Annotated in this window: 42 protein-coding genes and 2 riboswitches; of the genes, 24 read left to right on the top strand and 18 right to left on the bottom strand. The window is 42.5% G+C overall.

Annotated elements, in window-relative coordinates:
• Nucleotides 1-101: 101 nt before the first annotated feature.
• From I3252_RS12755 to I3252_RS12735, 5 genes are all read left to right on the top strand, one after another.
• Nucleotides 102-926, top strand: a complete 825-nt coding sequence (locus I3252_RS12755; protein WP_238035476.1) for a DUF4209 domain-containing protein — start codon at nucleotides 102-104, stop codon at nucleotides 924-926.
• A 4-nt stretch (nucleotides 927-930) separates the two neighbouring features.
• Entirely contained in the window at nucleotides 931-1,389 is a 459-nt protein-coding gene (locus tag I3252_RS12750) for a DIP1984 family protein (RefSeq protein WP_238035475.1), read from the top strand.
• A 365-nt stretch (nucleotides 1,390-1,754) separates the two neighbouring features.
• Entirely contained in the window at nucleotides 1,755-2,861 is a 1,107-nt protein-coding gene (gene rtcA / locus I3252_RS12745; RefSeq protein WP_238035473.1) for an RNA 3'-terminal phosphate cyclase, read from the top strand.
• 207 nt (nucleotides 2,862-3,068) lie between these two features.
• Nucleotides 3,069-4,877 carry an FMN-binding glutamate synthase family protein gene (locus I3252_RS12740; protein ID WP_238035472.1) on the top strand — a complete coding sequence of 603 codons (1,809 nt, stop codon included), beginning with the start codon at nucleotides 3,069-3,071 and terminating at the stop codon, nucleotides 4,875-4,877.
• A gap of 64 nt (nucleotides 4,878-4,941) precedes the next feature.
• Nucleotides 4,942-5,757 (top strand): phosphodiester glycosidase family protein, encoded by an 816-nt coding sequence (locus I3252_RS12735; RefSeq protein ID WP_238035471.1) that lies wholly within the window; start codon nucleotides 4,942-4,944, stop codon nucleotides 5,755-5,757.
• 151 nt (nucleotides 5,758-5,908) lie between these two features.
• Here I3252_RS12735 and I3252_RS12730 read toward each other — a convergent pair whose 3' ends face one another.
• The 5 genes from I3252_RS12730 to I3252_RS12710 form a co-directional block, all read right to left on the bottom strand.
• The gene (locus I3252_RS12730) at nucleotides 5,909-7,105 is read right to left on the bottom strand and encodes a globin domain-containing protein (RefSeq protein WP_238035470.1); all 1,197 of its coding nucleotides are present in this window, start codon (nucleotides 7,103-7,105) and stop codon (nucleotides 5,909-5,911) included.
• A gap of 434 nt (nucleotides 7,106-7,539) precedes the next feature.
• Nucleotides 7,540-8,763, bottom strand: coding sequence for a VWA domain-containing protein (locus I3252_RS12725; RefSeq protein WP_201502301.1), 1,224 nt, complete (start codon nucleotides 8,761-8,763; stop codon nucleotides 7,540-7,542).
• An 86-nt stretch (nucleotides 8,764-8,849) separates the two neighbouring features.
• Nucleotides 8,850-9,713: a MoxR family ATPase gene (locus I3252_RS12720; protein ID WP_238035468.1), complete on the bottom strand. Its 864-nt coding sequence runs from the start codon at nucleotides 9,711-9,713 to the stop codon at nucleotides 8,850-8,852.
• Nucleotides 9,714-10,093: 380 nt separating this feature from the next.
• Complete coding sequence (locus tag I3252_RS12715; protein ID WP_238035467.1) at nucleotides 10,094-10,735, bottom strand: hypothetical protein; 642 nt, start codon at nucleotides 10,733-10,735, stop codon at nucleotides 10,094-10,096.
• 307 nt (nucleotides 10,736-11,042) lie between these two features.
• Complete coding sequence (locus I3252_RS12710) at nucleotides 11,043-11,363, bottom strand: YcgL domain-containing protein (protein ID WP_238035466.1); 321 nt, start codon at nucleotides 11,361-11,363, stop codon at nucleotides 11,043-11,045.
• A 235-nt stretch (nucleotides 11,364-11,598) separates the two neighbouring features.
• Nucleotides 11,599-11,736, top strand: a riboswitch (glycine riboswitch).
• Between the two features lie 55 nt (nucleotides 11,737-11,791).
• Nucleotides 11,792-11,951, top strand: a riboswitch (glycine riboswitch).
• Nucleotides 11,952-12,139: 188 nt separating this feature from the next.
• On the opposite strand from I3252_RS12710, the gene gcvT reads away from it, so the two are divergent.
• From gcvT to I3252_RS12680, 6 genes are all read left to right on the top strand, one after another.
• Complete coding sequence (gcvT, locus tag I3252_RS12705; protein WP_201539907.1) at nucleotides 12,140-13,327, top strand: glycine cleavage system aminomethyltransferase GcvT; 1,188 nt, start codon at nucleotides 12,140-12,142, stop codon at nucleotides 13,325-13,327.
• A 69-nt stretch (nucleotides 13,328-13,396) separates the two neighbouring features.
• Complete coding sequence (gene gcvH / locus I3252_RS12700; RefSeq protein ID WP_011280078.1) at nucleotides 13,397-13,777, top strand: glycine cleavage system protein GcvH; 381 nt, start codon at nucleotides 13,397-13,399, stop codon at nucleotides 13,775-13,777.
• Nucleotides 13,778-14,035: 258 nt separating this feature from the next.
• The gene (locus tag I3252_RS12695) at nucleotides 14,036-14,818 is read left to right on the top strand and encodes a nitroreductase family protein (RefSeq protein ID WP_238035464.1); all 783 of its coding nucleotides are present in this window, start codon (nucleotides 14,036-14,038) and stop codon (nucleotides 14,816-14,818) included.
• Nucleotides 14,819-14,894: 76 nt separating this feature from the next.
• Nucleotides 14,895-17,792, top strand: coding sequence for an aminomethyl-transferring glycine dehydrogenase (gene gcvP, locus I3252_RS12690; RefSeq protein WP_238035462.1), 2,898 nt, complete (start codon nucleotides 14,895-14,897; stop codon nucleotides 17,790-17,792).
• A 337-nt stretch (nucleotides 17,793-18,129) separates the two neighbouring features.
• On the top strand, nucleotides 18,130-18,750 hold the full coding sequence (locus tag I3252_RS12685) for a hypothetical protein (RefSeq protein WP_060491436.1): 621 nt from the start codon (nucleotides 18,130-18,132) through the stop codon (nucleotides 18,748-18,750).
• A 110-nt stretch (nucleotides 18,751-18,860) separates the two neighbouring features.
• On the top strand, nucleotides 18,861-19,550 hold the full coding sequence (locus I3252_RS12680) for an alpha/beta fold hydrolase (protein WP_238035461.1): 690 nt from the start codon (nucleotides 18,861-18,863) through the stop codon (nucleotides 19,548-19,550).
• A 39-nt stretch (nucleotides 19,551-19,589) separates the two neighbouring features.
• Here the strand turns inward: I3252_RS12680 and I3252_RS12675 are convergent, their stop codons facing one another.
• The 4 genes from I3252_RS12675 to I3252_RS12660 form a co-directional block, all read right to left on the bottom strand.
• Nucleotides 19,590-20,924: an HRDC domain-containing protein gene (locus I3252_RS12675; RefSeq protein ID WP_238035460.1), complete on the bottom strand. Its 1,335-nt coding sequence runs from the start codon at nucleotides 20,922-20,924 to the stop codon at nucleotides 19,590-19,592.
• A 330-nt stretch (nucleotides 20,925-21,254) separates the two neighbouring features.
• A complete protein-coding gene (gene recR, locus I3252_RS12670) occupies nucleotides 21,255-21,848 on the bottom strand; it encodes a recombination mediator RecR (RefSeq protein ID WP_238035459.1) in 594 nt (197 codons plus the stop codon).
• Between the two features lie 119 nt (nucleotides 21,849-21,967).
• A complete protein-coding gene (locus I3252_RS12665) occupies nucleotides 21,968-22,297 on the bottom strand; it encodes a YbaB/EbfC family nucleoid-associated protein (RefSeq protein WP_045445429.1) in 330 nt (109 codons plus the stop codon).
• Between the two features lie 251 nt (nucleotides 22,298-22,548).
• Nucleotides 22,549-23,823, bottom strand: a complete 1,275-nt coding sequence (locus tag I3252_RS12660; RefSeq protein WP_238035458.1) for an O-succinylhomoserine sulfhydrylase — start codon at nucleotides 23,821-23,823, stop codon at nucleotides 22,549-22,551.
• 479 nt (nucleotides 23,824-24,302) lie between these two features.
• On the opposite strand from I3252_RS12660, the gene I3252_RS12655 reads away from it, so the two are divergent.
• From I3252_RS12655 to dusA, 3 genes are all read left to right on the top strand, one after another.
• Nucleotides 24,303-25,943 carry a phospholipase D family protein gene (locus I3252_RS12655; RefSeq protein ID WP_238035457.1) on the top strand — a complete coding sequence of 547 codons (1,641 nt, stop codon included), beginning with the start codon at nucleotides 24,303-24,305 and terminating at the stop codon, nucleotides 25,941-25,943.
• Between the two features lie 305 nt (nucleotides 25,944-26,248).
• Nucleotides 26,249-27,550 carry an MFS transporter gene (locus I3252_RS12650; protein WP_238035456.1) on the top strand — a complete coding sequence of 434 codons (1,302 nt, stop codon included), beginning with the start codon at nucleotides 26,249-26,251 and terminating at the stop codon, nucleotides 27,548-27,550.
• Between the two features lie 130 nt (nucleotides 27,551-27,680).
• Nucleotides 27,681-28,652, top strand: coding sequence for a tRNA dihydrouridine(20/20a) synthase DusA (gene dusA / locus I3252_RS12645; RefSeq protein WP_193008773.1), 972 nt, complete (start codon nucleotides 27,681-27,683; stop codon nucleotides 28,650-28,652).
• A gap of 60 nt (nucleotides 28,653-28,712) precedes the next feature.
• Here dusA and I3252_RS12640 read toward each other — a convergent pair whose 3' ends face one another.
• The 4 genes from I3252_RS12640 to I3252_RS12625 form a co-directional block, all read right to left on the bottom strand.
• Nucleotides 28,713-29,501: a CPBP family intramembrane glutamic endopeptidase gene (locus tag I3252_RS12640; RefSeq protein WP_238035455.1), complete on the bottom strand. Its 789-nt coding sequence runs from the start codon at nucleotides 29,499-29,501 to the stop codon at nucleotides 28,713-28,715.
• 249 nt (nucleotides 29,502-29,750) lie between these two features.
• Nucleotides 29,751-30,641, bottom strand: coding sequence for an alpha/beta hydrolase (locus I3252_RS12635; RefSeq protein ID WP_201502314.1), 891 nt, complete (start codon nucleotides 30,639-30,641; stop codon nucleotides 29,751-29,753).
• Nucleotides 30,642-30,776: 135 nt separating this feature from the next.
• On the bottom strand, nucleotides 30,777-31,832 hold the full coding sequence (gene sppA, locus I3252_RS12630) for a signal peptide peptidase SppA (RefSeq protein WP_045451362.1): 1,056 nt from the start codon (nucleotides 31,830-31,832) through the stop codon (nucleotides 30,777-30,779).
• A gap of 206 nt (nucleotides 31,833-32,038) precedes the next feature.
• A complete protein-coding gene (locus tag I3252_RS12625) occupies nucleotides 32,039-35,032 on the bottom strand; it encodes a ComEC/Rec2 family competence protein (protein WP_238035454.1) in 2,994 nt (997 codons plus the stop codon).
• Nucleotides 35,033-35,355: 323 nt separating this feature from the next.
• Here I3252_RS12625 and I3252_RS12620 point away from each other — a divergent pair, with 323 nt between their 5' ends.
• Nucleotides 35,356-35,931 carry a DUF2062 domain-containing protein gene (locus I3252_RS12620; RefSeq protein ID WP_045445416.1) on the top strand — a complete coding sequence of 192 codons (576 nt, stop codon included), beginning with the start codon at nucleotides 35,356-35,358 and terminating at the stop codon, nucleotides 35,929-35,931.
• Nucleotides 35,932-36,113: 182 nt separating this feature from the next.
• Here I3252_RS12620 and I3252_RS12615 read toward each other — a convergent pair whose 3' ends face one another.
• The 3 genes from I3252_RS12615 to I3252_RS12605 all read right to left on the bottom strand — a co-directional run bounded on the left by I3252_RS12615 (nucleotide 36,114) and on the right by I3252_RS12605 (nucleotide 38,817).
• The gene (locus I3252_RS12615; protein ID WP_238035453.1) at nucleotides 36,114-36,425 is read right to left on the bottom strand and encodes a hypothetical protein; all 312 of its coding nucleotides are present in this window, start codon (nucleotides 36,423-36,425) and stop codon (nucleotides 36,114-36,116) included.
• A gap of 320 nt (nucleotides 36,426-36,745) precedes the next feature.
• The gene (gene lolD / locus I3252_RS12610; RefSeq protein WP_045451357.1) at nucleotides 36,746-37,426 is read right to left on the bottom strand and encodes a lipoprotein-releasing ABC transporter ATP-binding protein LolD; all 681 of its coding nucleotides are present in this window, start codon (nucleotides 37,424-37,426) and stop codon (nucleotides 36,746-36,748) included.
• Between the two features lie 155 nt (nucleotides 37,427-37,581).
• Entirely contained in the window at nucleotides 37,582-38,817 is a 1,236-nt protein-coding gene (locus tag I3252_RS12605; protein WP_055123885.1) for a lipoprotein-releasing ABC transporter permease subunit, read from the bottom strand.
• 453 nt (nucleotides 38,818-39,270) lie between these two features.
• Between I3252_RS12605 and I3252_RS12600 the strand changes: the two genes are divergently transcribed.
• Nucleotides 39,271-40,245 (top strand): hypothetical protein, encoded by a 975-nt coding sequence (locus I3252_RS12600; RefSeq protein ID WP_238035452.1) that lies wholly within the window; start codon nucleotides 39,271-39,273, stop codon nucleotides 40,243-40,245.
• A gap of 130 nt (nucleotides 40,246-40,375) precedes the next feature.
• On the opposite strand, the gene I3252_RS12595 is transcribed toward I3252_RS12600, so the two are convergent.
• Nucleotides 40,376-40,765, bottom strand: coding sequence for a hypothetical protein (locus I3252_RS12595; RefSeq protein ID WP_045445401.1), 390 nt, complete (start codon nucleotides 40,763-40,765; stop codon nucleotides 40,376-40,378).
• Nucleotides 40,766-41,626: 861 nt separating this feature from the next.
• Between I3252_RS12595 and ccoN the strand changes: the two genes are divergently transcribed.
• The 6 genes from ccoN (at nucleotide 41,627) to I3252_RS12565 (ending at nucleotide 47,886) form a co-directional block, all read left to right on the top strand.
• Nucleotides 41,627-43,108: a cytochrome-c oxidase, cbb3-type subunit I gene (ccoN, locus tag I3252_RS12590; RefSeq protein WP_201560066.1), complete on the top strand. Its 1,482-nt coding sequence runs from the start codon at nucleotides 41,627-41,629 to the stop codon at nucleotides 43,106-43,108.
• A 9-nt stretch (nucleotides 43,109-43,117) separates the two neighbouring features.
• A complete protein-coding gene (gene ccoO / locus I3252_RS12585) occupies nucleotides 43,118-43,756 on the top strand; it encodes a cytochrome-c oxidase, cbb3-type subunit II (RefSeq protein WP_045445396.1) in 639 nt (212 codons plus the stop codon).
• The gene (locus I3252_RS12580) at nucleotides 43,756-43,938 is read left to right on the top strand and encodes a CcoQ/FixQ family Cbb3-type cytochrome c oxidase assembly chaperone (RefSeq protein WP_010199605.1); all 183 of its coding nucleotides are present in this window, start codon (nucleotides 43,756-43,758) and stop codon (nucleotides 43,936-43,938) included. Before ccoO ends, I3252_RS12580 begins: the two co-directional genes overlap by 1 nt.
• Nucleotides 43,935-45,071: a cytochrome-c oxidase, cbb3-type subunit III gene (ccoP, locus tag I3252_RS12575; RefSeq protein WP_238035451.1), complete on the top strand. Its 1,137-nt coding sequence runs from the start codon at nucleotides 43,935-43,937 to the stop codon at nucleotides 45,069-45,071. The genes I3252_RS12580 and ccoP overlap by 4 nt, the downstream gene beginning before the upstream one ends.
• Before the next feature lie 478 nt (nucleotides 45,072-45,549).
• Nucleotides 45,550-46,959 carry a cytochrome c oxidase accessory protein CcoG gene (ccoG, locus tag I3252_RS12570; RefSeq protein WP_238035449.1) on the top strand — a complete coding sequence of 470 codons (1,410 nt, stop codon included), beginning with the start codon at nucleotides 45,550-45,552 and terminating at the stop codon, nucleotides 46,957-46,959.
• A 345-nt stretch (nucleotides 46,960-47,304) separates the two neighbouring features.
• Nucleotides 47,305-47,886: a FixH family protein gene (locus tag I3252_RS12565; RefSeq protein ID WP_087813718.1), complete on the top strand. Its 582-nt coding sequence runs from the start codon at nucleotides 47,305-47,307 to the stop codon at nucleotides 47,884-47,886.
• 139 nt (nucleotides 47,887-48,025) lie between these two features.
• Here the strand turns inward: I3252_RS12565 and ttcA are convergent, their stop codons facing one another.
• Entirely contained in the window at nucleotides 48,026-49,186 is a 1,161-nt protein-coding gene (gene ttcA, locus I3252_RS12560) for a tRNA 2-thiocytidine(32) synthetase TtcA (RefSeq protein ID WP_238035448.1), read from the bottom strand.
• Between the two features lie 430 nt (nucleotides 49,187-49,616).
• On the opposite strand from ttcA, the gene queC reads away from it, so the two are divergent.
• Both queC and I3252_RS12550 read left to right on the top strand, forming a co-directional pair.
• Nucleotides 49,617-50,333 (top strand): 7-cyano-7-deazaguanine synthase QueC, encoded by a 717-nt coding sequence (gene queC, locus I3252_RS12555; protein WP_226950318.1) that lies wholly within the window; start codon nucleotides 49,617-49,619, stop codon nucleotides 50,331-50,333.
• 236 nt (nucleotides 50,334-50,569) lie between these two features.
• Complete coding sequence (locus tag I3252_RS12550; protein ID WP_045445384.1) at nucleotides 50,570-50,899, top strand: hypothetical protein; 330 nt, start codon at nucleotides 50,570-50,572, stop codon at nucleotides 50,897-50,899.
• Nucleotides 50,900-51,362: the final 463 nt, after the last annotated feature.

The raw sequence follows: 51,362 nt of genomic DNA, 5'->3' as shown, positions 1-51,362 counted from the left end.
TAGCAATTAGGTTTGATAATTAGTTTATAACAATTTTAAGTGGGATTGGCTATAGAATAAGACAAAAAATTAATGATGCAAATCTGTCTGGACTAAACTCTATGCAAATGACCGAAACTGGAATTGATGTTTCTGAACTTACTGAACAAGCAATTAGTCGTGTCACTGGTACTACCAATTTATCAGAAGCCTTGAAAAAGTTTATAAATATAGTTGATGAACCAGACTATCAGGGGATGAGAGAACAGTACCACCCTAGTGTAATAGATTTTCTTGGAGGTAGTAGAGCAGTTTCACCCGTTGATGGTCGTACTATAGCAATCAATAAAGGCATTGATATAAATGACCCTAACAGTATAGAAGAGTGCAAAAACGACCATGCTATTAAGTTATTAATGACTAGAATCAACTTGACTCTAGAAAGTCAAGTTTTACCCGCACTGGATCAAATTAATTCAGAACATGTATTTACACGTGATTACCTAGAAAACTTATGTAAGCAAGCTCCTATTGTTCCACTTAATCGTCAGAAGTTAATGGGTCATGCTTTATATGCAGGGTTTCAGAAAGATTACTATACTTCAACGCATGTACTATGTCCTCAGTTTGAACATATGATTAGAATGATTCTAAAAAATTCAGGTGTTAAAACAACCTACATCGATCCTGCAAATGGTATTGAAACTGAAAATGGTTTAAGTACATTAATGAATTCTCCAGAGCTAATTAGCTTGCTAGGTGAAAATCTATGTTTTGAAATTAAGACTCTATTTACAGACTCTAAGGGGTTTAATTTACGCAATAATATTGCCCATGGATTACTAGATGACGCACATGCAGTTACATCAGGAAGTGTTTATGCTTGGTTTCTAACCTTACGAATGATTATAAAATCAATTGAAAACAATATAGCACATCAGATTTAGTAGAATGAAACTAGCCAAAGCTCTACTTATCCGTAGCGATATGCAAAAGAAGCTGGCTCAGCTTAAGGGTCGTATCAACGCCAATATTAAAGTACAAGAAGGCGATACGCCATCTGAGGACCCAAACGCATTGATGATTGACGCCAGCCAAATCATCGCTGAGTTGTCCAACCTGATTGAACGCATTCACCGTACCAATGCAATTGCCAAGACGGACAAAGGTCAGTCGATGCTAACGCTATTGGTAGAGCGCGATACCTTAGAGATGCGCCATAAGCTATTGGTCGATGCCATAGCCGCCACGCATACCGAAACGGATCGTTATAGCCATCGTGAGATTAAATATAATGTCATGGTATCGGTGGCCAGTTTACAGAAGCAAGCCGACGATATTGCCATGAAACTGCGTCAAATCAATATTGTGATTCAAGCTAATAACTGGCAAATAGATTTAGCAGAGTAGTTTCTTTTAGATAACTACTTTTAAATCACGACTTTTATAGTGAAATGACTATAGACCACCCTTTTGGAACCGACTGGGCGAGTGTTAAGACCCCGCACTCCACAACAGGGGGTTGAACAAATACTGCAGTGGCTACTTGGCGTTGCGGGCAAGCGTCTTTTTTTACTACTGATGCCCCGTACCTGTCACTCAGCACAACGCACCATTTAGACCTTACTACCAGACACTGACAGTCGGTTTCAATTTTATTTTCAATGCTTCTCGCTATTTACGAGCGGCATTTTATTATGCCCTCGTTAAATTTATTGCACTCACTTCTAAAACGTCACGAGACAATAGCCATATAAGCAACTAAGAAAGCCATCATGCCAACCATCACAAAAAACAAAACTCTAAAAATCGACGGCAGTACAGGCGAAGGCGGTGGACAAATTATCCGTACTGCCCTATCGTTATCCATGCTCACAGGCACACCAATCGAGATCACCAATATTCGCGCTGGGCGAGCCAAATCAGGATTGATGCGTCAACACCTGATGTGCGTACAAGCCTCACAGCAAATATCAAATGCCACCGTGACAGGTGCAGTTTTGGGCAGCACATCGTTCCGTTTTACTCCTAATACTATACAATCTGGCAATTATACGTTTGATATTGGCTCAGCTGGCAGTACCAGTTTGGTGCTGCAAACACTATTGCCAGTGTTATTGTTTGCTAATACCAACATGCAAACGGTATCAACCGTAACAATAAAAGGCGGCACGCACAATCCACTCGCGCCAACCACGGACTTTTTGCAGCAAGCGTTCGTCCCTACATTAGCGAAATTGGGTATGCACGTGGATATCGAGTTTGTACAAGCAGGGTTTGCGCCTATTGGTGGCGGCATGATTAAAGCGACGATAACGCCATTTATGCGCCATGCAAGCGCTTCACAATTTAACCTGACTAAACGCGGTAAGCTTAACGGTATAGAGCTGGTCGCGAACGTGCTCAATCTAGAGTACGACATTTGCAAACGTGAGCTTTCCAGCGCAAAAGTATCATTGGTTGAAGCAGGTATTGATAAGACACTAATTACGACTAAAAGCTTTAAATTACAAGGCATTGGTGAAGGCAATAGCTGCTATGCACAAGTCACTCATGAGGTTTCTGACACCCAAAATCATAAAGAATATCACTCCGAGGTGTTTACTTTACTAGGAGAAAAACGCAGCTCGGCGGAAAAGATAGGTTGTCGTTTATCAGGCTTAGTCAAACGTTATGTATTTAACACCGACTCACTGGTCGATGAATACTTAACCGATCAATTACTCTTACCGTTGGCGTTAGCAGGCGGTGGCGAGTTTACCGCGCGTGTCGTTAGTAAGCACACTGAAACCCAAGCATGGCTCATTCAGCAATTTTTGCCCGTTGAGATTAAGCTTAAAGTGATCGATGAGCAGAAAACTTTGGTACAAGTTGTCTGTTAAAATCACGCCACTAGCAACAGCAACAGTAGCACTCTGTTACCCAATTACTGCTATGCAGTGATATCATATGTGTATGATGTAGGCGATAAATCTGAGCGCTTTGTCAGTGTCTAACAATAATGGTCATAAGAGGGTGGTTTTTACCCTACTCTCTCTTTAAATCATTGTCACCTTTTTAATATTTACGTATTACTGTTGAGTGTAGCCATGCCCCAATCTCGTACCAATCTAAATCCTGAACCTAAAACCAACTCTCCGTATTTGGTCGGCTTATTGCTGCGTTATAGCACCTTTGGCGCTGCCATCTTGATATTTTTAGCAGGCCTACTATTGCTAAATTGGTGGTTAATTATTCTCGGTGGGTTTGGGGTATGCTTGGGAATTTATGACGTCATACAATCAAAGCATGCTATTTTGAAAAACTATCCTGTTGCCGGACATATTCGTTATGTGCTTGAAGACTTTCGTCCTGAAATTCGTCAATATTTACTAGAAAATGACAAAGAACAAGTACCGTTTTCACGCCAGCAGCGGGCGCTCATTTACCAACGTGCTAAGAATGTCAGTGACACCAATGCCTTTGGTACGCTAGATAATTTATACACCAATGGTAAAGAATGGTTTTTACAATCAGCGATTAGCCAACCTCTAGAAAACAAAGATTTTCGTATTATGGTCGGCGGTGAGCGGTGTCAGCAGCCGCATGATATGTCGGTATTTAATATCTCGGCGATGAGCTTTGGCAGCTTATCGGCTAACGCGATTATGGCGCTCAATCAAGGCGCAAAAATGGGCGGCTTTACTCATGATACGGGTGAAGGGGCTATCAGCCCTTATCATCGCAAGTTCGGTGGTGATTTGATTTGGGAGCTAGGTACAGGGTATTTTGGTTGCCGTGATGATAGTGGCAATTTTGACCCGCAGTCTTTTGCCGAAAAAGCGGTTGATCCACAAGTAAAAATGATTGAAATCAAACTATCGCAAGGGGCAAAACCTGGTAAAGGTGGCGTACTGCCCGCGGAAAAAATCACTCAAGAGATCGCTGATACCCGTCACGTACCACTTGGACAAGACTGCGTCTCGCCTTCTTCGCATACCGCTTTTAGTACCCCACGCGAGTTGGTCGCCTTTTGGCAGCAACTGCGCGAATTGTCAGGTGGCAAACCTGTAGGCTTCAAACTCTGTGTCGGTCAGCCTTGGCAGTTTATGGCGATTGTAAAAGCCATGATTGAAACCGATAATTATCCTGATTTTATCGTCATCGATGGCGCAGAAGGTGGTACTGGCGCGGCTCCTGTCGAATTTATGGACAATGTCGGCATGCCGATGGTTGAAGGGTTTTTATTAATACATAATACGTTAGTGGGTGCAGGCATTCGCGATAAAATCAAACTTGGCGTGAGCGGTAAAATCGTCTCTGGTTTCGATATTGCCCGTATGATTGCCTTGGGCGCAGACTGGTGTAATTCAGCGCGCGGCTTTATGTTTGCCGTTGGCTGTATTCAGTCACGCTCGTGCCATACCAATACGTGCCCGACTGGCGTTGCCACCCAAGACCCTTATCGTCAAAAGGCGCTGGATGTACCAAGCAAAGCTGAGCGCGTCGCAAGCTTCCATAAAAATACCCTAAAATCTCTAGCCAGTATCGTCGGCGCGGTCGGCTTGCAACACCCAAGCCAATTACAACCGTATCATATCGCGCGTCGTCTCGATGATGGGCAGATAAAACTATTATCGAAGTTCTTTTATTTTACGGATAAGGGAGCGCTACTCAATAATAGCGCCCGCGCAGATGTGTTTAATCAGATGTGGGTGATGGCGAACCCAGATAGCTTTTTAGCCAATGATGACGCCCTCATTGCTTATAATAAAGACTCACGGGATAAAGGCAGAGAAACCACCACATCGGTGGAACAGAGCCTTGGCAACTTTGCAAATATCACAGGCGGTGGGCAGTTAATCGGTAACGTCAACAATACTTTTCGCGATGTTCCACTTAGCAATGATGAGAAATAGTGATTAGTATTTCACTATCCATGAGCGTTTATATTTTACTCTTTATCAAAAAGACAGATGATTGATGCCAAATTTCGCTCTTCCCTTACCTTTAGGAGCAGTCGCCCTACTCTTACTAAGTATCAGTGCTTGCCAGCCAGCAAGTACTGATGTCTCTAACAGCGACACCAAAAACTGGTCGTGTCAGACTCAAGATGCCCCATTTTCCTATAGTGTTTGTAGTATTAGTGCTCAAGCTTTGACGAATGAACGCTACTCATTGAAATTGTTTTGGCAGCAGCCCGATAGTACGCAATCATTACTTACTTTTGATACGTTATTGAAGACTTTACCAAAAAATCAAGCGCTGAACTTTGCCATGAATGCCGGCATGTACAATGAGAACTATGCACCGATTGGCTATACCATCATTGATGGTGAAGAGATCAAATCGCTAAATCTCAAAGAAGGCGGTGGCAATTTCCATTTATTACCCAATGGTGTGCTGTGGTGGGATAAAGTTGGAAACGTACATATCACAGAAAGCAATACCTTAAACGAGCAGCTTAACAGCGGCGAAGCGAAGCCTTGGTATGCCACCCAATCCGGTCCTATGCTGGTTATCAATAACGAGATACATCCCCAGTTTAACCCTGATAGTACCTCGCTCAAGATTCGTAATGGTGCTGGTGTCTGTGATGACGGTCACATAAAGTTTATTAATAGTGATGAGCCTGTGACTTTTTATCAATTTGCATCGTTATTTAACAATGACTTAAACTGTCCGAATGCTCTGTTTTTAGATGGCGGGATTGCGTCGGCATTATATGCGCCCAGCATTGATAAGCATGATAAAAAAGAGATGGGCGTGATGGTTGGATTGGTTGAAAATAAAGATTAGGCGATATATTTGTTTTTAAAGACGTATCCATTTTTAAAATAGTGATAAAAATAAGATAAATTGCATTGAATAAAAAGCACTTGAGACGACTTTGTCATCCAAGTGCTTTTTTTATTAATAGCAACAGTTAATGGCTAACAATAGCTAAAGATTAACCACCCAAACTCATCTTAGGACCAAACGGTTCATAATGAACGCTATCAACACCGTGATCTAGCGTCACTAGCCCATCGATCATGCTTTCCATAAATGGCATCGAGCCACAGACATAAATATCAGCAGGCTTAGGTAATTGAGCAAGCCACGCCTCATCTAATAGTTGTCCAGACTCAAAATAGAAAATATGCTTCTCTACAGTCTCAGCCTTTTCTAACAGCGTCTCCACTTCAGTATTGAAAGCGTGATGCGCATCATTTTGGCAAGCATAAACCCAGATAATAGGTCGTTTTGGATTGGCTAATACTTGTGCCTCCAACATAGATAGCACAGGGGTTACACCAACACCAGCACTTATCAATACTAGCGGAATCTCATTTTGCTGTACCAAGTCTTGATTGAGCGCAAAGTCACCTGCTGGTGCCGATAATAAAACCGTGTCACCCACTTCTAATTGGTCGTGCATATAGTTAGAGACCAAACCATGATGCTCATTGCGATTGTCACGTCTGACCGCAAACTGAATGCCTGCATCGGTACTAGCAGAGTACAAAGAGTAATGACGTAGCGCAACATGGTCACTGTCTTTTGGATCTGTTTTCACCGTGATGTATTGACCTGCGGTTAAAGTCAATTTGCTCAGGTCGATCTCTTGATGACTTTCTGCATTATCCTTGGCTGGTACAACTGTAAAGGCCGCAATATCCGTAGCGGCTGCTACCTTTTTAATCACTACAAAAGGCGCAAAACCCTGCCACATCGCCTCCTCATACATGCCATGTTCAATCTGGATAAATACTGAGGCAATCTCATCATAAGCTTCAGTCCAAGCATCGATGATATCGTCATTGGCCGCCTCGCCCAGCACTTCCTTAATTGCACCGATTAAATGCTTACCAACAATAGGATAATGCTCAGGCAAAATTTGTAACGCGCGATGCTTGTGGCTGATTTGCGTGACCTGTGGCAATAACGTCGCCAATTTATCCAAGTGCTTAGCAGCGGCTAACACGGTCGTCGCTAGAGCCGTCTGTTGACGACCCAATTTTTGATTGGTTTCGTTAAATATGTCCAACAGCTCGGGATGCTCTTCAAACATGTTTTTATAAAACACCGTGGTGATTGCCGTTCCATGCTCTTCAAGGACGGGAACAGTTGCGGTGACGATTTCTAAAGTCTTTGGTGAAGCCATACTGTCTCTCTTATTAGTACCAATTCCAAAACATATGAGGAGCGCTGTCAAACTCGTTTAGTCTACTGAATGTAATACTTGCACGCGCTTTTTTGCTACTAAAATGATTGAAAATGGCATAAGTTCATTACATTGATTGGTTGATTCACATATGAAAAATGAAGTGCTTAAATAAGCAACGACGACTGATTTTTACAAACAATTATCAAATTCTTGTCATCAAATTTTTTGCCGAACCAGTCAAAACGCCTCTATAAGATTCATTTAAAATGAATGTTATCATATTTTGCTGCTTATACCAATGCCGTGTGACTGCAAAACTGATTATTTTCGACAAAAAAGCAGCCGCTATGCTGTCATAACGGCTGCTTTTTTGTCGAAAATATAGGGATTAACAGGTTTTATAAGTTAGAGCATTCATCCAAAACTCAAAATTAACGCGCTAGATAATTGGTCATCTCTTCTACCCCATGTAAGGTCATCGGATACATTTTATTGTCGAATAGTTTCTTAATTTCAACGATGGTTTGCGTATATTGCCAGTACGCTGGATCTTCAGGGTTGAGCCAAGCGACTTTATCGAAATGCGCGAGCACCCGCTTGAGCCAAACAATACCCGCCTCATTGTTCATATATTCAACGCTGCCACCAACTGTCATCAGCTCATATGGCGACATTGACGCATCACCGACGAAGATAACGCGATATTCGCGACCGTATTTATTAAGCAGCTCAAAGGTAGGCATCGGTGCACTATGGCGACGATTATTGTCCTTCCAAACATAGTCATACAAACAGTTATGAAAGTAAAAAAACTCTAAGGTTTTAAATTCATTTCTAGCCGCTGAAAATAGCTTTTCTAAGGCTTCAACATGGACATCCATACTGCCGCCCACATCGAACAGCATTAGTACTTTGACGCGATTACGGCGCTCAGCTTGCATATGGATATCGAGCACGCCTTTTTTTGCCGTGCGTTTAATAGTCTCATGAATGTCTAGCTCATCGGCGCTACCGGTACGGGCAAACTGGCGCAAGTTTCGTAGTGCCATTTGAATTTGACGGGTACCAAGCTGACTGTCATCATCAAGGTTGCGGTATTTACGCTGCTCCCAGACTTTAGCGGCGCTACGTTTACGCGATTCACCGCCAACGCGCACGCCTTCTGGATGATCACCATAAGCCCCAAATGGCGATGTACCGCCTGTACCAACCCACTTACTACCGCCTTGATGACGCTCTTTTTGCTCTTTGAGACGCTCTTCAAGCGCTTTCATTAGCTCCTCTAACGAGCCATATTTTTTGAGCAGTCGGCGCTGCTCTTCGGTTAGGTTTTTTGGGTCTAATTTTAAGTCAAGCCACTCTTTAGGAATGTCCGTCAATTTAGCCAATAGCTCATCCATATCCAGGCTGTCGACGCCTTCGAAATAATCTGCCATTGCTCGATCGAATTTATCAAAATGGCGTTCGTCTTTGACCATACAAAGCCGAATCAGTCGGTACATATCCTCACGACTGGCAAAGGTAGACAGCTCTGGATTTTCAGGATGCGGCTGCATCATCAGCCCTTGATCTAACGCGGCATTTAGGTCAAGCAGCTCACGCGTACTGACTGGCACACCATAAGTACGTAAGGTATAGAACAATTTGATAAACATAAGAGTCGCATCGCTTATTGGCTGATATGGTGACAAGTGAAGCCGTTTTATTAGGGCGTGTCGTCATTTTGAAAATAGTCTGTCGTTTAACGACGCATCATATTGGCAAAGCGTTGCAACAAGCTCACATCGGCTTCGTTTTTTAGCAGTGCACCATATAATGGCGGGATAGACTTTTCACCGCGTAAGTTTTCTTCCAACTCTTCTTGTGCCATATCATCAGCCAGTAGCAACGTTAACCAATCTACCAACTCTGAGGTTGATGGTGGCTTTTTGAGCCCTTGGACATTACGCAGCTTATAAAAAATATCCAGCGCATCATTGACCAGTTTTTCTTGGATATTAGGGAAATGAACGTCGATGATTTGACGCATGGTTTCTTCTTCTGGGAAGTCAATATAATTGAAGAAGCAACGACGCAAGAAAGCATCGGGCAACTCTTTTTCATTGTTTGAGGTGATAATGACCACAGGACGCTGCGCAGCAGTGATGGTTTCTCCCGTCTCATAGACATAAAAAGACATTTTATCAAGCTCATGCAGCAAGTCATTTGGGAACTCGATATCAGCTTTATCAATTTCATCAATCAGCAACACACTGCGCTCGTTACTGGTGAATGCCTCCCATAGCTTACCGGGCTTGATATAATTGCCAATCTCATAAACCTTATCATCACCCAGTTGCGAGTCACGCAAGCGCGATACGGCATCGTACTCATACAACCCTTGCTCCGCTTTGGTGGTTGACTTGATGTGCCACGTAATCAGCGGCATCCCTAAGCTTTCAGCGACCTCCTCCGCCAATAATGTCTTACCAGTGCCCGGCTCGCCTTTAATCAATAGTGGTTTTTGTAACGTCATCGCGGCGTTGACCGCCAACTGCAAATCGTCAGTGGCAATATAGTTTTGCGTACCAGTAAAGCTTTTTTTCGTTTTATCAGTCGTGGTCATAATCAAGTCTCAGTTATTGTTATAGATTAGGGCTGTCAAGAGCCAGAAAAGGCTTAAAGGCAATTGATGGTAAATAAATAATCATTTAGATTAGCACAGCATGATTGATTGCCAAAATACTCATGCGTTCGCAGTTGTTGAAAAATAATAGATGCCTTGAACGCTTTTTGACGGTTGATCGACACAGTCATAAAACGTTTTTTCATAAAAAAAGACACGCATGGTGTCTTTTTTTATGGTGCTTTTCATTCACAGTATTTTTATTGATAGCGTCTTTTATATAACTACTATAAAAGCAAAGCTCCAATCATCGCTAGCAAAACTTTAATATCATTTTACTGACTTCGCTTTACTGACAGCACTTTATTGATGTTGCTTTACTACTTATCAAGCTTTTCCATATTAGGCTTTTTAGCTAAACTGCTGTCTTTTTTTAAGCTAACGTCTGCTTTAGGATTAGCCGCTAAAGGCGTTTTATTAGACGGTTCAGCCACAGTGGCTTGATCGGTTAAAGTCGTGCCTTCTGTCAAATAATTGCCAGTCGTCAGCTGCATGGTCGCTTGTGTATCTTCTGCAGTACGACTCCGCGCTTTGTCTAGACTTGACTCAAAAGCACCGCGAATAAGCTGCCAGACGAAGCCCACAAACAAGCCAACCACTAACACGACGAGTATCGGCAGCATATTGGTAATCGCGCCAGCCGTGTCCTTCATCATAATCGCATAAACCACGGCGATACTAGCGGGGGCAATCACACTTGGATCGCCAAGGGCAGTACCTGGTGCCAATAACACAGCAAACAATATCATCCAACTCATACCGCCCAACGGCCGCGGCAGCATACGAGCGACCAGCAACCACAATACCAACACAATAACGGCACCACCCAAATACGCGTACATCGGTAAGTCTGCGGGTGGCACGTCTTTTACCAGCTGTCCCCACCAAATAGCAATTTCGCCGAGAATATCACTAATGGCTTCCAGCGGTAAGCTGTTTATAATACCTTTTAACCAGTCCATGCTTGTGTAGTTACCTGCGTTTATAAATTGTGCAGCGCGTTTACGCGCTTAACGATAGACAGTGTGCTATTTCAACGAACCATAATATCGAATACATTATCGTCAAAAGCAATTAAGACATAAGCACTTGAAACACGACCTTTTGCCTCGCCACGTATTTTTTGTCTTGTCACTCATATAGCCTGCTAGTTTATCACGACTTTCTACCAAAATGCATGAGCGCAAATGTGTCGTAAACTTTTTCTTGCTGGCTGTCATGCAACATAGTCAAAAGAGGCTGATTAAAAACTCGCTTCAAAAATACCCATTAATCATAAATATTGTCTTGTGCTTCACGCGCACGTAATTCCGCTTGGCGGCGCATCACACCTTGCGGTGGCATTTGTACAAAATACCCTTGCGACTGTAATTTTGCCAGTACCTCTGCTTTATCAACGCGCGCAAGCGTCGGCGTAGTGGCTAAGTCCAAGTGCATCACAAATTTACTGCGCCCTAAACTGGCACGAAAATCTTTTGGTAATACGCCAAGCCAATCTTTAATCTCATCGGTATCGTCAGGATAATCAGGACGGGCAATATAGACATACATATCGTTATGTTTGGGGAATTTATAAATATCACAATGCATAATAATGACCTATCAGAAACTATCGCCATAGATTAGCATATTTTGGGTGAATATCAGTAGTCGCTTTACGTTTTACGATGGGCATTCGTGCTAAATTGACCACTACCTACCAAACGTAAAACGCTTTACTTATCGATACGGTATTGATTATTCTCACAAAAAATCATTTTTGCCAAAATTATTCACTTTAATCGCCTAGATGACTTGTAAAAGCGCGGTGAACCTTTCATAATAAAAGCGTTTTTCAGGAGAGAGTCTTGAGCACGATATCAGGTGCGTTCATATTAATGAGCTGGCGCTGATAGTTGCTACTTGACCACCGAAGGCGCATCCACCCTGCCAATCGCTCAGGTAAAAGGACTGAAAAAACACATGTCACGACTGTTTCGCTGTCTACCATCAATTGCGTAGTACACCCAAACATAAGGCATAACAAATCTGGAGAGCGGTAAGGACGGACGACGCCTTACCCACCGAAGGGGAGAAAATGCGACATCATTTAATTTGGTTTTTTAAGGTTGATGCTTTTAAAAACGTGCAATGATGGTTCGTGTTGAAAATCTCAGGTTACAGGACAGATAGGGCTTTTGCTTAAACCGACGTTCAGCGTTTGTTTGGCGGATTGCGCTATTTTTCTGTGCTACCCTTGGTTGCAATGTTTGCACCTTGCAATATTGCTTCTCGCTACTATGATAAGGCACATCAGCCCTCATACTTTGATACTTGTTTTTACGACTGGTTATCGAATGCAGCTGATGTCCACATAAGGATTTGTTATGACCACTACTCAAGATAATACTGCTCAAAGCGCCAACACGTCAGCCCCTAAACGCACACCTCTTTATCAGTCTCACGTTGATAGTGACGGCAAGCTGGTGGATTTTTCTGGTTGGGAATTACCAATCCATTATGGTTCGCAAATTGAAGAGCACGAAGCGGTACGTACTGATGCTGGTATGTTTGATGTCTCACATATGGTCGTCGCTGATGTCACAGGTAGCGATACCAAAGCATGGCTACAAAAGCTACTGGCCAATGATGTTGATAAACTCAAAACCGTCGGTAAAGCGTTATATTCTGGCATGCTCAACGAGCAAGGTGGCGTCATCGATGACTTAATCGTTTACCTAATGAACGAAGACGCTACTGAATACCGTATCGTCTCAAACGCTGCTACTCGTGATAAAGACATGGCACAATTTGACAAAGTCGCCGAAGGTTTTGACATCAGCATCACTGAGCGTCCAGAGCTTGCCATGATTGCCGTACAAGGACCGAACGCTGTTGAAAAACTCGCGCAAACCAAACCTAGCTGGGCAGATACTTTAGCGGGTCTTAAGCCTTTCGTTGGTGCTGATTTAACAGACATCGAAGGCAAAGATTGGTTCGTCGCTCGGACTGGCTATACCGGTGAAGATGGCGTGGAAGTCATTATGCATGGTGATGATGCACCAGCATTTTTTGAGCAATTAAAAGCCAATGGCATTAAACCTGCCGGTCTTGGCGCGCGTGATACCTTGCGTATGGAAGCTGGCATGAACCTCTATGGTCATGACATGGACGACAACGTCAGTCCTTACGAGTGCAACATGGGCTGGACACTCGCGCTTAAAGACGAGCGTGACTTTGTCGGTCGTGACGCTTTAGTCAGTAAGCGTCAACAGTCAAAAGACGATAGCTCTGCCATGAAGCAAGTTGGCTTATTACTAACGACACGCGGCGTATTGCGTGAAGGCATGACAGTCACCATTAATCAAGGCACGGACAATGAGCAAACGGGCATTATCACCAGTGGTACATTCTCCCCTAGCCTAAAAAACTCGATTGCGATTGCCCGTGTGCCTGCCAGCGTATCAGATGATGATAGCGTTCAGGTCGATCTGCGCGGCAAAGGCAAGTTCGTTGATGTGCGTGTTCTTAAGCTACCGTTTGTCCGTAATGGCAAACAGCAGTTTGACTCGTAGGCATTATAAACCCTATTATTAACGTCCACTATTTTTGTTAACCATCCTCTATCATTTAGGAGAGAGACCATGAGCAATATCCCAGCAGAACTAAAATACATCGCCAGCCACGAGTGGTTACGCTTAGAAGACGACGGTACTATCACTGTTGGTATCACTGACCATGCTCAAGACCTATTGGGTGACGTGGTGTTTGTTGAATTGCCAGACGTGGGCGACATCATCGCTGTTGATGACGAAATCTCTGTAGTTGAATCAGTAAAAGCTGCTTCTGACGTTTATGCGCCTATCTCAGGTGAAGTCGTTGCGATCAACGAAGCCCTAGAAGACGATCCAGAAATCATCAACTCTGACCCATATGGCGAAGGTTGGTTCTTTAGAATGAAGCCTGACAACATCGCTGACTACGAAGCATTGCTAACCGCTGATGAGTACGAAAACGAGCTGTAATAGCAGCTTCACTCTCTCGCTTAAAAGCGGTATTTTATTTAAATGCCGCTACTTATAACCTTAAAAAACACAACTTGTTATGACAGATATTGGCGTCAGCTGATATCTGTACGCTTTTTCTTAGAATGTTTATCGCTCAATTTATTGCTTCCAATCGCTATCTGATTTATTCATATCAATTACTTGTCAGGCGCTATTAAAGAGACGTACTCAATACTGCCCCAAGTTGATCACTTAATCTCCAGCATGGATTCTCATATGACCCCTGACACTGATAATCAAGCAAATGCTCAAGCAAGTTCTCAAGAAAAATTTGCAACGCCTGATAATACACCGCAGCTGCAAGCGTTTCGCGAAGTGGTTGAATCACGTCGTTCAGTCCGCCGCTTTACCGACACACCGATACCTGATGAGGTGTTAGCAGACTGTTTGCGTTTGGCCATGCTTGCACCAAACTCTAGCAATCTACAGCCGTGGGAATTTTATGTGATTGATGATGCGGACAAGCGCAAACGCGCGGTGAAAAACTGCATGAATCAAAATGCAGCGAAAACCGCCGCTCGTTTAATCGCAGTCGTTGCTCGCACCGATGTGTGGCATGACCATGCCAAGCAAATATTGCGCGAATACCCTGATAAGCCAGTACCAAAAAAAGTCAAAGACTATTATAACAAAGTCGTGACCATGGACTTCTTACGAGGACCTGTCAATGTGGTATCAGCGGCTAAATGGGGTGCGACTCAAGTGGTCAGACGGGTAAAAGGTCCGATTAAATCACCTTACTATACTTTTGAAGACACCAAAAACTGGGCAACCAACAATACCGCCCTTGCGGCTGAAAATCTAATGCTTGCACTACGCGCGCATGGCTTTGATAGCTGTCCGATGGGTGGCTTTGATGAGCCTGCCATGAAGCGCTTATTAAATTTAAGCGACGATCAACATATCATTATGATGATTGGTGCTGGTGAGCGCGCTGATAATGGCGTTTACAACAGCCAGTTCCGCTTTGACCAAAAGCAATTTGTTCATTACGTATAAAATCTTAAACCGTCATTAGTTATTATTACTAGTTATTTTAGCCATCCCTTTATTACTCCCTTAACCAAGGATTGTCATGACTATCTCGCAAAACCCAACGTTTGATACCTTTAAAGGTTTATTCAACGAAGCTGAATTTGTCTATCGTCATCTAGGCTCCAATGATGCCAAACAAGCTGACCTGCTCAGTGCCGTTGGTTATCAAGACATGGCGAGCTTCATCAATGATACCGTGCCTGAACCAGTGCGCTTGCATAAAGAGCTAGATTTGCCAGTGGCGATGAGTGAACATGCCGCGCTTGCCAAATTGCGTACCATGGCAGATGACATCACTGTTAATAAGAGCTATATCGGACAAGGCTACTCGCCAGTACGTATGCCTGCGGTCATTCAGCGTAACGTCCTTGAAAATCCAGGCTGGTACACCGCTTATACGCCTTATCAGGCAGAGATTGCCCAAGGTCGTCTAGAAGCCTTGCTTAACTTCCAACAAGTATGTATTGATTTGACTGGTCTTGAGCTCGCTGGCGCGTCATTGCTTGATGAAGCAACCGCAGCCGCAGAAGCCATGGCAATGTCAAAGCGTGTGAGCAAAAGCAAATCAACGCAGTTTTTTGTTGATGACCGTATCTATCCACAAACATTAGATGTTATTAATACCCGTGCCAAGTACTTTGGTTGGGAAGTGGTGGTTGGTGATTTTGAACTGGCTAAATCAGGCGATTATTTCGGTGCGCTATTCCAATACGTCGGTGTTGAAGGCGACGTAAAAGACTTAACAGACGTTATCGCTGCTGTGAAGAAAAACAAAACCTACGTGAGTGTCGTCAGTGACATCATGAGTTTGGTGCTATTGAAATCACCAGCAGATATGGGCGCAGACGTCGCTTTAGGTAGCACGCAGCGTTTTGGTATCCCAATGGGCTTTGGTGGTCCACATGCTGCTTACTTTGCCTTCTCTGACAAAGCCAAGCGCTCAGCGCCTGGTCGTATCATCGGCGTCTCTAAAGATTCACAAGGCAATACTGCCCTCCGTATGGCACTACAAACTCGTGAGCAGCATATCCGCCGCGAAAAAGCCAACTCAAACATCTGTACCTCGCAAGTATTGCTTGCTAACCTAGCCGGTATGTATGCCGTTTATCATGGCCCAGGTGGCGTAAAGCGTATCGCTACTCGTATCCATGCCTTTGCGACTGCCTTTGCTGATATCATCAAAAATGCCAACGACAGCAACTTAAATGTCGTACATGACCAATTCTTTGACAGCGTCGTCGTTGATTGTGGATCAGAAAAACTGGCCACTCAAATTTTCGAAAATGCTGACAATGTAGGCTATAACTTATGGCGTCTTGGTGAAACCAAATTAAGCGTCGCGTTTAGTGAAACCAGCGATCAACAAGACTTTAGCGTCCTAACTCAACTGTTTGTTAGTAAAGCACATGACCTACCAGAAGACGCTCGCGTTTCTCTTGATAGTGCGCACTTGCGTACCGATGCTATTTTATCGCATCCAGTATTTAACTCGCATCATACTGAACACGAAATGCTGCGTTATTTAAAATCGCTTGAAGACAAAGATTTGGCAATGAACCGCAGCATGATTTCATTGGGTAGCTGTACCATGAAATTGAATGCCACCAGTGAAATGCTACCGATTACTTGGCCTGAATTTGCTAATGTGCATCCTTTTGCACCACGTGACCAAGTCACAGGCTATGTTGCCATGATTGATAGCTTGCAAGACCAGCTGAAGGCCATTACTGGTTTTGATGATGTGTCTATGCAGCCAAACTCTGGCGCTTCAGGTGAATATGCTGGTCTGCTAGCGATTCGCCGTTATCACGAATCATTGGGTGAAACTGACCGTGATGTTTGTCTAATCCCTCAGTCAGCGCACGGTACCAACCCTGCGACGGCTATGATGATGGGTATGAAAGTAATCGTGGTTAAAACTGATGACAATGGTAACGTTGATATCGATGATCTAACTGCTAAGTGTGAAGAAAACAGTGCCAATCTAGGTGCATTGATGATTACTTATCCATCGACGCATGGCGTGTTTGAAGAAGGCATCCGTAAAATCTGTGACCTTATCCATAAACATGGCGGTCAAGTTTATATGGATGGTGCCAATATGAATGCACAGGTTGGCATGATGCAACCGGCTGACGTTGGCGCTGATGTACTACACATGAACTTGCATAAAACCTTCTGCATCCCGCATGGCGGCGGTGGTCCAGGCATGGGCCCTATCGGCATGAAGTCGCATTTAGCACCCTTTATGGCCAATCATACATTGAGCCCTGTGCATAATGCGCAAAAAGACTGCTCGGCCGTATCAGCAGCCCCTTATGGTTCAGCAAGCATTTTACCAATTTCATGGATGTACATTGCCATGATGGGTCGTGATGGTCTGCTAAAAGCCACTGAGCTTGCGCTATTAAATGCTAACTATGTCGCTGCTCAATTAAAAGACCACTACCCTGTTCTTTATACGGGCAAAAACGGTCGCGTCGCGCACGAATGTATCATCGATATTCGTCCGTTGAAAGAAGAGACGGGCATCAGTGAAAGCGATATTGCTAAGCGCTTGATGGATTACGGTTTCCACTCACCAACGATGAGCTTCCCAGTTGCGGGTACCTTGATGATTGAACCAACTGAGTCTGAATCTAAAGAAGAATTAGATCGTTTCGTCAGTGCTCTAAAATCTATCAAATACGAAGCAATGAAAGCCAAAGCTGGCGAAGAGGGTTGGACGTTAGAAGACAACCCACTGGTCAACGCACCGCATACCGCTGCGATGGTCACCAACAGCGAATGGACGCACCCATACAGCCGTGACACAGCAGCATTCCCACTGCCTTATATCCGCGCCCATAAGTTCTGGCCAAGCGTAGCACGTGTCGATGACGCTTATGGTGATAAGAACCTCATGTGTTCTTGCCCAAGTATCGAAAACTACATGTAGTTTTCAAATAAGTATGAACAGTTGATATAAAAATAAACCTCCAAGTCAGCAGCTGATTTGGAGGTTTTTATTTTGTATGTACTTTATCTGACTTGTTATGCTCTTAGCATGGTTAACTCTAAATAAAACAAAAGATGATCAGAATAGCCTGCTACTAATACATATTTTCCTTGCTTGCTGTGCGACTTCGTCACTGTAAATGCTACGTAAAACTTATCTCAGCAGCACTTAATTCTTTTTAAATTTAATCGACTATAGTTAGTTAAAATTATAATTTTGTCTATAAGCAAACGCTTTATAATGATCTTCTCATTTAATCTTATGTGGAATAGCTAAAATGACTCGTGCAAATAAAAATACGACAGTGTCTAATCACGAGCCCATTCAGCTTGAAGGTGTCATACTCATAGCAGGCATCATGTTTTTTGCTGCTCTAGCCACAGTTATTAGTATCTACTTTAATGACTATAAGTTAAACATCAGCTGTGAAAAAAAACGACCTGATGAAATAGCAATCTGCCAAATTGTTAAAGTAAACCTACTTGATCAGAAGACTGTATTATTTGATGACCAACCTATTACTACTGCTAATATATTAGGAGTATTAGTTTTTAACAGAAGTCCTAGCGCAGTTAGTAACAACTTCCAAAAAAAGCTGTGCAAAGCTCAATTATATGGTAGTTATGGAGAAGTAATTTGGAAAACTCAGCATTCTAATGAATGGTGGAAACAAAACTGCTTTGGATATGATGATAGTGGCGCTTTTATAGATTACTTAGAAAATCAAGAAATTGCAGAAAACAGAAAGCTGAATCACAACTACCAACTTGTTATCTATAAACATTGGGATAAGTACTTACTAAGCTTTCTAGGTTGGGCAGTGGTTTGCTCAATTATCCTTATTATATATTGCCATATAAGGTTGGGAATAGAACTCCGTAAAATGAGTCAAACTTGAGCTAGATTTAATATACATAGATTATATGAGTTATAAAGACTAGTTCTTCATGTTTTTAGCATTCTTTTTCATATGTTACCAAAACTATTTTTACTTTGTTGGAAAATGCCATGCCACAAAAAAACTGCGTCATTCTCATCCATGGTCTGCACCAAACCGCTTGGATCATGCGACCACTGGCCAAACGCTTGCAAGCAGCAGGATTTGACACTCATCAATTTGGCTATCGTAGTATGCGTGACGGTATCAAAACCAATAGTGCCCGCCTAAATAGCTGGCTAGAAAACCATCATCACCCTGACCAACCGATAGATTTGGTTGGTCATAGTTTGGGCGGTCTGATTATTCGTGATTTTGTCACTGCATATCCGCAGTGGCAGATAGGACGCTGCGTGACACTTGGGACACCGCATGTAGGCAGTGTATGTGCTGACTACATTTGGCGCTTGACCCCAGCTGTAGTGGGTCGCTCATACATCGATGCGTTAGATGGCAGCGTAGCACCTTTACCGGAGCATATTACCCTTGGGGTGATTGCGGGTAATCGTCCTTATGGCCTAGGGCAGTTGTTTTTACAGTATCATAATCGAAAATTGCGTAAGACAAATAATATGCCATCAGTAGAACATCTACTACACGATGGCACAGTATATATAGAAGAAACCAAAATAGAGGCTGCCACGGATCACATAGTTTTACCAGTCTCGCATACTGGGATGCTGGTCGATAAAACAGTAGCCGCGCAAACCAAGTACTTTTTACAACATGGACAGTTCGAGCATAACAAACTTACGTCTTGAGAAAAGCATCATCTTTTATCAATGATAGAATCTTATGGCTTATCGAACGTTGATACCCATACCCTGCTGCAACTCAGTTTTATGTTTTTTGATGACTGGAATCAGGGTGTTCATGACCCAGTCATTCCGCCAGCCTTTTAAGCCCTCTGGCAACTCGCTTAATTCCTTATCAAAAGCAATTACTTCATACAATTGCCCTAGCCACTTCTTACGCATCAATACATTATCAGGTACACCGATAGCTCGTGCGTGATCATCGATCGCTTGCTGCACTGCTTTTGACAGTACTTTATTTTTTGAGCGATACGGCGGTAACAGGCAATCAGGAAATTCAGCAGGGTGCATGTTTTTTGCTTGATTTATCACTTTTAGCAGCTCTTCGCCGTATAAGCGCAACATACTGCGATGCATCGTGGTTTTGTGCGCAAGCTCTCGCATATTACTTGGTTTTTCAGTGATGATCTCACGTACTGCTTGTTTTTTAATCACAAACGTACGTGGCTGATTGGTCGAACGCGCCAGCTCCTCGCGCCACGTGGCAACCGCTTGCAGTATCGCCATCTGCTGTGAAGTATAACGATAATCTGCCATTGTTAGGTACATTGCATTGTCTTCAACATGCTGAGCATCATACAAATCACTGGCATAAAGCTGGCAATCTGCCCATACATAATCGTATAAACCTTGCTTTTTTAACGCATATTCAAGACTTAAATAAAGCGCTGGCAAAAAGCGTACGTCATCAATCGCATACTGCTCTTGCTCGTCTGATAATGGACGCTGTAGCCAGTCCGACTGGCTTTGTTCTTTATCAATGTGCATGTCTAGCTGGTCGTCAAGCGCTTGCTGATAGCCCATTTGCAATTGACCCGTTAAGTAAGACAACGCAATTTGCGTATCAAATATATTGGTCAATGGCGGACAGCCAGATAATAAGTAAAAAATACCCAAATCCTCACCACAGGCATGCCAAATCGCCACATCAACTTTGGCCAGTGCATGCCACAGTTCGGTCAGTTGCAACTGCGGGGCATCTAATAAATAAATATGATTGCCAGTATTTAGCTGCACCAATGCCAAGCGCGGATAGTAAGTATCACGTTTGATAAACTCAGTATCTAACGCCACCCGACCACAAGTTGCCAATGCATCGATAACTTCAGCCAAACCATTTTGTTCACGCACCCACGTGACAGCAGCTTCGTCGGCACTATCTAGCAGCGCATCAATATCTGGCTCTGAAGGTAGATCTGCTGACTCTATTTTAGAATTAATTGATGGTGCTAATAAATCATCAGAAACAGCAATGTTAATGTTGTCTGCAAGGTTTGATTGGATGGCAGCAGTCGAAGCTGTTGGAGCATGGTTGGACACGGGCAGATACCTGCATAAATAGGAAAAAATAAAACGCTAAAGGGCGTCTCAATAAAAGTAAATAATAAAATACTAGGGCGTGTCCTCATTTTAAAAATGGTGATAAAAATGAGATAAATTGCAGTTAAACAAGGAAAATAGCGCAGATAATATCGAGATATTAGTCAGCTATTTGACGCCGTTTAGCAAGATTTAGCCATTTTTAACCCATTTAGATAACTATCGATTGAATTGAGGACACGCCCTAGTGAATCAATTATAACAATTTCATGAAATAAAATGGACAAGACTTGGTTTTTATAAAGAAGTTATAGAAAAAATGTCAGTGTGCTATAAAAATGAACGATTTTGTATCGCTTGTCCAAGGGTCATGCTATCAAGATATTCAAGCTCGCCGCCCATTGGCACACCTTGTGCTAAACGTGTGACCTTATTAACATGACGACTAACCGCTGCACTGATAAAGTGCGCGGTGGTCTGCCCTTCGACAGTCGTACCAGTCGCCAATATCAACTCTTCAACAGGCTCTTGCTTAACCCGCCAGACCAGTTGTTCAATATTCAAATCATCAGCGCTAATGCCATCAATCGGTGATAAATGACCACCTAACACAAAGTAGCGGCCACGGTAGCCTGCGGTTTGTTCGATAGCCATCACGTCTGCTGCCGTTTCGACCACACATAGCAAGGCATCATCACGGCGCGGATCTTGGCACAGCGGACAGATGTGATCATCACTAAAGCTGTGACAACGCTGGCATTCGACGATATCGCGCATCGCCTCATCAAGCGCTTGGGCAAGTGCCATGCCTTGTGGACGTTTTTTGGTAAGCAAATGCAGCGCCATACGTTGGGCACTTTTTTGACCCACACCCGGCAAAATACGCAGCTGTTTAACCAGCTGATCAAATTTGGCTGTCAGCAAAGCATCTTCCTTTATTTAACTTAATTTATAAATCGTAGCTATGAAAATGGGGTCGTATCATGTCGATAACAACCCCATTTTGTCTTTAATATGTCGTGTTTGGCTTAAAAAATAACGACTTAGAACATACCTTGCATACCAGGTGGTAGACCCATGCCTGAGGTCGCGCCAGCCATGGTTTCTTCGTATAGCGCATCTGCTTGACGAACGGCGTCATTGATAGCAGCAGCAATAAGATCTTCGATCATATCTGGCTCATCTTCTAGCAAGCTTGGATCGATGGTTAAACGCTTAACCACATGGCGACCCGTCATGGTGACTTTTACCAGACCACTGCCCGCTTCAGCTTGTACTTCTTTATTCGCAAGCTCTTTCTTAGCATTTTCAACGTTTGCTTCGACTTTCTTTTGCATCGTTTGTGCTTGTTGCATTAATGCTTGAATATTCATAGTTGCCTCTTTTGTTTTTTAATCATAAATGATTGATATTTTACTAGGGCGTGTCCTCAATTCAATTGATCATATCTAAACGGGTTAAAAATGGCTAAATTTTGCCAAACATCGTTAAATAGCTGGTTAATATCCCGATATTATCTGCGCTATTTTCCTCGTTTAACGGCAATTTATTTCATTTTTATCACCATTTTTGAAATAAGGACACGCCCTAATATAAAGTGCTAACCGCGATTATACCGTTATCTTTACAAACTGTCTAAACCACGCGCCAAATCTTTGATGATATCTTCTACATCTTCTAAGCCTACTGACAAACGAATAAGACCATCTTTTACGCCCGCTTCAGCGCGCTCTTTTGCACTCAAGCGAAAATGAGTGGTGGTTGCAGGATGGGTAATGGTGGTTTTAGCATCACCCAAGTTATTAGTAATAGAAACCATTTGGGTGGAATCAATGACATGCCAAGCGGCAGCTTTTGAATCAGTGCTGTCAGAAGCCTTTACCTCAAAACCCATGATAGCACCATAGCCACCTGTCATATGATGTTGACGCGTCGCAAGCTCATGAGCGGGATGATCACTCAAACCTGAGAAATGTACGGCACTAACATTGGGATGATTGACCAAAAACTCTGCTACTTGATTGGCATTTTGACAATGCGCTTGCATACGTAGTTTCAGCGTCTCTAACCCTTTGGTAAAGACCCAAGCATTAAACGGACTCATACTGATACCGCCTGAGCGTACCACGGTAAACGCCTCTTGCATCAGCTTATCACTGCCGACCAATGCGCCGCCGAGTACTCGCCCCTGACCGTCTAGATACTTAGTGGCAGAATGAATCACCACATCGGCACCCAAATCAAGCGGACGCTGCAAAGCTGGAGTGGCAAAGCAATTATCAACGACCAATAAAATACCATTGGCTTTACACAGCTGGCTTAAAAAGCCAATATCACAAATCTGTGCCAATGGATTGCTAGGGCTTTCGCAATAAATGACTTTGGTGTTTGGTTGAACGGCGTTTGCCCACGCCTCATTATCGAAGCAATCAACGTAGCTGACTTCCACACTGAACTTTGCCATATAATTATTAAATAGACCAATCGATGAGCCAAATAATTGATTGGCAGCAAGCAAATGATCGCCCGCTTTCAGATATGCCAAGCACATGGTCAAAATCGCGCCCATGCCAGAGGCTGTCGCCACTGCGCGCTCACCGTTTTCAAGCGCTGCCAAACGCCGCTCAAAGGTACGCACACTCGGATTGGTATGGCGTGAGTATACGTTGCCCGTCTTCTCTCCATTAAAATGTGCCGCGGCATCTGCCGCTGAGGTATACACGTACGAGCTGGTAGTAAAGATAGCCTCTGAGTGCTCACCCTCATCGGTACGATGTTGCCCTGCTCTTACAGCAATGGTTTGCATACCATAATCGAGAGCTAAATTGAGCGCGTCACTGCGCCAGTTTGGATCTAATTTATCTACATTTTTATCATCATGGGCTTGCGACTGACTCATAAATATTCCGTTGCTTTGATTGGTATTTTGATTGATATAAAATGACTGCTTATTCTTCTGATTATCGACCGAATGCATCAGCGTTATCATATCATGTCAACTTATTCCACACAGCTGGTTTCAAGCGATGGCTAAATATTATTTTTGAATACACATCTATCTCTTTCTCAACAACAGATGAAAGAGAGACGATAAGTAAATAATGACTGAATAAGTCGCTGAATCTAACAAAAATAACGTATTTATAATAGGCATAGATGACGACAGCTGATAAGCTTAGCGGCGATTTAATTTTTGCCTTGGGCGATATTGTTATACGCTTCGTAATCAGTGCTATCATCGGTAAAATAAACGATGCACTAGCGCATGTCCTTCATTCAATTGATAGTCTTTTTAATGGGCTAAAAATGAGGACATGCCCTCTCGCTTACTTTCTAACAAATACTTCTTTATGTAAGGCTCACTAAGGTAATTCATTTATGTCGATGTTCAGTATAGAACCAAGCAACTTATCGTTGAGTCTAACACTCGGACTAACCTTAGGTCTTAGTGGATGTCAGGTTTTGCCAAAACAGCCACACTTAGCTGAGAGCCAAGCATTATCAGCACGAGTACATGACTTATATCAGCAAGAAGACAATCAAGAAACTGGACAAAGTGACACAGTAGCAACCAATGACGTTGATTTGGTAGCATCGATTAGTGAACAGAATGATATTCACCCAGATTTATCCGGCTATCACCCCATTGTAACTGGTGCCAATGCTTTTGCTTCTCGCAGTATATTAACGGACATGTCCACACGTAATATCGATGCGCAGTATTATATTTGGCATAATGACCAAGCTGGTCAACTACTATTGAAAGATCTGTGGGAAGCGGCTGAACGCGGCATCATTGTACGCTTACTATTAGATGATTTTAATAATGATGCCACCTTCGATCAGCATTTATTACGTTTTTCCAGTCATCCGAACATTGCGGTACGAATCATCAATCCGCTGATGCACCGTAAGTTTCAAACATTAAACTACGTCACAGGTCTGCCACGTATCAATCGCCGCATGCATAATAAAAGCATGACTTTTGATAAGCAGATTACCATCATTGGGGGACGTAATATTGGCAATGAATATTTAAGCAATGACCAAAATAGTCAATTTGCGGATTTGGATGTTTTACTCATCGGTAAAGTCGTCGCAGATATTGACAACAGTTTTTCAAGCTATTGGTCGTCGCCTTTGTCATTTGACATTGAAACGCTAGTGAAGCCTGATAACAATACAGCGCCTGATTTCCTAGCGGCACTGGATAAGCTAGGTCAGGATGAAAAAGGTAGCGACAATCATTTGACGGTGTATAAAGAAGCGCTGGAAGAGTCAACGATAGACAGTGACTTGGTCAATAAACGCGTGCCTTTTCGCTGGACAGACATGCAGTTTTTGAGTGATGATGTGGGCAAGCTGACCAAAACGGTACCAGCGGATACCAATTTGGTGCATCAATTGCGTACCTTATTAGGCAGCCCAACCAAAAAGCTAACCATCATTTCCTCTTACTTTGTACCCACCAAAGATGGTGTCAATACTTTAGTGCAATTGGCTGAAGCTGGTATCGAGATTAAGATTTTGACCAATTCATTTGATGCGACCGACGTGACTGCTGTGCATTCTGGCTATAGTCAATGGCGACCTAACTTGCTGCGCGCCGGTGTCAAAATCTACGAGCTAAAATCCACTGCCTCTGAAGAAAAACGCGAAAACAAGCTTTGGAAAGCTCGTAGTCAATCCTCAACCAGTTTACATGCAAAAACGTTTGCCGTTGATGACTATCAAGTATTCATTGGCTCCTATAATGTCGACCCTCGCTCTGCCAATATCAATACAGAAATGGGTGTGATCATCAATGATGATGAGCTGGCAAAACAATTGCATGGTGCGCTGAGCGATGACCTGCTAAACCAAGCTTATGAAGTCAAACTATCAGATAATGGTAAGCTACAGTGGCATACTATAGAAGACGATAAAAAAGTGGTTTACGATTCAGAGCCACGCGTCGATATCAGCGATCATGTCTGGCTGACTATCATGTCATGGTTACCTATTGATTGGTTGCTATAGCTGCCATCATCAAAAACACTCTAAAACTTGGTCATATTTACATAATAACAGCGCTATTGAGTGATTCTTTGACCTAATTTTTTTTAGTTTGAATACTTTTTAGTTGGAGTGCTTTTCATTTAAGCACTATTCATTCAAGTGCTCTTAACTCCGATGCTTATTGCTCAATAACTTTTAGCTCAAACGTCTTTATTTTTTCGGCAAATCATTATTTTTCATATTGATTTGTCGTTTTTTATTATAGCCGGTTATCCAGATAATAATCGGCTTAACGAATACTATTATATGTGGATGCGCGACCTATTATGCCTTCTCGTTCTCAATATGCAATGATGTCCTCTAAAGACAGAAACACCGTACTGTTTATCTGCTTTAGCAGCGCAGTCGCGTTTTTTGATTTTTTGATTTATTTATATCTAGCAGATATCATGGCGACCGCTTTTTTCCCTGCTAATATCGATCCAGCTATTACAAAGGTACAAGGGCTTGGTCTATTTGCAATTGGCTATTTGGCACGCCCACTTGGCGGTATCATCTTTGGTCGTTATGGTGATATCAAAGGCCGAAAACCGATACTGTTGATCAGTATATTAGTGACGGCGGCCAGCTTGTTGGCGATGGCTTGCTTACCTACCTATGGGCAATGGGGGTTGATTGCACCAACCTTATTTATAGTCTTGAGGCTGATACAAGGCATGGCATTTGGTCTTTATGTGCCACTCGCTTGGGTTTTTGTGGCAGAGCATGTGCCGCGCCAATATTCGTCAGTATCTTGTAGCTATGTTACTGCCAGTTTTTATGTAGGCGTGTTGTTTTCTAATGCCTTTTTTCTTTGGTTAACCAATTCTATGACGACTGAGCAATTGGCTAATTACGGCTGGCGCTTGCCATTTTTCATCGCGGCCATTCTGAGTTTATTACCATTATTGGCGTGGCGATGGATAGATGAGTCACCCTTTTTTCTGGAAATGAAAAACTCAAAACCAAGCGATTATGTTGCCAAACCCTTCAATTTACTCTTTAAGCATTGCAAGCATTCGCTATTTATCGGCATGGTTCTCACGCTTATTATTTCTAGCATCACGACCGTTGTTGTGCTATTGCTACCTGATTTGATTGAATTACGTTTTACCTTAGACAGCGATTTATTTGGATTCTCACACAGTCTGGGTATTGTGTTCATGGTTTTTGGTTGTATTTTTTATGGGATAATATCCAACCACCAAAACTTCGGTAAGATTCTGACGGTTGGCTCTATTCTTTTGATCGCTCAGATGTTTGCCTTTTTTTACCATCTGCAAGCCAGCGGTGACTACATCCTCATTATGTATGCGCTTTTAGGCTTTTGTGCTGGCATCGTTGGGATGATACCTGCCATCCTTGTACAGTTATTTCCGACCAATGTACGACTAACAGGAATGGCTTTTTGTTATAATATCGCCTACGGTATTGTTGGAGTGCTTGTGCCTTTTGGACTGGGTTATGCCACTCTGTATGTGAGTTTCTCACCAGCGCTCTACATTGCATTTATCGGTTTTATCGGCATAATAATGGGTATTTATTTTTATAATTTGCCTGAATTTAAAAAAATCGACCACATTATTTAGCTAGTTAATAGCTGCCTATTATCTGCTTAACGATTGAAATTAAAAAATTAAGGTGCAATCTTATGTCTCATACATTGCACCTTGTTAATTTATTTAAGACACCAATATTAAAATATTAAGGCTCAAAACCATGGTTGATATGACCAACAAACGTCTTTCCGTTGCACCCATGATCGACTGGACAACGACGGATTATCGTTATTTTGCTCGGCTTTTTAATCCGCATGTTTATTTGTACACCGAGATGATCAGTACGGGCGCGCTGATACATGGCAATCGAGCACGGCATCTGCGCTTTGATACGCTTGAGCATCCGCTTGTACTACAGCTGGGCGGCGCAGATATTAGCGAGATGACGCAATGTGCTGAATTTGCGCAGCAGCATGGCTATGATGAGGTCAATATCAATGTTGGTTGTCCCTCTGATCGCGTACAGCATAATAAGATTGGTGCTTGCCTCATGGCAGAGCCGCACACGGTTGCCGATTTGGTCAAACACATGCAAGCGGCGGTCGATATCCCAGTAACCGTGAAGCATCGTATTGGTATCGATGATTTTGACAGTTATGAGTTTATGGTGGATTTTGTAGAAAAAGTGGCAGCAGCAGGTTGTACACGCTTTATTGTCCATGCACGTACTGCATGGCTGCAAGGGCTCAGCCCCAAGCAAAATCGCGAGATACCACCGCTACGTTATGAGGATGTCTATCGTCTCAAACAAGATTTTCCACAGCTTGATATCGAGATTAATGGCGGCATCGATACTGTTAAAGACATCGAAGCACATTTGCAGCATGTGGATGGGGTGATGATTGGTCGCGCGTTTTATCACAACCCTTACCTATTAGCAGAAACCAATAGCTTATGGAACGAACCAGCACCTAAGCGTTCAGATATTTTAGCGCAGCTGTATCCGTATATGCAGGCGCAGATTGCTAAAGGTGAAGCACTGCCAACGATGACAAGACATTATTTAGGGTTGTTTCAAGGACTGACGGGTGCGCGCAAATGGCGACAGGCGTTAAGTGGTAAACCTCAGCTAACAATCGACGATATCAAACGGGCAGCGGATGAGGTGTTACTACTAAATCCTGATGCCTAAGAAAATTAATTATTATGATAGTTATAAAAGCGTAATAATGCCGAAATAGCCATTATTTATTTAGGCGGTTTGCGCAATATATTGCCACATCGCCGCCCCATTATTCACGATATGCAATAATATCGGCAGTAACAACGAGCCTGACTTGATACGCGCGTAGCAAAATATCAATGCCAGTACCACGATGGTACTGATTTCATAAATACCATACTGCACATGGATCACCGCAAATATCAAGCTGGTTACGACACTTGCTACGATCGCCCCTCGATGTTTTGAATAAGTTGACGAGGTAAATTGCTCTGCGATCGCTGACCATAATAGACCACGAAATATCAGCTCTTCATAGATTGGCGCGACAATGACCATTGCAAATATTAACAGCCATACTGAGCTGACAGACTGATATAAAGGGTCGACGAAGAGCAGTGGCGATTTATCAAGCAAATAAGTCAATGCCTGACTGCCAATCATAAATATCAATAGCAGCCCAAGCAATCCCATACCCACCGTAAATGAGAACGGCTTTAGCGCTAAATACTGCCGACTATCGCCGCCTCTTACACGGATCACCAAAAGGCTAATAGCAATCAATAGCACGCAGCCTATGATAATAGAGAGGCTGACCACGGTGCCATCGTTACTACCAAAAAAGAAGATATCAGCCATGGTTGAATTTTTAGAAGCTGGTAATACCAGCTTGCCAGCGATATACACGCCTAGCAGCTGACTGATAAAAAATGCCATCAGCATACCAACAGTCAGTAGAAATACACCCAATCGTGAAAATAGCGGCGTGCGCTTAGGCGGCGTATTAAGATTGTGCGAACCAGTAGCATTTTTTAGCATAAAGTCATTACTCAAACGGATATTTTGTCAGCTCGCATCTAGGGCGTGTCCTCAATTCAATCGATTATCCTCTAAATGAGTTAAAAATGGCTAAATTTTGCCAAACATCGTTAAATAGCTTATCAATATCTCGATATTATTTACGCTACTTTCCTTGTTTGACGGCAATTTATCTCATTTTTATCATCATTTTTAAAATGAGGACACGCCCTAGCATAAGCAATAATGAGCATAAATAGTCATCAGCGATTATGTTGGTAGTTGCTGCTCAATCAATGATAATACTTGCTGAGAGACCGACTCTGGATACTCAAGTGGAAACATATGACCACCGGCATGGGTCTCATAAGGAATATTCAAACGCGACTTTATTTGTTGCGGAAATCGGCGTTTTAAAAAGATACTGTCTTGACCGATAATCAAAGTAACAGGCGGCTTTGGTCCATGATTTGGTGCCAGCCAATACCAAGATGGATTGGTGCGAAAGACAGCGACCTCACTGGCTTTCGGAATCGCCAATGTCACTTTGCCATCCGCACGTTCGTGTAGCCCATGCTCGATATAGCCTTGAAAACTACGTTCATCAAAGTTTTTGAAAAAACCTTTGTGCCGCATCTTATCATACGCATCTGCGCGGCTCTCCCAGACATCACGGCGATGCTTAGACACGCCAGCTGGTGACAATTTATCCATCAGGCGGTTATTCATCATCGGCAATCTATCCGCCGTCTTTGCCAAATGCCATAGCAAACTCACTTTGCCATAAATCCAAGGTGGATCCATGAGTACCGCTTGGGCAAAGTACTGCGGCGCACGATACAATGCCTGCAAGGTACACATCGCACCCAGCGAATGACCCACTGCCACTACTTGCGACACGCCATGCTTCTCACAGGTATTTTTGACACTATCAATAATCTGCTGTGTAAGGCTGCGCCAATGGTCATCGACTGGATAATCAGGCGTTGCACCCAGCATGGCAATATATTCAATGGTAAAAAATTCTGCTAACTTCTCAAAAAATGGTTGATAAACCGCACTTGGCATCCCATTAGCATGAGCAAAATGCAGGACAGGTTTGTTGGTTATTGTAGAGACAGGTAAAGCAGTAAAAGTTGGCAAATTAATTTCATCACTCATGATAAGCTCTCTTCGATTTAAGTCGCTATTTAGGGTGTTTTTTATAATCATTGAATCTCATATACAATTGAGGCTGAGCATAATCATACGCTCAGCCTCAACAATCATACACAGTAAATCTCAAACATAAAACGCTTAACGCATCTGCGCATTGCCTTCTTCTTGCGGTAAAACATCAAGGCTGACACTAGAGCCAATGCCCGCACCCAATTTAACAGCAAAGCGGTCCATGAATAATTGGAACGGATCTGTTGGGCTATAATTGATGACATTATCCAGCTCTAACTGCTTTTCTAAGCTAGCGATGCTGCCTTTCTTATCGGCTAAGCCAAGCTCAATCGACTGCTCGCCTGTCCAGAATAACCCTGAGAACAGCTTATTTTGTTCAGGATTTTTGAGACGATCACCACGACCTTCTTTCACTGCATTAATGAAATGCTTGTGGGTGTTGTCTAATACTTTTTCGACATGTTTTTCTTCATAATCCGTTAACGGACGTGACAAACTTAAGATGTCTTTGTATTCACCAGCAGTAATCGTACGATCTTCTACGCCGACTTTATCCATCAAACCTTTGATGTTATAGCTTGGCATAATCACGCCAATAGAGCCAACCAAACTTGACGGGTTCACATAAATCTCATCCGCCGCAGAAGCAATATAATACGCGCCAGAAGCACCCATATCACCAATCACTGCATAGAGTTTTTTGTCTGGATATTCTTTACGCAAATCCATCATAGTCTGCCAAATCTCATCAGACTGTACTGGTGAGCCACCAGGTGAATTGATATCCAAAGCTACCGCCTTTGAATTGCTGTTTTCAAAAGCACGGGTCAATGCCTCATTGACATCATAAGCGTTGGCCACATCGCCACTACTAATGACACCTTGTAGCTCAACCACGGCTAGATGCGGCTTGCTCGTGTCGACACCATCTAGACCCGTTGGCGCGCTGCTGCTGCAACTACGACCAAGCGTCAGAAATATCAGTAAAATATAACCAAAGGTCAATAGTTTAAAAAAGATACTCCAGCGACGGGCGCGGCGTTGCTCGACCACACTAGCCAATAAAGTATTTTCAAGCAATCGCCATTCTTGTCCACTCGGCTGGCTTGGCGGCGACATCGGTACTGGCTGATTTGCCGAATTGTCAGGACGTTTGTTAGGGTCTGGTGGCCAGTTGGGCATATAACTTCCTAAGTCAGAAACAGTCTAAAGCAATAAAAAGAGAAGATAGAAATACAGTCAGTAATAAGGAGCTGCTTCTCACTCCAAATACGGTCACAGTCATCTATATTCATAGGCTGCTAAGTATGGTGGTATTTCAATCATGGTTCAATAGTATAACTGGGAAATATCACTATATTGTAACATTGATTAGATAAGCAATATTTTTATGGCGTCGTATTGGTAGTATCTACTGCCGGATTGAGAGACAACGTTGCTTCTGGCATTTTGCCATCATAAGTGATCATTTCATTGATGGTTTGACGACTTATCACCTCAGCAGTTATCTGTGATGTGCTATGTCCTAGCCATGTCACATTACGAAAAGTGCGTGGTTGCTCAAGTGGTTCAACTGGACATAACAATGTCCACATTTGCCAAATGCGCTGATGAGTATCTGCATTTAATATCAGACGTGCCCGAGGCATATTGGCTTGATGAGTCGGTGGCTGGCTACTTGATGTGAGTGTCTGCGCAGTGGCAGGTATTGATTTGAGTGGATCAGCCGCATTATATTTTAATACCCTTATGGGCAAGCTGGCATCTATAGCCACCGTACAATCCCAAACACTCGGACTGTCTATGTTGCTCCACCCTGTCAATGCTTGTATGGACAAACCACCATTGCCCAACTGCCACGTTTTGCCTTGTTCACAACGTTGCACACTAATATTCGTAATGTCCTTGGATTGGCTAGTGACTTTATAGGCTTGCTGAAATGCAGACCAATGATCAGAGCGCCCTGCTTGCCAATACTGACTAATAGGTAAACGCTGATTAAGCTGAAAAACCGTCAAAGGCAACAGCTCAGAAGCACTAGCATTAGAAGCTAAATACGTCTTATCAGTAGTAAGCGTATCCGTCAATCCAGCACTACTACTCTGCACGACTATACCTTCTAGTGTATCAACTGACAAGCTACCCAGCTGCTGCGCCAATGTCATCGACAGCTTATTCGCCTTTAGATTACTTGGCATCGTTCGTGCGGCATTGGGTCTGTGGTCAGATAAAAATAGCCAGCTGATGTTTGTCTTATGCGTATTTGTTGTGGATGACTGCTCATTATTGACAACAGGATACTGCAACAAAGCAGCGCTTATATAGGGATCACCCGTTGGTAAGATATACAAGGTCGATATCGTCGTTAGTGATTGCTGATTGGCATATACCGTCATCATTAATAAGGTGAGCGGCGGCAGTGCCAGCCAACGACTGATAAATCCTCGTGGTAGTAGCCATGGCAACATACTTAATAGTACCATCAGTAATATGGCGACATTCACAGGAGTATAAAGCCACGCTTCTGACAATGCAGGTAATGAAGTTAACCACGTTATCAGTTCATGCAATTTCGCGACAATGGCGCTAACGAGCAGCCAAATACTATCAGCAATAGCAGGTGATAAAAGATAGCACAGCCCTGCTAACAGATTAAGCGGCACAATCACCCAACCAAATAAACCGATAGCAAACAGATTGATGACAAGACCCCACAGCGACGCCTTGCCAAATAATAACAATGTAATAGGTAATAAAGCAATAAATAGCCAAAATTGTAATTTGAATACACGTTTGACTATTATCCAAACACGCTTGAACGCAGTCTCTACTACACTGGCATTATGAGCAGGTGCCGTTTCTGATACGACAGCTGATTGCGTATATGACGTATCATCATATTTAAGGAGCAATGCCACTGCGATAAAAGATAGCCAGTACCCTGCCTGCCATAATACATAGGGATCAAGCCATGCCATCAACACTGCCAATGCAAACAACACCCGCATCGTACTAACCGGCAATAATGTTAAACGTACCAAACCTATCGCGAATAACATCCATGCGGTACGAGCAGCGGGTACATCAAAACCAGTAAATAGCGCATAAATAAAAGCAGCAGCGATCATCACCCACCAGCGCACTTGCCAACACGGTACATAACGATAAACCTTTGGCCATAGCCGATCAAAAAGCAACACCGCCGCACCCGCCAGCATAATCGCTAAAAACAACACATGGGTGCCAGAGATAGCCAGCAAATGTGAAATACCAGCCAGTTGATACAAATCCTTGGTATCGCGATTGATTAAACTGCGATCACCTGTGAGCAAACTTAAAGTGACCGCTTTTGCCTGTTGCGCTGCTGTGGTCTGTGTTGACCAATCTTGATAAAAATGCTGGCGTAATTGCCAACGTCCTTGATTAATATAAGTCTGAAAACGCTGCAGATATGAAGAAGAGGCAAACGCTGGCTTTGATACCTCAGTATTGGTGACATTTGATGTGCCAACGGTCAATATATTAGCAACTCCATCAATATGACGACCTCGCAGCCAGCGATAACTGTCAAAACCAGATGGATTGCTCAACGCTTGCTCAGAGGTCGCCAGTGGTGCAAGCGCTAAACTCATAAACAGCTGATCGCCAGGTTGTAAGTAATTTAAACGGTCAAATGGATTGCTGTCCAAATTTTTCTTGGATGATTGTTTTGATGAATTTTTTGGATAACCATTGAGCAATACACGGTACGTGCCATCCTTACCGTTATTATTATTGTTATTTGAGTTATTTTCGTATAAGTTGCTATTGCTTAGGCTATTATTTTTATCTATTAGAAAGTTACTGGTCATGGCATCTAAATCTTCAACCGCCAACGCCGACACCAAGGGTGATATATCACTAATGACAGCAACTTGTCGATAGCCACTATCCGTGGCGACGTTATAAACGCTGTCACTTATTCCTTCGATGGTGACTAATGCTTGTACACGCATTGGCTCAGTGATTTCTGTTAATTCTGCTTGCTGATGGCTAATCAGGGCTTGCAGCCCACTGCCAATGATTAATCCAATTGCCAATATAGCAACTAAAACATGAGTCAAGATACGAAAGAAGAGTTTAGATTTATATGAAGTATTATGTGAAGGATTACGTGAAGAGAGACCAGCAGTATGTTGCGATAAATGGCTGGGTTTTGCAGAAGGTACATTAAACTGGGCAATAACCATCAGGATAATAGCAAAAATAATGAGCGATAAAGATAAGATGGGAGTATTTAATATATCCATTAACGATGAGCTAGTGGGTATCGCCATACTATCTGCGACTGCCAAAACGCCCATCATGGCGATAATAATCAAGCTACCAATCAACCAGTACACCAGCGCTCCTTGCTTGATGAGGTGAATATTAGTTTTTGCCTAAATAAAGCCATTTGTTATGATAAATAGCCACTTAATATGAAGAAAATGTACCGAAACACCAAAACACAGATTGATACTTAAACCAGCAACAACAACTGATACGTCATGCAATAGCATTTATATAACTATTACCCTATACTGACTGACATATTGCGACGATGATAATCTGTTATCATTATCCTCTATATCCTCAGCTGTACACTTTATGAATAATATTACTTTATAGCAGACCATCAATGCGATTGAGCGGACTGTAGCTAACGATTACAAAAGGCGATCCTGTGCCCCAAAAACGTCTGAAAGACCTGCTTCCCACGCCAGAGAAAATCTTAGAAAGTCGCACCTTAAAACTGTTCGCACCGCATTTGGCTGATCCGCGATTATGGCACTTTAATCGACATAGCTTAAATAAAGCGGTCTATATTGGGGTGCTTAGTGCATTTTTTCCATTGCCAGGGCAGATGCTACTGGCTCTAGTTGGCTCATTAATTTTTCGTGCCAATGTTCCCATGGCACTCGGTTTGACTTGGATTACCAATCCACTCACGAGCTTGCCCATCTTTTATGCAGGCTATTATATCGGTGCCAAAATCCTTGACGTACCGATGATTAGTTTGCGGCTTATCGGCAGGATGATTGCTGATTTTAGCTTATGGGCACTGTCAGATGGCGCAAATCCATTTATTACCTATCGCGGCACGGTATCGATTGCTGCTTTTTGCATAGGCTTGACGATCTTAGCGATTGTGACCAGCATCGTTTGTGGACTGGCATTTAAGGCGGTTTGGCGCTACAAAACCGTCGTGAGCTGGCAAAAACGTCAGCAAGAACCTTCTGATAAACCGCCTAAAATCTGATATATGCTGCTGTTATCAAGTCATGGTAACCTTACGTAGCGAACCACCCTTTACTTTCAACCATTCTCTAACGCCAGCAATCTAAATTACCATCTATCCTCGATCATTCCATGCTATGTCTCGATATCACCTTAAGCTGGCTGTGACTTAAAAACAAAAGCCATTTTCTTTGTTGATACCCATCACTCTGCTTCTTTATTGTTTTCTATGGCCGCAAGGATGTTGTACGTAAGGCTAGTGTCCATCACGAAAACTTCAACCACTTTTTCATCTCTAAGCAATGTATAGCGTTTGCCCGTTGCACTGTCTTGAGCTTTTAGATCATAATCAACGCCAGCCAAAGTAATGGCATCAAAAACGGGTGTTAATAGCTCTATTTGTGCCTGTTTATCAATTGTCTCGAATAACGTCACATCCACATAGGGTTTTAACGGTTCATTGCCTTCTTCGGCACTGCCAAAAGCAGCGATTGGGTCGTCATCTCTATCCATCATAATAGTCCTTCTTCAATAAATTGGCGGCATTTTGCAGCCCCATTTTGCGTTTATTTTTATTAAAAACTTAGTGCCTGTTGAACATAAATTTTGTCGTTCTAGGGTATATCCTCACTTTAACAATGATGATAAAAGCGAGACAAATTGCCATTAAACAAGGGAAATGGCACAGATCATAGTGACATTAACCAGCAGTTCAGTTCAACGACGTTTGATAAAGTTTAGCCCATGTAGATATCCATTGACTTAAGTCAGCACACACCCTACTACTTAGCAACCATAACCATTTACGCTATTAAAAATAAAACGTTAAAAAACAGTTAATACTGCTCCCAATGACCATTACGTAGCAATAACTGACGATCCGCCAGCGCCGCTAGATTGCGATCATGTGTCACCATTAATAGTGCGGTCTGCATGGTATTTTGCAGCTCTGATAATAATCCAAACACGCTTTGCGCATTGTCATAGTCCAAATTACCAGTTGGCTCGTCTGCCAAAATAAGCGACGGCTTCGTAACCAAAGCACGGGCAATAGCCACACGCTGGCGCTCGCCGCCCGATAGCTCACCAGGTCTATGCGCCAAACGATGCTCAAGTCCGACACTTTCTAGTATCGCAATTGCTTGCTCTCTTGCTGAAGTCGTTGAGACCTCTGGTCGCATCAGTAACGGCATTGCAACGTTTTCAATGGCAGTAAATTCGGCTAATAAATGATGAAACTGATAAATAAATCCCAAATGCTTGTTACGCATGGCACCGCGCTCAGTTTCATTCATACTATTTAACAATTGACCATGTAGCCAGACCTCACCACTGGTTGGCGTATCAAGACCACCAAGTAAGTGTAGCAAAGTGCTCTTGCCTGAACCACTGGTGCCAACGATGGCGATGCGCTCGCCAGCATGGACGGTCAAATCCAAGCCAGTCAGTACTTGCGTACTAACCGCCCCTTCATCATATATCTTGTTGATATTTTTTGCCTCTAAAATGGCAGACATGGCTTTTCCTTTATTCTATTTATACTGGTATTGATGCTTTATTCAGTGCTACAAACAATTTATCAGCCTAAACTTGCATTAAAATTAATTTCACCTAACAAGCATTGGTAATAACTTAAGCTGTGTATAAAAACTTAAGCGGCATATAAAATTATTTATTCATAACGCAACGTCTGTGCTGGCTGAATCTTAGCCGCTCGGCGTGCTGGATAAATGGTTGCCAAAAAGCTCAGTACGAAAGACGCACCTGTAATCAATACTACATCTAGTACACGCAACTCTGATGGCAAATAATTAACAAAATACGCATCAAACAAGTTCAAATTAAAGACTTGATTAATAAAGCCTAAAATATCACTCACTGTAAGCGCAAATATCACGCCCAGTATCGTGCCAGCAATCGTACCAATCACACCGATGACCACGCCTTGCACCATAAACACTTGGGTAATCAAACGAGGAGACGCACCAAAAGTTTTTAGAATCGCAATATCCGCTTTTTTGTCGGTAACGAGCATCACTAGGCTGGAGACAATATTAAAAGCTGCTACTAAGATAATTAAAAATAGCAGCAAGCCGACCATGGCTTTTTCCATTTGAATCGCACCAAATAGGTTGCCATGCGTTTGTGTCCAATCATTAGGATACAATTGCTGAGGGGCAATAGCGGCGGCTTTTTCTGCTGCCATCGGAGCGGTAAAGATGTCATTGAGCTTCATACGCACACCCTGCGCGCCATCTGGCAGACGCAACAGTTTTGCCGCATCACCCATCGGGATAAATGCCATGAGGCTATCCACTTCTGGACTGATGGTAAAAATACCTGTCAAGGTAAAGCGCTTGAATCGTGGTATCACGCCAGCTGGTGAAGGCGATGCCTCTGGCAGCACTAGCGTCACTTTATCACCCAGTTGCAGCCCTAGAGACTGTACCATCTCTTCACCTAGCACAATATTGAACTCACCACTTTGTAAAGTATCAATACTGCCTTGAACCATATGTTCATTGATAATAGAGACATCTTTTTCGTATTCAGGATCGACACCAGTGACCATAATCCCTGCAACCTGACCGTTTGACGTCAACATCCCTTGCAGTTGAATAAAGGGCGCTACAGCTGCCACTTCAGGATCTTCTTTAATTTTATCAGCCAATTGCTTCCAATCACTGATAATTTCGGTGGAAACGACCGTTGCTTGCGGGACCATACCCAAAATACGGGTTTTTAACTCCCGATCAAAACCATTCATGACTGATAGCACCGTGATCAATACGGCAACCCCAAGAGTCAAACCAATCATCGAGATCAGCGAGATAAAGGAGATAAAACCATTACTACGCTCTGCTCGGGTGTATCGTAAGCCGATAAACAACGCTAAAGGACGAAACATATTCAAACTCTTTATCTTATCTACGTGCGACTTTATATATACTATAAAACGAGCAACAGCAAATGCATCTCACACCTGCACTTGCCATAGTCACATATAAATCGAACACAAAAACAGGGTTTCAGACGAGCCAAAGACAGCCGTCAAAAGGGAGCTAGTTTGACACAATTTGGCTGATATGTGCCAGTCATTAGCAAAAACTGGGCGTATTTTTTAATAAAAAACTGGCTTTTGTTACTATTTTTTATGAGGGGCTTGCTATTACTTGCGTCAATACCTATATATTGTATGCTAAGGACAATTGTCATTAACCATTCATTGTTGTTTGTTGACCCTTTACTGATGACAACGTTGCCAACTATCATAAATCTATCGTGTTAAATAGAGCGTTATGATAGCCAGCAATAGCCGTTTCAGGTCCAAACCTCACGCTGACTAATTTTGAGTATCTTCATGACCATTAATTATCAATATAAAAACGTCCAATCTCCCACCAAAATCACCATGACTGATGAGCAATCTGCAGGTCACGCCGATCATTGGCGTATTCTGACCGATGACATGAGTCATGACGTGCCAGAATGGCTACAAAAAATGATCGAAAAGGCGGCCATGCCTAAAGGTCTTAATAGCAATGTCAGCGCTCAAGACAGCTGCCTATTGCTGTCTGAAAACCAGCCTTGTCATATCAATCAAGTATTAGCTATGAAAAATGGTAAGCCTGAATGCTTTATCAATGCTTATCCTTGTGTCGATAGCCCGTATGGACTCAATTGTAAGATTGAGCGCATCATTGCCAATGACAATTCACACGATGCTGTATTACGCTTGCGTACCGCTGATGGCAGTATTATTTACGCCTTTGACCAGCTCTACACCACCAATCGCCATTTATATCAGCGAGACACGTCTTACTTTGTGAACTTTAGCGCTTGGGCACATGAGATTAAGCTAAGTGAGCAAAACGAAGTCATCATGGTTGAAGATCAAGAAGCGATCCGCTACCACCGTGCATTTAACGACATCGTTGCCGCCAATGATGGAAAAATACCCGATGATCTGCAAGAGCAAATCAAAGAATGGAAACCAGAGACCAAAGCACAAATGGCGCCAGTTGAGATCAACTTGGGTCACATGTGTGCCTATCTATTTGGTGATACTTTGGGACAAGAAGATGAAGCATGGTGCCAAGGTCAGGTGCTCGGCAAGCAAGAAACAACATTTAATGATAAATCCATTATTCTGTTTGATGTCGTGATACTACGCGAACAAGATGCCGATCCTTTCGTGATTCGTATCGGTGCGCTCAACACGCCAGGGACGGCTTCTATTAAAGTGCATGACTACGTACAAGCGAACGTCTGGCTACAAGCTGCCATCTATAAAGAAAACCAGCAAAGTGCGGCGCAGCAATCAAAAGCCAGTTAACTACTTTACGAGTCATCCGCTACTTTTAAGAATGATAATTAAATGTATCATCAAATAAAAAGCCCCTAATAAGCATTAGGGGCTTTTTGTCTTCTTACAATTGTCAGTATAAAACCCTGCGAATATAGAATTAAGCCATGGTCGTCATTGATTTAATACGAGTATATAGCTCTTTTTGTTCAGCACTTGGGCGGGCCGTTTGTACTGCCATCAGTTGTGACATATCGCCTTCAACGCGAATTTTACCACCCATAAAAGCACCCATAATTTCATTGGTATCGAAATCAGTGATGATTGATTGCAAGATACTGCGGTCAAGCAACAAGGTGGTTGTCGCGGCGTCGTTCAAGCCGCGATGCAATAAACCGTTTGCAAAGTTCGCTTCGATGTCTTGCTCAGTGTCAGATACTTTTAGATTGACGATCATATTCGCCAGTGCTGGCGGCAAATTTAGCTCGCCTGCCTCATTACCCATTTTCTCAACTTGCTCAAACCACTCATCTGTCAAAAAAACTGCCATATTATTGTCCTTAATTGATGTTATTTCAGGCTACCGTTGTTTGGCTCACTCGCCTGACTGGGTATCAAGTGATAAAATAGTTGCTCATAATAGCAGTATAAAAACTGCTATCATCACTTATATTTAGCCTCATTATAAGGGTCGACTTGATGATAAGTAAAACTTATTTAGAGTGCTTATGCGGCCATTGTTACAAAAATGCTGCTGGTCATGATATCTAAGCGTAGTGATTACTGTCCCTCTATCACCAAAATGTATTTCTAGAATCGTGATAAAATTGGGTATAAAATAGACAAATTGCAAAGTTATAATAAGTTGCTTGCTAAGATTTTTACCAAAGAGTTTGTATTTTGCCGCATAGTTCTGATGATATTTGATTAGGATTGCGTTACAATACCCTTAAACAGAGTCGGGAGTTTTAACTAAACATTACGCAAACATGTTTTTTTGTCAGCCGCCGCTAGCATACGTCTATGGTCAGTACATTTTTATGGCCCTATGGATATTGGTATCTATCTTCATTAGTACAGAATTTTTGGTAATAATTAAGATAAATACTTCACCTCTTTAGATGTTTGATGCTCAAAAACGGCGCATCTTCTTATTCACCTTAATGATTTATTAACAATCCTACTATCGACCAGCTGTGAGTGCCGTGCGTTTAAAACGCCTTTATGCCTCAATACCAGCTGATATGAAGCGAAAGCTTAGATTGATAGTTAATAATATTATGGTGATAAGCGAGACAAAAAACAGCATGTGCCGCGATTCTATTTTTATCTGACTATTACTTTTATGATGCAGATAGCGCGGAGAGTTAGTTAATTCTGTTGATAATTCGGGCTGTAAAGGAATCATCCAATGAGTTTACAAAACACAGCAGTCGCCCCAGTTGACCGTGAGTACGAAATTACTATCGTAAGATTCTTTACGATAATGGCCGTGGTATGGGGCATCGTCGGCATGAGTATTGGTGTGTTCATTGCTTCACAGTTAGCATGGCCATCACTTAACTTTGACATTCCATGGCTGACATTTAGTCGTTTAAGACCGCTACATACCAATGCGGTCATTTTTGCGTTCGGTGGCTCTGCCCTGTTCGCAACGTCTTACTATATTGTTCAGCGCACCTGTAAGACAAGGTTATTTGCTCCTTATTTAGCTTGGTTTACCTTTTGGGGTTGGCAAGCCGTTATCGTATCAGCGGTTATTACCCTACCTTTAGGTTTAACATCGACCAAGGAATACGCTGAGCTTGAGTGGCCCATCGATATTTTGATTGCCTTGGTATGGATCTCTTATGCCATTGTTTTCTTCGGTACGCTCATCAAACGTAAAACCTCACATATTTATGTGGCTAACTGGTTCTTTGCAGCCTTTATTATTACGATTGCATTACTGCATATCGTAAACAGCATGGCGATTCCTGTTAGCGCATTTAAGTCTTACTCGTTATTTGGCGGTGCGACCGATGCGATGGTGCAGTGGTGGTACGGACATAACGCGGTAGGTTTTTATCTAACGGCAGCTTTCTTAGGAATGATGTATTACTTCGTTCCAGTACAGATTGGTCGTCCTATTTATTCTTATCGTTTGTCTATCGTTCACTTTTGGGCACTTATTGCGTCATATATGTGGGCTGGTGGTCACCATTTGCATTATTCAGCGCTTCCAGATTGGACGCAGTCTCTAGCAATGGTATTCTCAATCATCCTGTTTGCGCCATCTTGGGGTGGTATGATTAACGGTGTGCTAACACTATCGGGCAGCTGGGATAAATTACGTACCGATCCGATCATTCGCTTTATGATTGTGGCATTGTCGTTCTATGCGATGTCGACGTTCGAAGGCCCGATGATGTCGATTAAGACAGTGAATGCGTTATCGCATAATACGGATTGGACAGTCGGTCACGTACACTCAGGTGCACTTGGTTGGGTAGGTATGATTACCATTGGTTCGCTATATGTACTGTTACCACGTATTTATAACAAACCTAAGATGTATTCTATCAGCTTAATCACCACGCATTTTTGGTTGGCGACAGCGGGTACTATTTTCTATATCGTATCTATGTGGATTTCAGGTATTGGCCAAGGCATGATGTGGCTGGCTACTAATCCAGACGGTACATTGGTATATAGCTTCGTTGATACAGTTGAGTTCTCACATTTCCCATATATTGGTCGTGCTTTTGGTGGCTTCTTGTATGTATCGGGTATGTTTGTGATGGCATATAACGTTTATAAGACACTTAAAATGCCAGAAGGTAAGCCTGTCGATATCGCAGATCCTACTGATCATGAACCTAGTGTTGATAAACCTTCAGCAGCTAACGTATAAGGAGCGATCATGTCTGGTACACCGCATGAAATTATTGAAAAAAATACAGGCTTGTTGGTTATCGGTATCGTTATTGCTATTAGCTTTGCAACGCTAGTTGAAATCGTACCATTGATATATGACAACAAGGGTCCTGAAGAAGGTGGGGTGAATGCTCCCCTGCCCTCTATGGAGCCATGGACTGCACTAGAATTTGAGGGTCGTGACATCTATATTCGTGAAGGTTGTCACGTATGTCATACTCAGATGATTCGTCCACTACGTGCTGAAGTTGAACGTTATGGACCTTACTCACGTGCTGCTGAATCTACGTGGGATCACCCATTCTTATGGGGTTCAAAACGTACTGGACCTGATCTGGCACGTGTTGGCGGTCGTTATTCTGAAGACTGGCAAAAGCAGCATTTAATTGCGCCACGTTCACTAGTACCTGAATCAGTAATGCCTGGTTTCCCGTGGCTTGCTACCAACGAAGTGAATGGTGAAAACGTTCAAACTAAAATGCGTCTATTCCGTGATCGCTTTGGTGTACCTTACACTGAAGAAGATATCGAAGGAGCACCAGATGCTGTACTTGGTGCCACTGAACTTGATGCTTTGGTTGCTTATCTACAGCAACTGGGCACCGCGATGGAAGGACAGCGCTAATGGGTATTGGTGAATTACAAACAATTGCGACCGTTTCTGCCTTTGTTGCCTTCGTAGGTGTTGCATGGTGGGCGTATTCGCCAAAAAACAAAAAACGCTTCGAAGAAGATGCACAACTTGCGCTTGATGACGAGGATATAAAATCTCTGTCTGAAGAGCAGCGCAATAAGGATAAACGATGACATTTTTTTGGAGTTCTTGGATTACCATACTAAGTATCATGTGTTGGGCTGCTATCCTCGGTGTCTTACTAATGGTATTGAAGTACAAGCCAGAACTAGAAGATGACGGTACGACAGGCCACGCTTATGATGGTATCAAAGAGTACGACAAGCCATTGCCTAAATGGTGGCTCGTGATATTTTTTGGCTCTATTGCTTGGGGTGTTGCCTATTGGGTATTTTTCCCAGGTATTTTCCCATCAAAATGGGAAGGTATTGCCACTGTAGAAGTCGATGGCGAAATTGTACCGTGGACCTCTAAGAACGAGCTATATAGCGAACTTGAGAGTAATAACAAAGTATTTACGGATAACTTTGAGAAAAATATTTTAGCAAAAGCGGATGCTAGTGGTGCGACAGAGACCTTAGCGGCACTTGCTGAGTTACAGGCAACGATGCGCCGCAGTGAAACACCACCAGCAGATCTGCAAGATCAAATTGACAAGAAAACTGCAGAACTATCCCCTTATGTAGAAAAGCTTTCAGAAAACCGGAATGCTTTAAAAGTTGGTAGTCGTTTGTTCTTACAGAACTGTGCGGTCTGTCATGGCTCTAACGCCAAAGGTGCGATAGGCTATCCAAATCTAACTGACAATGACTGGTTATATGGCGGAGAAGCGTCAAACATTTTGACCACGCTACATAAAGGTCGAGTTGGTGGTATGGCTGCATGGCGTGATCAAATCGGTGAAGATGGGGTACGTGCGGTATCTGAATACGTGCTATCAATATCTGGCAACCAACCTGGTTACGAGCTTGATAAAGCTCAAGTCGCTCAAGGTGAGGCCATCTTTAATGAGCCGACTAACTGTGTACTTTGTCATGGTGCAGATGCCAAAGGTATGACTTCTACTGGCGCGCCAAACTTGACAGATAACATTTGGTTATATGGTGGTGATCGTGAGACCATCCGCGAAACCTTACGTTATGGTCGTGCTGGTGTGATGCCTGAGTGGGAAACCAAACTGGGTAATGAGCGTATTATGCTACTTGCAGCTTATGTTTACTCATTATCAGATAAAACCCCTCAACCTGCTGCTAAAGCACCAACCGCTACTCAAATAGCAACCACTATAGAAACGACGGCTAACTAATAGTTAAAGATGGTTGTCATAGCATCAGTGGATAAGATTTGATAAAAGGAGAACTGTTATTGCAGTTCTCCTTTTTTTATAAATTCTTTGATGAGAATTTATCGACTGCTACCGCATTGTCAAAATTTGAGTAGCAAATGAAATGGAGTTTAATACTGCATAGAGCATGACCAATATATCGATCATTATGCTGATATATTGATTGGTTTTTAAGATTATTACCCCATTTATAATAGGGAGAATGCTAAAATGATAATACATAAAACCACTTATTAGTGGCGAATTTAGAAGATAGTCATCCATTCTCATTAAGCTATTTGCAATCGATCATTTGGTAGATGGGTTAAAATATTTTTCTGTTCAATATTTTATCCGCTACTTACTGACATTGATAACATCACACACTCATACATCTGATGATTAAAGATGTTTGTTCATCATGCCAGCAAACTGATTCTTTTTTAAAAGAGGCACGTTTATGTCAGCACCACAACCCAATAAAATCCCTGTACAGCAAATTGACCTTGATGCGACCAAGCATCGAGTTCACCCTAGGTTTGTCACCGGTTTTTATCAAAACATTCGTGTCGTCACGATGTATGCACTTTTAGCCGCTTTTCTGCTTTTGCCGTGGTTACGTTATAATGGTAGGCAAGCAATATGGCTTGATGTTCCCTCGCAGCATTACTATATTTTTGGCATGACTTTTTTGACCCAAGATTTTTACTTCATTGCCGCCTTTGCGATTATTGCCGCATTCACTTTATTCATGGTGACTGTGTATGCGGGGCGTGTTTGGTGTGGCTATGCCTGCCCTCAGACGATTTGGACACATCTTTATCAATATGTTGAAAAATGGGTGATTGGCGATCGCAACAAACGTATCAAATTTGATAAAGAACCGATGAGTGCAAAAAAAGCCTTTAAACGTTCTTTGATATATTTTATTTGGTTGGTATTTTCAGTGATTACCGCGGCAACCTTTGTCAGTTATGTCGCTGGAACAGATTATTTATATCAAAGCTGGCAAACCATTGGTTTTATTCCTATTCCTGATTGGCCAACATGGGTATGGGTATCAATGTTTATCTTTACCTTTGCCACTTATGCCAATGCGGGCTACATGCGCGAGCAGATGTGCGTACAGATCTGTCCTTATGGTCGTTTTCAGAGCGTTATGTTTGATAAAGATACGTTGGTTGTGTCTTATGATTATGAACGTGGCGAACCTCGCGGGGCACGTAAAAAAGGCACCCATCCTGAACATTTAGGGGATTGTATCGAATGTACCATGTGCGTACAGGTTTGTCCGACTGGGATTGATATTCGAGATGGCTTGCAAGTTGGTTGCATCCAATGTGCTGCTTGTATTGACGCTTGTAATGAAATTATGGATAAAGTCGGCTATCCACGTGGGCTTATCCGCTATACAACAGAACGACAGTTGTCAGAAAAAGAAAATACCCGCGTCATCAGTCCACGTCTATTTGCTTATTTAGCCGTTATTACTATTTTATGTGGTGGCGTTATTTATGCGTTGACGGACCGTGTACCCTTAGAGATTGATATTCGCCGTGACCGTAATCAGTTGTCTTCAGTGAATAATCAAGGCATGATTGAAAACAGCTATATCGTCAAGCTGACTAATAAGACACAAGAGCCGCATACCTATACAATAACCCTTGCTCCACAAGAAGGTTTGAGCTTGGAGCTGCGATTCAATGATGTACCATTAGAAGCAGGTGAAAGCTTTGATATGCCTGTGAGTATTTATGGCGATCCTAAGGTTATCGATTTTGAACAAACATCAGTGACCCTAAATGTGACCAGTGAAGATGGTCAGTATAAAGTCAGTAAACAAAACGTATTTACTACTCAAGGGCAGTAGGTTTTTATAAGCGATTGATAGCTTAGCTAGTGCGGGTCTTCATTTTAAAAGTGGTAATAAAAATGCAATAAATGACAGCCAAACTGGGAAAATAGTATAGATAATATCGTGCTATTAACCAGCTGTTTGACATAGTTTGGCAAAATTTAACCATTTTTAATCCATTTAGGTGCTTTCATTCAGACTGAGGATGCGCCCTAGTATATAATTCTATATTTCACCTGTGAGTCAGTGGCTAGCAGGTGGACGATTTATCATTAAACTGGCAGCTGTTTCGCTGTCAGTTTATCCATTGATACAGTTTATAGATATCTGATAAACAGATATCTGATTAATAGGTATTTTATGTCTACTCCAGCATCAAATTTTAAGCATCAAGATACTCAGCCATGGTATAAGAATTACATGGTGGTTATTTTTGTTATTGGCATGCCAGCATTTGTCGTAGTGGCCTGTATCTTTTTTGTTTATTACTCTTATCAAATTCGGGATAGCGTGGTACGTGACGACTGGTATATGGATGGTAAGACGCTTTATCATGATGTGTCACGTGACAAATTGACTTATGACTTAGATTTGCACGGCGAAATGCAGTTTGCAGATAATGGTGATGTTGTATTCTATCTAAATTATCCTGAACAGAGTCTGCAATCAGGTAAACTGCTGAATGGCAATCCTCTGGCTTATCCTGAAAAACTAGATCTGTCTATCTCACATGCAACCGATATCAAAAAAGATCACGATGTCGTACTTCAACATGTCGAAGGCAATAAATACAGTGCGCAGGTAGATATAGATCCTTTAAAAGCAAAATATTATCTACAAGTAAGTAGCGATGGTAAAGATGACTGGCGTATGCAAGATGTGGCGAAATTACCACGTTCAAAAGTTAGCTTTGACCCATTACCTGTTTTTGCAGAAAGTTGATTTTACCAATCTTGCTATTATAAGCATGATTAATAATTGATTTATTAACACATAAAAAAACCAGCCATTAGTAGATAATGAGCTGGTTTTTTATAGCCAATTTAAAGGTTTTAGCGATAGCTGGTTCAGTATAGAACCATCAAATAACCGGATTAATCGTTGGGATTTTTTGCGTGATACGATTATCTGCTGTCGCTTTATCTGATTCTGGCAGTTGCTGTTTATCACTCATAAACTTCGGATTGAACGCTTGAGTTTTTGGCGATACAGGTAAGCCAATTTCAGCCAAGCTCTCGGTCTGCCCTGCTTGGATGTTATCCCCTTCAAACAAACGCTCATTGTCATCACGATCAAGACTTAACTGCTCAAAATCAAACAATTCACGGTCTGCTAGTTGCGACGGTGCGACGTTTTGCATGGCTTTAAAAATAGAGGCCAAACGCTGCGGATGAGCATTATCCCATTCCCGCAACATATCGTTGATAATGGCTCTTTGTAAGTTGGTTTGGCTGCCACATAAGTTGCATGGAATAATTGGAAATTCTTTTAAGCGAGCATATTCGATAATGTCTTTTTCTTCGACATAAGCCAATGGGCGAATAAGTAGGTTTTGCTTGTCATCACTGAGCAATTTCGGTGGCATCGATTTAAGAGTGCCGCCATGAAATAAATTCAAAAAGAAAGTCGCCAACATATCATCGCGATGATGACCCAGCGCAATTTTGGTTGCGCCAATCTGCTTAGCAAAACCGTATAACGAGCCGCGGCGCAGACGTGAACACGCCGAGCAATAAGTTTTGCCTTCTGGCACCACGCTCTTAACGATACTATAAGTATCTTTTTCTAAGATATAGTGAGCAATACCCTGCTCGTTCAGATACGCTGGCAAAATATCCTCAGGGTAACCGGGCTGCTTTTGATCGAGATTGACCGCGACGATATCAAAGTTAATCGGCGCGATACGCTTGAGTAATAGTAAAATATCCAGCAAGGTATAGCTGTCTTTACCACCTGAAACACAGACCATGACCACATCGCCGTCTTCGATCATATTAAAATCACGAATCGCCCAAGAGACTTGTCTACGCAGCTTCTTTTGTAGCTTACGGAACTCTGCTGATTCAGTAGACGTTGACGGTGCAGCGGCGATACTGTCTTCATTTGTATGATCGTCAGCAACATCCTCATATTCCATACTATCACCATCAGTGTCCCAAGCATGATTATCCAAACCTGTATCAGCTGACATATCATCGATTTCAGGCGTAATTTTTGGCGTAAACAAGGTTGCTGCGGTCATAAGTTACTCAATATCTTTACAAGGGAATTTTGCTAAAAAATGGAAGAATAAAGCCTTTAGCAAGGAGGTAATAGTACAGTGGCTCTAAAAGCAGCGATTATAACAAAATTTGCTAACAGATTGAAAAGATGAGATTAAACTATCAGATTAAATATTCAGTCTTTTTTATGGCTTAGCTCAGGGCATGCTGAACATTCGACCATAGCACTGCTGATAGCTCCATACTTTTATAAACAAATTTCTCTTTTGAGCTGATTAAGGTTTCATATCGTATTTATAATGGCTCCGTGGTTCTGTAATGAGCGTATTTTTGCTAAAATAGGCGTTTTTCGCAAACCCATTTCGCAAACCAATAATAGATACCACTATGACTAATGTTACTTCGCAAAGCGCCTCTAATAATCAAGCCTTCGATACTGACTTAAATGCTCTGCATAAAAGCCAAAATGCCGTTGTGCTACTGTCAGGCGGGCTTGATTCGGTGACTTGTTTGTATTGGGCCAAGGCACGTTATGCGTCAGTGACTGCGGTCAGTTTTAATTATGGTCAACGCCACAATAGTGAGCTGGTCGCGGCAAAAGCCATCGCTGAGACTGCAGGGGTCAATCACAGAATCATTGATATTGATATCGCTCAGCTTGGTGGCTCTTCGCTGACAGATCACAGTATGATTGTTCCTGATGGCGATACGGATAAATTCCCTAATAAAAAGCGTGATGAGATTGATAACGACGCTATTCCCAACACTTATGTGCCTGCGCGTAATACGATATTTTTGTCTTATGCACTAGCCGTTGCTGAAGTGACCGATGCCAATCATATCGTTATTGGCGTCAGCTCAGTCGATTACTCAGGCTACCCCGACTGTCGTCCAGAGTATATTGCCGCCTTCGAGCATATGGCCAATCTTGCCACCAAAGCAGGCGTTACCGGTCATCACTTATCCATTCAAACACCATTACAGCAACTGTCAAAAGCAAAAACCATTGAGCTTGGATTGTCATTGGGCGTCGATTATGGGCAAACCATATCTTGCTACCAAGCCGATGCACAAGGTCTTGCTTGCGGTGTATGTGACAGCTGTGCCTTACGCCGTCAAGGATTTGCTCAGGCGGGCATCACTGACCCAACCCATTATCAATCTTAGTGAATGATAGAATTGCACTTGCATGAAAGCGTGATAGCAATCAACATTAGCGAAACATTCGCTTGCATTAACACAGCACACCGCCGTTGTATTTTAACTCACATACTTGTTATGGTATGAGCGATTGCATTTATCACAAGATATAAGTAACCACATTAGTCAACGAACTATGAGTACTTTTGCTTGACTTTGAGTACAAAATTTAGAAAATTGATGTTACCCGTAAGAGGATATTTATGAAGTTGTTGCCATTATTACCCCTAGCTTTAGCTGCCATTTTTGTGATGCCACAAGCAAACGCTGCCGATATTAAGCAAAATAACATCAATACCTGCGTTAATGGTGCGGTCAAATATAAAGTCGCTGACAAAGGCGATGCGACCAAACTATGCAATTGCACTATTGGTGTGCGTAGCAACATGACCATCGGTCAGATGTGGGAAATTGAGAGCTATGCTCAAGACAAAAAAGATCCTTCTGGACTGCCTTACGTCAAAAAAATGCAAAAAGATTTGCAGCAATGCACTGTTGGCTTAGATTTAAAACAGCCACAAAAACCAGCGTAATACACATCTCGTTTGATATACAAAAGACTGGCTATTGCCAGTCTTTTGTATATACCTAAACCATTGTTTTTATTACATATATATCAAACACTATATCTATTGGTAGCCATTTTTATAGTTACCTGTAGCTTTCTCTCCTTTTATAGCACTCCGAAAAACTCCCCTTATTTCATTCTCTTAACACTAGTAACCCCATCAAACTTCGTTAAGCAGCTCATATAATAATCTTCTATATCGTGATATTCAGTGAATAACCGATTATAGGTTTCATAGTGCATGCCTTTAGGTTTTCGATAAGGGTTTTCATGACACTTCAAACGCTTTCTTATTGCTTGCATACTTGCATCAGGTCGCTAGCACCGCTGCATAAGCTGTCGCTCAATGTGTGCTTAATTCCTTCAGCTCAATCCTCTTGAATGATACCGCCCTATCTGCTTTTGCTTCTGCACTGGACTGTGCCCAA

It is taken from the genome of Psychrobacter sp. Ps4 (assembly GCF_022129285.1).
In the GTDB taxonomy this organism is placed as follows: Bacteria; Pseudomonadota; Gammaproteobacteria; order Pseudomonadales; family Moraxellaceae; genus Psychrobacter; species Psychrobacter immobilis_A.
Note: the sequence above shows the minus strand (reverse complement) of the source record. Positions and strands in the feature narration are given on the sequence as shown.

Bases quoted from the DNA above. Each gene is read 5' to 3' on its own strand.
- I3252_RS12755 (WP_238035476.1), top strand. From the start codon at position 102: ATGCAAATGACCGAAACTGGAATTGATGTTTCTGAACTTACTGAACAA.
- I3252_RS12750 (WP_238035475.1), top strand. From the start codon at position 931: ATGAAACTAGCCAAAGCTCTACTTATCCGTAGCGATATGCAAAAGAAG.
- rtcA (WP_238035473.1), top strand. From the start codon at position 1,755: ATGCCAACCATCACAAAAAACAAAACTCTAAAAATCGACGGCAGTACA.
- I3252_RS12740 (WP_238035472.1), top strand. From the start codon at position 3,069: ATGCCCCAATCTCGTACCAATCTAAATCCTGAACCTAAAACCAACTCT.
- I3252_RS12735 (WP_238035471.1), top strand. From the start codon at position 4,942: ATGCCAAATTTCGCTCTTCCCTTACCTTTAGGAGCAGTCGCCCTACTC.
- I3252_RS12730 (WP_238035470.1), bottom strand. From the start codon at position 7,105: ATGGCTTCACCAAAGACTTTAGAAATCGTCACCGCAACTGTTCCCGTC.
- I3252_RS12725 (WP_201502301.1), bottom strand. From the start codon at position 8,763: ATGTTTATCAAATTGTTCTATACCTTACGTACTTATGGTGTGCCAGTC.
- I3252_RS12720 (WP_238035468.1), bottom strand. From the start codon at position 9,713: ATGACCACGACTGATAAAACGAAAAAAAGCTTTACTGGTACGCAAAAC.
- I3252_RS12715 (WP_238035467.1), bottom strand. From the start codon at position 10,735: ATGGACTGGTTAAAAGGTATTATAAACAGCTTACCGCTGGAAGCCATT.
- I3252_RS12710 (WP_238035466.1), bottom strand. From the start codon at position 11,363: ATGCATTGTGATATTTATAAATTCCCCAAACATAACGATATGTATGTC.
- gcvT (WP_201539907.1), top strand. From the start codon at position 12,140: ATGACCACTACTCAAGATAATACTGCTCAAAGCGCCAACACGTCAGCC.
- gcvH (WP_011280078.1), top strand. From the start codon at position 13,397: ATGAGCAATATCCCAGCAGAACTAAAATACATCGCCAGCCACGAGTGG.
- I3252_RS12695 (WP_238035464.1), top strand. From the start codon at position 14,036: ATGACCCCTGACACTGATAATCAAGCAAATGCTCAAGCAAGTTCTCAA.
- gcvP (WP_238035462.1), top strand. From the start codon at position 14,895: ATGACTATCTCGCAAAACCCAACGTTTGATACCTTTAAAGGTTTATTC.
- I3252_RS12685 (WP_060491436.1), top strand. From the start codon at position 18,130: ATGACTCGTGCAAATAAAAATACGACAGTGTCTAATCACGAGCCCATT.
- I3252_RS12680 (WP_238035461.1), top strand. From the start codon at position 18,861: ATGCCACAAAAAAACTGCGTCATTCTCATCCATGGTCTGCACCAAACC.
- I3252_RS12665 (WP_045445429.1), bottom strand. From the start codon at position 22,297: ATGAATATTCAAGCATTAATGCAACAAGCACAAACGATGCAAAAGAAA.
- I3252_RS12660 (WP_238035458.1), bottom strand. From the start codon at position 23,823: ATGAGTCAGTCGCAAGCCCATGATGATAAAAATGTAGATAAATTAGAT.
- I3252_RS12655 (WP_238035457.1), top strand. From the start codon at position 24,303: ATGTCGATGTTCAGTATAGAACCAAGCAACTTATCGTTGAGTCTAACA.
- I3252_RS12650 (WP_238035456.1), top strand. From the start codon at position 26,249: ATGCCTTCTCGTTCTCAATATGCAATGATGTCCTCTAAAGACAGAAAC.
- dusA (WP_193008773.1), top strand. From the start codon at position 27,681: ATGGTTGATATGACCAACAAACGTCTTTCCGTTGCACCCATGATCGAC.
- I3252_RS12640 (WP_238035455.1), bottom strand. From the start codon at position 29,501: ATGCTAAAAAATGCTACTGGTTCGCACAATCTTAATACGCCGCCTAAG.
- I3252_RS12635 (WP_201502314.1), bottom strand. From the start codon at position 30,641: ATGAGTGATGAAATTAATTTGCCAACTTTTACTGCTTTACCTGTCTCT.
- sppA (WP_045451362.1), bottom strand. From the start codon at position 31,832: ATGCCCAACTGGCCACCAGACCCTAACAAACGTCCTGACAATTCGGCA.
- I3252_RS12615 (WP_238035453.1), bottom strand. From the start codon at position 36,425: ATGATGGATAGAGATGACGACCCAATCGCTGCTTTTGGCAGTGCCGAA.
- lolD (WP_045451357.1), bottom strand. From the start codon at position 37,426: ATGTCTGCCATTTTAGAGGCAAAAAATATCAACAAGATATATGATGAA.
- I3252_RS12605 (WP_055123885.1), bottom strand. From the start codon at position 38,817: ATGTTTCGTCCTTTAGCGTTGTTTATCGGCTTACGATACACCCGAGCA.
- I3252_RS12600 (WP_238035452.1), top strand. From the start codon at position 39,271: ATGACCATTAATTATCAATATAAAAACGTCCAATCTCCCACCAAAATC.
- I3252_RS12595 (WP_045445401.1), bottom strand. From the start codon at position 40,765: ATGGCAGTTTTTTTGACAGATGAGTGGTTTGAGCAAGTTGAGAAAATG.
- ccoN (WP_201560066.1), top strand. From the start codon at position 41,627: ATGAGTTTACAAAACACAGCAGTCGCCCCAGTTGACCGTGAGTACGAA.
- ccoO (WP_045445396.1), top strand. From the start codon at position 43,118: ATGTCTGGTACACCGCATGAAATTATTGAAAAAAATACAGGCTTGTTG.
- I3252_RS12580 (WP_010199605.1), top strand. From the start codon at position 43,756: ATGGGTATTGGTGAATTACAAACAATTGCGACCGTTTCTGCCTTTGTT.
- ccoP (WP_238035451.1), top strand. From the start codon at position 43,935: ATGACATTTTTTTGGAGTTCTTGGATTACCATACTAAGTATCATGTGT.
- ccoG (WP_238035449.1), top strand. From the start codon at position 45,550: ATGTCAGCACCACAACCCAATAAAATCCCTGTACAGCAAATTGACCTT.
- I3252_RS12565 (WP_087813718.1), top strand. From the start codon at position 47,305: ATGTCTACTCCAGCATCAAATTTTAAGCATCAAGATACTCAGCCATGG.
- ttcA (WP_238035448.1), bottom strand. From the start codon at position 49,186: ATGACCGCAGCAACCTTGTTTACGCCAAAAATTACGCCTGAAATCGAT.
- I3252_RS12550 (WP_045445384.1), top strand. From the start codon at position 50,570: ATGAAGTTGTTGCCATTATTACCCCTAGCTTTAGCTGCCATTTTTGTG.